This is a genomic window from Bacillus sp. NP247, assembly GCF_018966865.1.
Lineage (GTDB): Bacteria > Bacillota > Bacilli > Bacillales > Bacillaceae_G > Bacillus_A.
In genome coordinates this window covers 3,140,514-3,198,184 of sequence record NZ_CP076653.1, presented here as the reverse complement: position 1 = coordinate 3,198,184, position 57,671 = coordinate 3,140,514, and the positions used below count along the sequence as shown (strand labels likewise).

The 57,671-nt window shown below is 36.6% G+C and carries 52 protein-coding genes, 2 rRNA genes and 2 pseudogenes (2 of these 56 cut by a window edge); 18 read left to right on the top strand and 38 right to left on the bottom strand.

The features are described 5' to 3' along the window. Positions 1-1,618 (bottom strand): 23S ribosomal RNA (locus KPL75_RS16740) (it extends 1,304 nt beyond the left edge of the window). Between the two features lie 146 nt (positions 1,619-1,764). Next, positions 1,765-3,316: ribosomal RNA gene (locus KPL75_RS16735) — 16S ribosomal RNA — on the bottom strand. The 16S and 23S rRNA genes sit together here, the layout of an rRNA operon. Positions 3,317-3,763: 447 nt before the next feature. On the opposite strand from KPL75_RS16735, the gene KPL75_RS16730 reads away from it, so the two are divergent. Further along, positions 3,764-4,120 (top strand): YgzB family protein, encoded by a 357-nt coding sequence (locus KPL75_RS16730; protein WP_219917048.1) that lies wholly within the window; start codon positions 3,764-3,766, stop codon positions 4,118-4,120. A 63-nt stretch (positions 4,121-4,183) separates the two neighbouring features. Here the strand turns inward: KPL75_RS16730 and perR are convergent, their stop codons facing one another. From perR to KPL75_RS16700, 6 genes are all read right to left on the bottom strand, one after another. After that, the gene (gene perR / locus KPL75_RS16725; protein ID WP_000237831.1) at positions 4,184-4,612 is read right to left on the bottom strand and encodes a peroxide-responsive transcriptional repressor PerR; all 429 of its coding nucleotides are present in this window, start codon (positions 4,610-4,612) and stop codon (positions 4,184-4,186) included. 298 nt (positions 4,613-4,910) lie between these two features. After that, the gene (gene bcp / locus KPL75_RS16720; RefSeq protein ID WP_098778070.1) at positions 4,911-5,366 is read right to left on the bottom strand and encodes a thioredoxin-dependent thiol peroxidase; all 456 of its coding nucleotides are present in this window, start codon (positions 5,364-5,366) and stop codon (positions 4,911-4,913) included. Between the two features lie 56 nt (positions 5,367-5,422). After that, entirely contained in the window at positions 5,423-5,827 is a 405-nt protein-coding gene (locus tag KPL75_RS16715; protein ID WP_219917046.1) for a potassium channel family protein, read from the bottom strand. Between the two features lie 72 nt (positions 5,828-5,899). Next, positions 5,900-6,685 (bottom strand): ABC transporter permease, encoded by a 786-nt coding sequence (locus tag KPL75_RS16710; protein WP_002115968.1) that lies wholly within the window; start codon positions 6,683-6,685, stop codon positions 5,900-5,902. A 4-nt stretch (positions 6,686-6,689) separates the two neighbouring features. Continuing rightward, positions 6,690-7,481: an ABC transporter permease gene (locus tag KPL75_RS16705; RefSeq protein WP_000521522.1), complete on the bottom strand. Its 792-nt coding sequence runs from the start codon at positions 7,479-7,481 to the stop codon at positions 6,690-6,692. Then, a complete protein-coding gene (locus tag KPL75_RS16700) occupies positions 7,474-8,487 on the bottom strand; it encodes an ABC transporter ATP-binding protein (RefSeq protein WP_219917045.1) in 1,014 nt (337 codons plus the stop codon). The genes KPL75_RS16705 and KPL75_RS16700 overlap by 8 nt, the downstream gene beginning before the upstream one ends. Before the next feature lie 127 nt (positions 8,488-8,614). Here KPL75_RS16700 and hemL point away from each other — a divergent pair, with 127 nt between their 5' ends. The 3 genes from hemL to KPL75_RS16685 all read left to right on the top strand — a co-directional run bounded on the left by hemL (position 8,615) and on the right by KPL75_RS16685 (position 15,905). Further along, entirely contained in the window at positions 8,615-9,913 is a 1,299-nt protein-coding gene (hemL, locus tag KPL75_RS16695; protein WP_219917044.1) for a glutamate-1-semialdehyde-2,1-aminomutase, read from the top strand. Positions 9,914-10,111: 198 nt separating this feature from the next. After that, entirely contained in the window at positions 10,112-14,548 is a 4,437-nt protein-coding gene (locus tag KPL75_RS16690; RefSeq protein WP_219917043.1) for a glutamate synthase-related protein, read from the top strand. 268 nt (positions 14,549-14,816) lie between these two features. Beyond that, positions 14,817-15,905, top strand: coding sequence for an aromatic acid exporter family protein (locus tag KPL75_RS16685; protein ID WP_219917042.1), 1,089 nt, complete (start codon positions 14,817-14,819; stop codon positions 15,903-15,905). 13 nt (positions 15,906-15,918) lie between these two features. Here the strand turns inward: KPL75_RS16685 and KPL75_RS16680 are convergent, their stop codons facing one another. From KPL75_RS16680 to KPL75_RS16665, 4 genes are all read right to left on the bottom strand, one after another. Further along, complete coding sequence (locus KPL75_RS16680) at positions 15,919-17,679, bottom strand: ABC transporter ATP-binding protein (protein ID WP_219917041.1); 1,761 nt, start codon at positions 17,677-17,679, stop codon at positions 15,919-15,921. A gap of 54 nt (positions 17,680-17,733) precedes the next feature. Beyond that, positions 17,734-18,264 carry a nucleoside tri-diphosphate phosphatase gene (locus KPL75_RS16675; RefSeq protein WP_000506627.1) on the bottom strand — a complete coding sequence of 177 codons (531 nt, stop codon included), beginning with the start codon at positions 18,262-18,264 and terminating at the stop codon, positions 17,734-17,736. 317 nt (positions 18,265-18,581) lie between these two features. Next, positions 18,582-18,836: a YgaB family protein gene (locus tag KPL75_RS16670; protein WP_002010338.1), complete on the bottom strand. Its 255-nt coding sequence runs from the start codon at positions 18,834-18,836 to the stop codon at positions 18,582-18,584. 186 nt (positions 18,837-19,022) lie between these two features. Beyond that, positions 19,023-19,304, bottom strand: coding sequence for a gamma-type small acid-soluble spore protein (locus KPL75_RS16665; protein WP_000039043.1), 282 nt, complete (start codon positions 19,302-19,304; stop codon positions 19,023-19,025). Between the two features lie 125 nt (positions 19,305-19,429). On the opposite strand from KPL75_RS16665, the gene KPL75_RS16660 reads away from it, so the two are divergent. After that, positions 19,430-19,606: a hypothetical protein gene (locus tag KPL75_RS16660; RefSeq protein ID WP_002094743.1), complete on the top strand. Its 177-nt coding sequence runs from the start codon at positions 19,430-19,432 to the stop codon at positions 19,604-19,606. A gap of 237 nt (positions 19,607-19,843) precedes the next feature. Here KPL75_RS16660 and mutY read toward each other — a convergent pair whose 3' ends face one another. Further along, the gene (mutY, locus tag KPL75_RS16655) at positions 19,844-20,941 is read right to left on the bottom strand and encodes an A/G-specific adenine glycosylase (protein ID WP_219917040.1); all 1,098 of its coding nucleotides are present in this window, start codon (positions 20,939-20,941) and stop codon (positions 19,844-19,846) included. Positions 20,942-21,090: 149 nt separating this feature from the next. Here mutY and KPL75_RS16650 point away from each other — a divergent pair, with 149 nt between their 5' ends. Beyond that, positions 21,091-22,071: a metal-dependent hydrolase gene (locus KPL75_RS16650; protein ID WP_002125060.1), complete on the top strand. Its 981-nt coding sequence runs from the start codon at positions 21,091-21,093 to the stop codon at positions 22,069-22,071. Between the two features lie 24 nt (positions 22,072-22,095). Here the strand turns inward: KPL75_RS16650 and KPL75_RS16645 are convergent, their stop codons facing one another. Then, positions 22,096-22,362 (bottom strand): YfhJ family protein, encoded by a 267-nt coding sequence (locus KPL75_RS16645; RefSeq protein WP_002113846.1) that lies wholly within the window; start codon positions 22,360-22,362, stop codon positions 22,096-22,098. A gap of 122 nt (positions 22,363-22,484) precedes the next feature. Here KPL75_RS16645 and KPL75_RS16640 point away from each other — a divergent pair, with 122 nt between their 5' ends. Both KPL75_RS16640 and KPL75_RS16635 read left to right on the top strand, forming a co-directional pair. After that, a complete protein-coding gene (locus KPL75_RS16640) occupies positions 22,485-22,643 on the top strand; it encodes a small, acid-soluble spore protein K (protein WP_002113845.1) in 159 nt (52 codons plus the stop codon). A 43-nt stretch (positions 22,644-22,686) separates the two neighbouring features. Further along, positions 22,687-22,839, top strand: coding sequence for a YpzG family protein (locus tag KPL75_RS16635; RefSeq protein ID WP_002010325.1), 153 nt, complete (start codon positions 22,687-22,689; stop codon positions 22,837-22,839). 64 nt (positions 22,840-22,903) lie between these two features. On the opposite strand, the gene KPL75_RS16630 is transcribed toward KPL75_RS16635, so the two are convergent. Both KPL75_RS16630 and recX read right to left on the bottom strand, forming a co-directional pair. Then, positions 22,904-23,221, bottom strand: a complete 318-nt coding sequence (locus KPL75_RS16630; protein ID WP_002113842.1) for a YfhH family protein — start codon at positions 23,219-23,221, stop codon at positions 22,904-22,906. Positions 23,222-23,230: 9 nt separating this feature from the next. Beyond that, positions 23,231-24,043 (bottom strand): recombination regulator RecX, encoded by an 813-nt coding sequence (gene recX, locus KPL75_RS16625; protein WP_219917039.1) that lies wholly within the window; start codon positions 24,041-24,043, stop codon positions 23,231-23,233. 81 nt (positions 24,044-24,124) lie between these two features. Here recX and KPL75_RS16620 point away from each other — a divergent pair, with 81 nt between their 5' ends. The 4 genes from KPL75_RS16620 to KPL75_RS16605 all read left to right on the top strand — a co-directional run bounded on the left by KPL75_RS16620 (position 24,125) and on the right by KPL75_RS16605 (position 27,337). Next, the gene (locus KPL75_RS16620) at positions 24,125-25,030 is read left to right on the top strand and encodes a TIGR01777 family oxidoreductase (RefSeq protein WP_219917038.1); all 906 of its coding nucleotides are present in this window, start codon (positions 24,125-24,127) and stop codon (positions 25,028-25,030) included. Between the two features lie 147 nt (positions 25,031-25,177). Continuing rightward, the gene (locus tag KPL75_RS16615; protein ID WP_219917037.1) at positions 25,178-26,308 is read left to right on the top strand and encodes an amidohydrolase; all 1,131 of its coding nucleotides are present in this window, start codon (positions 25,178-25,180) and stop codon (positions 26,306-26,308) included. A gap of 241 nt (positions 26,309-26,549) precedes the next feature. Beyond that, positions 26,550-27,107: a GNAT family N-acetyltransferase gene (locus KPL75_RS16610; RefSeq protein ID WP_002091129.1), complete on the top strand. Its 558-nt coding sequence runs from the start codon at positions 26,550-26,552 to the stop codon at positions 27,105-27,107. A 110-nt stretch (positions 27,108-27,217) separates the two neighbouring features. Next, a complete protein-coding gene (locus KPL75_RS16605; protein ID WP_000358484.1) occupies positions 27,218-27,337 on the top strand; it encodes a YfhE family protein in 120 nt (39 codons plus the stop codon). Between the two features lie 368 nt (positions 27,338-27,705). Here KPL75_RS16605 and KPL75_RS16600 read toward each other — a convergent pair whose 3' ends face one another. From KPL75_RS16600 to nagE, 12 genes and pseudogenes are all read right to left on the bottom strand, one after another. Beyond that, positions 27,706-28,872 (bottom strand): diglucosyl diacylglycerol synthase, encoded by a 1,167-nt coding sequence (locus KPL75_RS16600; RefSeq protein WP_219917036.1) that lies wholly within the window; start codon positions 28,870-28,872, stop codon positions 27,706-27,708. Between the two features lie 411 nt (positions 28,873-29,283). Continuing rightward, positions 29,284-30,015: a pyruvate formate-lyase-activating protein gene (gene pflA / locus KPL75_RS16595; RefSeq protein ID WP_219917035.1), complete on the bottom strand. Its 732-nt coding sequence runs from the start codon at positions 30,013-30,015 to the stop codon at positions 29,284-29,286. Between the two features lie 69 nt (positions 30,016-30,084). Beyond that, on the bottom strand, positions 30,085-32,334 hold the full coding sequence (gene pflB / locus KPL75_RS16590) for a formate C-acetyltransferase (protein ID WP_219917034.1): 2,250 nt from the start codon (positions 32,332-32,334) through the stop codon (positions 30,085-30,087). A 146-nt stretch (positions 32,335-32,480) separates the two neighbouring features. Beyond that, positions 32,481-32,673 (bottom strand): annotated as a pseudogene (locus tag KPL75_RS27680) (hypothetical protein). A 15-nt stretch (positions 32,674-32,688) separates the two neighbouring features. Further along, entirely contained in the window at positions 32,689-34,233 is a 1,545-nt protein-coding gene (locus KPL75_RS16580; RefSeq protein WP_219917033.1) for a glycosyltransferase family 2 protein, read from the bottom strand. Continuing rightward, a complete protein-coding gene (locus tag KPL75_RS16575; RefSeq protein WP_219917032.1) occupies positions 34,226-35,191 on the bottom strand; it encodes a UDP-N-acetyl-alpha-D-glucosaminuronate decarboxylase in 966 nt (321 codons plus the stop codon). The genes KPL75_RS16580 and KPL75_RS16575 overlap by 8 nt, the downstream gene beginning before the upstream one ends. Next, positions 35,188-36,432 (bottom strand): nucleotide sugar dehydrogenase, encoded by a 1,245-nt coding sequence (locus KPL75_RS16570; RefSeq protein WP_219917031.1) that lies wholly within the window; start codon positions 36,430-36,432, stop codon positions 35,188-35,190. The genes KPL75_RS16575 and KPL75_RS16570 overlap by 4 nt, the downstream gene beginning before the upstream one ends. After that, positions 36,422-37,969 carry a glycosyltransferase family 2 protein gene (locus tag KPL75_RS16565; RefSeq protein ID WP_219917030.1) on the bottom strand — a complete coding sequence of 516 codons (1,548 nt, stop codon included), beginning with the start codon at positions 37,967-37,969 and terminating at the stop codon, positions 36,422-36,424. The genes KPL75_RS16570 and KPL75_RS16565 overlap by 11 nt, the downstream gene beginning before the upstream one ends. Before the next feature lie 13 nt (positions 37,970-37,982). Then, positions 37,983-38,177 carry an LSm family protein gene (locus tag KPL75_RS16560; RefSeq protein WP_002091140.1) on the bottom strand — a complete coding sequence of 65 codons (195 nt, stop codon included), beginning with the start codon at positions 38,175-38,177 and terminating at the stop codon, positions 37,983-37,985. A 16-nt stretch (positions 38,178-38,193) separates the two neighbouring features. After that, positions 38,194-38,595, bottom strand: a complete 402-nt coding sequence (locus KPL75_RS16555; protein WP_219917029.1) for an LSm family protein — start codon at positions 38,593-38,595, stop codon at positions 38,194-38,196. 335 nt (positions 38,596-38,930) lie between these two features. Beyond that, positions 38,931-40,181: a serine hydrolase domain-containing protein gene (locus tag KPL75_RS16550; RefSeq protein ID WP_219917028.1), complete on the bottom strand. Its 1,251-nt coding sequence runs from the start codon at positions 40,179-40,181 to the stop codon at positions 38,931-38,933. 264 nt (positions 40,182-40,445) lie between these two features. Next, positions 40,446-41,948, bottom strand: coding sequence for an N-acetylglucosamine-specific PTS transporter subunit IIBC (gene nagE / locus KPL75_RS16545; RefSeq protein WP_219917027.1), 1,503 nt, complete (start codon positions 41,946-41,948; stop codon positions 40,446-40,448). Between the two features lie 323 nt (positions 41,949-42,271). Here nagE and glsA point away from each other — a divergent pair, with 323 nt between their 5' ends. Together glsA and KPL75_RS16535 are read left to right on the top strand one after the other, a co-directional pair. Then, entirely contained in the window at positions 42,272-43,201 is a 930-nt protein-coding gene (gene glsA / locus KPL75_RS16540; protein ID WP_078180140.1) for a glutaminase A, read from the top strand. A gap of 174 nt (positions 43,202-43,375) precedes the next feature. Further along, the gene (locus tag KPL75_RS16535) at positions 43,376-43,720 is read left to right on the top strand and encodes a DUF3969 family protein (protein WP_016103267.1); all 345 of its coding nucleotides are present in this window, start codon (positions 43,376-43,378) and stop codon (positions 43,718-43,720) included. Between the two features lie 162 nt (positions 43,721-43,882). On the opposite strand, the gene ytaF is transcribed toward KPL75_RS16535, so the two are convergent. After that, positions 43,883-44,494: a sporulation membrane protein YtaF gene (gene ytaF, locus KPL75_RS16530; protein ID WP_219917026.1), complete on the bottom strand. Its 612-nt coding sequence runs from the start codon at positions 44,492-44,494 to the stop codon at positions 43,883-43,885. A 130-nt stretch (positions 44,495-44,624) separates the two neighbouring features. Here ytaF and KPL75_RS16525 point away from each other — a divergent pair, with 130 nt between their 5' ends. Then, positions 44,625-45,278, top strand: coding sequence for a helix-turn-helix domain-containing protein (locus KPL75_RS16525; protein WP_219917025.1), 654 nt, complete (start codon positions 44,625-44,627; stop codon positions 45,276-45,278). Between the two features lie 198 nt (positions 45,279-45,476). On the opposite strand, the pseudogene KPL75_RS16520 reads toward KPL75_RS16525, so the two are convergent. The 3 genes and pseudogenes from KPL75_RS16520 to KPL75_RS16510 form a co-directional block, all read right to left on the bottom strand. After that, positions 45,477-46,737 (bottom strand): annotated as a pseudogene (locus KPL75_RS16520) (acetylornithine deacetylase). A gap of 108 nt (positions 46,738-46,845) precedes the next feature. Continuing rightward, the gene (locus KPL75_RS16515; protein ID WP_219917024.1) at positions 46,846-48,267 is read right to left on the bottom strand and encodes an amino acid permease; all 1,422 of its coding nucleotides are present in this window, start codon (positions 48,265-48,267) and stop codon (positions 46,846-46,848) included. Positions 48,268-48,373: 106 nt separating this feature from the next. Further along, the gene (locus KPL75_RS16510; RefSeq protein WP_219917023.1) at positions 48,374-48,628 is read right to left on the bottom strand and encodes a biotin/lipoyl attachment domain-containing protein; all 255 of its coding nucleotides are present in this window, start codon (positions 48,626-48,628) and stop codon (positions 48,374-48,376) included. 301 nt (positions 48,629-48,929) lie between these two features. Here KPL75_RS16510 and KPL75_RS16505 point away from each other — a divergent pair, with 301 nt between their 5' ends. Both KPL75_RS16505 and KPL75_RS16500 read left to right on the top strand, forming a co-directional pair. Further along, positions 48,930-50,333, top strand: a complete 1,404-nt coding sequence (locus tag KPL75_RS16505) for a sigma-54 interaction domain-containing protein (RefSeq protein WP_219917022.1) — start codon at positions 48,930-48,932, stop codon at positions 50,331-50,333. A gap of 80 nt (positions 50,334-50,413) precedes the next feature. Next, positions 50,414-50,611: a hypothetical protein gene (locus KPL75_RS16500; RefSeq protein WP_219917021.1), complete on the top strand. Its 198-nt coding sequence runs from the start codon at positions 50,414-50,416 to the stop codon at positions 50,609-50,611. A 146-nt stretch (positions 50,612-50,757) separates the two neighbouring features. Here KPL75_RS16500 and truA read toward each other — a convergent pair whose 3' ends face one another. From truA to KPL75_RS16470, 6 genes are all read right to left on the bottom strand, one after another. Continuing rightward, the gene (truA, locus tag KPL75_RS16495; protein WP_219917020.1) at positions 50,758-51,495 is read right to left on the bottom strand and encodes a tRNA pseudouridine(38-40) synthase TruA; all 738 of its coding nucleotides are present in this window, start codon (positions 51,493-51,495) and stop codon (positions 50,758-50,760) included. A gap of 56 nt (positions 51,496-51,551) precedes the next feature. Continuing rightward, positions 51,552-52,931: a 23S rRNA (uracil(1939)-C(5))-methyltransferase RlmD gene (gene rlmD, locus KPL75_RS16490; RefSeq protein WP_219917019.1), complete on the bottom strand. Its 1,380-nt coding sequence runs from the start codon at positions 52,929-52,931 to the stop codon at positions 51,552-51,554. Between the two features lie 10 nt (positions 52,932-52,941). Beyond that, positions 52,942-53,805 carry a DNA-3-methyladenine glycosylase family protein gene (locus KPL75_RS16485; RefSeq protein WP_219917018.1) on the bottom strand — a complete coding sequence of 288 codons (864 nt, stop codon included), beginning with the start codon at positions 53,803-53,805 and terminating at the stop codon, positions 52,942-52,944. A 59-nt stretch (positions 53,806-53,864) separates the two neighbouring features. Then, on the bottom strand, positions 53,865-54,647 hold the full coding sequence (pdaA, locus tag KPL75_RS16480; protein ID WP_002151671.1) for a delta-lactam-biosynthetic de-N-acetylase: 783 nt from the start codon (positions 54,645-54,647) through the stop codon (positions 53,865-53,867). A gap of 125 nt (positions 54,648-54,772) precedes the next feature. Continuing rightward, the gene (gene fumA / locus KPL75_RS16475; RefSeq protein ID WP_219917017.1) at positions 54,773-56,296 is read right to left on the bottom strand and encodes a class I fumarate hydratase; all 1,524 of its coding nucleotides are present in this window, start codon (positions 56,294-56,296) and stop codon (positions 54,773-54,775) included. Between the two features lie 204 nt (positions 56,297-56,500). Continuing rightward, on the bottom strand, positions 56,501-56,683 hold the full coding sequence (locus tag KPL75_RS16470) for an SE1561 family protein (RefSeq protein ID WP_000513558.1): 183 nt from the start codon (positions 56,681-56,683) through the stop codon (positions 56,501-56,503). A gap of 213 nt (positions 56,684-56,896) precedes the next feature. Here KPL75_RS16470 and yfkAB point away from each other — a divergent pair, with 213 nt between their 5' ends. Beyond that, positions 56,897-57,671, top strand: the 5' portion of a protein-coding gene (gene yfkAB, locus KPL75_RS16465) for a radical SAM/CxCxxxxC motif protein YfkAB (protein WP_219917016.1). The gene runs 353 nt beyond the window's last position; 775 of the gene's 1,128 nt are visible here — the first part of the coding sequence; the start codon lies at positions 56,897-56,899; its stop codon lies beyond the right edge, outside the window.

The window sequence follows — 57,671 nt, the reverse complement described above, 5'->3', positions numbered from 1 at the left end:
GGCAGCGGGGAATCAAAGACTTCGCTCCATAAGGAGCTTCCCCATCACAGCTCAGCCTTCACGATAAGCGGATTTGCCTACTTATCAGCCTAACTGCTTGGACGTGCACAACCAATCGCACGCTTCTTCTATCCTTCTGCGTCCCTCCATTGCTCAAACGATAAAGAGGTGGTACAGGAATATCAACCTGTTGTCCATCGCCTACGCCTGTCGGCCTCGGCTTAGGTCCTGACTAACCCTGAGCGGACGAGCCTTCCTCAGGAAACCTTAGGCATTCGGTGGACGGGATTCTCACCCGTCTTTCGCTACTCATACCGGCATTCTCACTTCTAAGCGCTCCACCAGTCCTTCCGGTCTGACTTCACTGCACTTAGAACGCTCCCCTACCACTGATACCATTGGTATCAATTCGCAGCTTCGGTGGTGTATTTAGCCCCGGTACATTTTCGGCGCAGAGTCACTCGACTAGTGAGCTATTACGCACTCTTTAAATGGTGGCTGCTTCTGAGCCAACATCCTAGTTGTCTAAGCAACTCCACATCCTTTTCCACTTAATACACACTTTGGGACCTTAGCTGGCGATCTGGGCTGTTTCCCTCTTGACTACGGATCTTATCACTCGCAGTCTGACTCCTAAGGATAAGTCATTGGCATTCGGAGTTTGACTGAATTCGGTAATCCGATGAGGACCCCTAGTTCAATCAGTGCTCTACCTCCAAGACTCTTACACTTAAGGCTAGCCCTAAAGCTATTTCGGGGAGAACCAGCTATCTCCAGGTTCGATTGGAATTTCTCCGCTACCCACACCTCATCCCCGCACTTTTCAACGTGCGTGGGTTCGGGCCTCCATTCAGTGTTACCTGAACTTCACCCTGGACATGGGTAGATCACCTGGTTTCGGGTCTACGACCACGTACTAAACGCCCTATTCAGACTCGCTTTCGCTGCGGCTCCGCCTCTTCAGCTTAACCTCGCACGGGATCGTAACTCGCCGGTTCATTCTACAAAAGGCACGCCATCACCCATTAACGGGCTCTGACTATTTGTAGGCACACGGTTTCAGGATCTCTTTCACTCCCCTTCCGGGGTGCTTTTCACCTTTCCCTCACGGTACTGGTTCACTATCGATCACTAGGGAGTATTTAGCCTTGGGAGATGGTCCTCCCAGATTCCGACGGAATTTCACGTGTTCCGCCGTACTCAGGATACATTCAAGAGAGAACGAAGTTTCGACTACGGGGTTGTTACCCTCTGTGACGGACCTTTCCAGGTCGCTTCGTCTACCTCGTTCCTTTGTAACTCCGTATAGAATGTCCTACAACCCCAAGAGGCAAGCCTCTTGGTTTGGGCTAGATTCCGTTTCGCTCGCCGCTACTCAGGAAATCGCATTTGCTTTCTCTTCCTCCAGGTACTTAGATGTTTCAGTTCCCTGGGTCTGTCTTCCATACCCTATGTATTCAGGTAAGGATACCATACCATTACGTATAGTGGGTTTCCCCATTCGGAAATCTTCGGATCAAAGCTTACTTACAGCTCCCCGAAGCATATCGGCGTTAGTCCCGTCCTTCATCGACTCCTAGTGTCAAGGCATCCACCGTGCGCCCTTTCTAACTTAACCAAACTAAAATTAAAAAAATATGAGCTACACTGTTATCTAGTTTTCAAAGAACATACATTTAAACTTGAGAGATAGTTCTCTCAAAACTGAACGAAACGAAACAAGTCAACGTTTATTGATGAACTGCGTTCATCAATTCTCCATAGAAAGGAGGTGATCCAGCCGCACCTTCCGATACGGCTACCTTGTTACGACTTCACCCCAATCATCTGTCCCACCTTAGGCGGCTGGCTCCATAAAGGTTACCCCACCGACTTCGGGTGTTACAAACTCTCGTGGTGTGACGGGCGGTGTGTACAAGGCCCGGGAACGTATTCACCGCGGCATGCTGATCCGCGATTACTAGCGATTCCAGCTTCATGTAGGCGAGTTGCAGCCTACAATCCGAACTGAGAACGGTTTTATGAGATTAGCTCCACCTCGCGGTCTTGCAGCTCTTTGTACCGTCCATTGTAGCACGTGTGTAGCCCAGGTCATAAGGGGCATGATGATTTGACGTCATCCCCACCTTCCTCCGGTTTGTCACCGGCAGTCACCTTAGAGTGCCCAACTTAATGATGGCAACTAAGATCAAGGGTTGCGCTCGTTGCGGGACTTAACCCAACATCTCACGACACGAGCTGACGACAACCATGCACCACCTGTCACTCTGCTCCCGAAGGAGAAGCTCTATCTCTAGAGTTTTCAGAGGATGTCAAGACCTGGTAAGGTTCTTCGCGTTGCTTCGAATTAAACCACATGCTCCACCGCTTGTGCGGGCCCCCGTCAATTCCTTTGAGTTTCAGCCTTGCGGCCGTACTCCCCAGGCGGAGTGCTTAATGCGTTAACTTCAGCACTAAAGGGCGGAAACCCTCTAACACTTAGCACTCATCGTTTACGGCGTGGACTACCAGGGTATCTAATCCTGTTTGCTCCCCACGCTTTCGCGCCTCAGTGTCAGTTACAGACCAGAAAGTCGCCTTCGCCACTGGTGTTCCTCCATATCTCTACGCATTTCACCGCTACACATGGAATTCCACTTTCCTCTTCTGCACTCAAGTCTCCCAGTTTCCAATGACCCTCCACGGTTGAGCCGTGGGCTTTCACATCAGACTTAAGAAACCACCTGCGCGCGCTTTACGCCCAATAATTCCGGATAACGCTTGCCACCTACGTATTACCGCGGCTGCTGGCACGTAGTTAGCCGTGGCTTTCTGGTTAGGTACCGTCAAGGTGCCAGCTTATTCAACTAGCACTTGTTCTTCCCTAACAACAGAGTTTTACGACCCGAAAGCCTTCATCACTCACGCGGCGTTGCTCCGTCAGACTTTCGTCCATTGCGGAAGATTCCCTACTGCTGCCTCCCGTAGGAGTCTGGGCCGTGTCTCAGTCCCAGTGTGGCCGATCACCCTCTCAGGTCGGCTACGCATCGTTGCCTTGGTGAGCCGTTACCTCACCAACTAGCTAATGCGACGCGGGTCCATCCATAAGTGACAGCCGAAGCCGCCTTTCAATTTCGAACCATGCAGTTCAAAATATTATCCGGTATTAGCCCCGGTTTCCCGGAGTTATCCCAGTCTTATGGGCAGGTTACCCACGTGTTACTCACCCGTCCGCCGCTAACTTCATAAGAGCAAGCTCTTAATCCATTCGCTCGACTTGCATGTATTAGGCACGCCGCCAGCGTTCATCCTGAGCCAGGATCAAACTCTCCAATAAAGTTAGTTTGTCTAGCATCTAAAAATAAAAATTGACGTTCACGTTGTTTGTTTCGTTCAGTTTTCAAAGAACTACTTCGCCGCTCAATTGCGACTTCCTTATGTTAACATCTTCGTTTTTCGATGTCAACTAAGTTTTTCAATTTCTTTTTTATCGTTTTCTGCGTTTCCGCATCAGCGACGTTTATTAATATATCACGCAGTATATATAGGGTCAATACTTTTTCTAAAAAAATTTCACATCCCGTTAAAAAGCTAAATTAACTATAGAAAAAAATTTACTACTCCTCTTTTATAGACACGCTTCTTCCACCTAATCTCTTTCTGTATTGCATCTTAAAAGAAAGTACTACTGTTCTTTAATAAGTGATAAATTTAATCATAGCCTTCGTTTTTGTAAAACATTCTAAATTGTGTGTTATATTATCCCTATAGGAGTGTGGTGGGAATGGGTATTAAATATTCGAACAAAATTAATAAAATCCGAACCTTTGCATTGAGTTTAGTATTTATCGGCCTCTTCATTGCATACTTAGGTGTCTTTTTTCGCGAAAACATCATTATTATGACAACCTTTATGATGGTTGGTTTTTTAGCTGTCATCGCTAGCACTGTTGTTTACTTTTGGATTGGTATGTTATCTACAAAAACGATACAAATTATTTGTCCAAGCTGCGATAAACCAACAAAAATGCTCGGTCGTGTCGACGCATGTATGCATTGCAATCAACCTTTAACACTTGATCAAAATCTAGAAGGAAAAGAATTTGATGAGAAATATAATAAGAAGAGCTATAAATCCTAAATAGTTATATATAATAAAGAAAGAGGTCGACGTATAGCCGTCAGCCTCTTTCTTTATTATATATTACGCCTTATGACACTCTGGACAAACGCCATAAATTTCTAAGCGATGACTATTAATAACGAAGCCTGTCGTTTTTGCAGCTTCCTCTTCAAGCTGTTCCAAGCCCCCATAAGGAAAATCAACAATCTTACCACATTTTTCGCAAATCACATGATAATGTTGACTTGTAACATAATCAAATCTACTTGAAGCGTCTCCATAAGTTAATTCCTTTACAAGTCCAACCTCTTTAAACACACGTAAGTTATTATAGACAGTTGCAACACTCATATTTGGAAACTTACCTTCTAATGCTTTATAAATGTCATCCGCTGTTGGGTGCGTCATAGATTCCACAAGGTACTCTAAAATAGCATGACGCTGCGGAGTAATGCGTACACCCGTATTTTTCAGCATTTCTAGCGCTTCTTTTAATTCTTCTTTGACCACCGTCATGCACCCCGATTCTATACGGATTATTATTTTATAATTCTTATAAGGAGTGTACTCCTTTTCTTATAAATCGTCAATATTTCTACTATAAGTATGTGGTTTATTTTTGTATATAGCCTTACTCTTATGTATCTTCCCCCATTACCTATACATTTACATAGAAAAAAGTGCGACATAATCGCACTTGGAATACTATCATCTGAGGAGGTATGCCCTACACTTTCACTTTATGTATCGCAAGAAAATATGTATAGACGCATGCCTTACATATGTATTTTTTCTCCTCATTAATGATTTATTTTATATAAGAAAGAACGTCCTCAATATGTCCTTTCACTTTCACTTTACGCCATTCTTTTACAAGTTCACCATCTTTATTGATAAGGAATGTAGAACGCTCGATTCCCATGTACTCTTTTCCAAAGTTCTTTTTCAACTTCCAAACATCGTACAATTCTGCTACTTTATGATCTTCATCTACTAAAAGTACAAATGGAAGTTCATGCTTCTCGATGAATTTCATATGTCTGTTCACCGAATCAGGGCTTACACCAAGGATGACCGTGTCCTTCTCTTGGAATAATCCATATGCATCACGAAAATCACATGCTTCAGTTGTACACCCTGGAGTCATATCTTTCGGGTAAAAATATAAAACTACATTTTCACCTCGGAAGTCAGCTAAGCGAATTTGTTCTCCGGTACTTCCCTCTAATGTGAATTCCGGTGCTATTTCTCCTACTGTGATCATTGTTATCACTCCTTTTCTTTTCTATTACTATTACTATTACTATAACAAATGCTACCTTATTTTTCATTGTCCATTACAGTCCTTACCACAAAGGCAAACGGTAATGTATATCCAATTAGCGCTTCTCCAATTGCAATCCATCTTCCGATTCCAATCGGAGCTATATCACCATATCCAACGGACAATAAAGTAACCGCGCTAAAATATAAACATATTTCGACGAGTTGAAAGGAGTGAGCACTTAGCTTATCCCCATCTTCTTTCAAAACTGCAAAACCCATTTCCTCTAGCACAACATAACTTAATCCAAACGCAATCAGTACCGTTGTATAAATTAAAAACAACGTAGCTAAATTGTACAGCGAAAAGAAACGATTGGAATTTGAATATGAACTCCATAATAATTGGACACTTCTCAAAATAGCGATTGCTGCAATTAATAGAATAAATCCCCATAACATGTCCTCCACCTCATTTTATATGTATGAGGACTACAGCTGATTTATCCCTTAGAAACGAACAAGCTTCTATAATTAATTCCCTGCACCACGATATCGTTTAACCCCTTGATTCCAGAGGGTAATTGCAATAGTAAAACAGATAACACCAACAATTGGCGTTGCGAAAGCATAGCTATTCCACTCTGTTTTTCTTAAAAAGTATGCTGCTGGATATACACCAACAAATGCAAACGGTAAAACGAACGTTAAAACAAAACGAATAACACGGTTATAAATATCAACAGGGTAGCGTCCATAATTCCCTATGTTATACATAAGCGGCATAATGGAACTTTTCGCATCCGACCAAAAGCCAAGACTTGCAAGCGTAACAAATATCCCGCCGTACACAAGTGCCCCTCCCCCTACCATAAATAGGAATAAGAAGAAATCATACCAGTAAAAAGATAATTGCAGCTCCATTGCTGCATAACCCATCACAATAATCCCCGTAATAGCTCCAATTAAAGATTCAAGTTCCATTCTTTCTAATATAATTTGAAATAAACTATGAATCGGTCTCGTTAATATACGGTCCATTTCTCCTTTAATAATGTAACGATCATTAAAGTCCCATATATTAAAGAAAGCTGAAAAAATGGCAAACGGTACTAAAAAGAAACCATAAATAAAGATTACTTCTTCTCGGCTCCACCCTTTTAGTGCTTGGGTATGCCCAAACACTACGAGAATGAAGATTAAATTAACAGCTTGTAGTGATAAATCTGAAAGTAATCCGACGATAAAATCGCCACGATACTCCAATTTTGTTTTTATATATTGACTTGCATATTGCAAAAATAATTTTATATATATCATCTCGTCATCCCCCTTGTACGATTAGACGTTTTCTCGCCGTTTTCCACATCAGTACAATTGGAATAATAAGTATAATTGCCCAAATTACTTGAAATAATAAAGCTTCATATAACTTACTTCCTTGTATACCTTCAGAGAAAATCATACTCGGAATATAACTAATTGCTTGAAACGGTAAAAACACCATTGCTTTTTGGGCCCATAACGGATAAAAACTAATCGGTAATAATAAACCAGAAAATAAATCGATAACAACACGTTTCGCATACATAATTCCACTATTATTAAATAAGAAGAATGTAAGCATTCCTGTCATTAAATTTATTTGTGTATTAATGATAAAACTAAATATTAAAGATAAGAAGAAATATAGCCATGTTTGAAAATTCGTTGTAATTTGTAATGAAAATAATAACGTAACAATAACCATACCCGGAATTGAAAAGAAAGCAAAACGAAATATCCCTTCTCCAAGCCCTTGCATAACTTTCATACCTAAATAGTTGTACGGACGAATTAACTCTACCGCCACACGTCCTTCTTGAATTTCCATCGCAATTTCTCTATCTATATTATTGAAATAAAAAGCGCGTGCCATCCATGCAATCGCAATATACGTAGTCATTTGTGAAATAGATAAACTTTCAATATTCTCTTTCCCACTATAAATTGCTTGCCATAAAAAATAATACGCACCAATGTTAATCGTATAAATTAAAATCCCGCTGTAATAATTTGTACGATAAGCAAGCATCATTAAAAAGCGAATCCGAATCATTTCAATATACTTACCCATGCATAATACCTTCTTCATAAATGTTACGAATAATTTCCTCTGTAGACACTTCGTTAATTTTCAAATCTTTAATTTGAAAGGCTTGTACTACTTTAGAAATCAACATAGAAATGATAACTTCTTCATTCGGTATTTTTGCAACCCATGCGTTCTCTTCTTTCGCCCTTGACCAAGCAACATGACTATCTGGCATAACCATTGATAACTCCTGGTATGAAACTGGAGCAACAAACTGAAAATGTATTTCCTTTTCTGCTCCCCACTGTGTGCGAAGGTTATTTAAAGATCCGTCATACATAATATTTCCTTCATCAAGCATGATAACGCGCTCACATAAAGCTTCAATATCAGTAATATCATGCGTCGTTAATAAAATTGTTGTTTTATAACGTTCATTCATCTCTTTTAAGAATTCTCGTATTTTCAATTTCACAAGAACATCTAGTCCAATTGTTGGCTCATCTAAAAATAATAACGGCGGATTATGAATTAATGCCGCTGCTAATTCACAACGCATTCTTTGACCAAGAGATAATTTTCGTACCGGTTTATCTAATAAAGGACCGATATCTAACGTTTCAATAACATGTTCCATATGTTCCTTATACTGAGCGTCTGATACACCGTACACTTTCTTCAATAAACGAAATGACTCTTGTACAGCAATATCCCACCAAAGCTGTGAACGCTGCCCAAACACAACACCGATTGTTCTTACAAATTCTTCTCTCTGTTTGTGTGGATTCATTCCGTTCACTGTAATTTGTCCTGATGTCGGAGTCAAAATCCCTGTAAGCATTTTAATCGTCGTTGATTTACCAGCACCATTCTCACCAATATAACCAACCATTTCACCTTGCTTTACAGTAAAAGAAACATCATTTACTGCTGGTACTATTTTATAATTACGATTTAATAAATCGCGAAATGCACCCTTTAAGCCCGGACGACTTGAATAGGCTGTAAACTCTTTACGTAACCCTTGTACCTCAATTACCGATTTCATAATCGGACCCCCTTCCTAAATGTCACAACGAATAGTTTACCCAACTGCTCCTTCTATCACAAACAATACGTCTTTTCAAAAAACATGTTAGAATAATACATAGATTTTTGTAAGGAGATGAATTGTAGTGAATTTCACGAAATCAGAAGCGTTACATAAAGAAGCTTTAGAACATATCGTTGGTGGTGTTAATAGTCCTTCTCGCTCTTTTAAAGCAGTTGGAGGCGGTTCCCCTGTTGCAATGGAACGCGGGAAAGGTGCTTATTTCTGGGATGTAGACGGAAATAAATATATCGACTATTTAGCAGCGTATGGCCCTATTATTACTGGACATGCTCACCCACACGTAACAGAAGCAATTAAAACAGCGGCTGAAAACGGCGTACTATATGGTACTCCAACAGCATTAGAAGTAAAGTTCGCAAAAATGTTAAAAGAAGCAATGCCCGCTTTAGATAAAGTTCGCTTCGTAAACTCTGGTACAGAATCCGTTATGACAACCATTCGTGTCGCTCGTGCTTACACTGGCCGCACAAAAATTATGAAATTCGCTGGTTGTTACCACGGTCATTCCGATTTAGTACTTGTAGCAGCTGGCTCTGGTCCTTCTACTCTTGGAATTCCTGATTCAGCTGGTGTGCCACAAAGTATCGCTCAAGAAGTTATTACTGTTCCATTTAATAATGTAGAAACTTTAAAAGAAGCGTTAGATAAATGGGGACATGAAGTAGCAGCTATCCTTGTAGAGCCAATCGTTGGAAACTTCGGTATCGTTGAGCCAAAACCTGGCTTCCTTGAAAAAGTTAATGAACTTGTTCACGAAGCTGGTGCACTAGTAATTTATGATGAAGTTATTACTGCTTTCCGCTTTATGTACGGTGGTGCTCAAGACTTACTTGGCGTGACACCAGACTTAACAGCACTTGGTAAAGTTATCGGCGGCGGACTTCCAATTGGTGCTTACGGTGGTAAGAAAGAAATTATGGAACAAGTTGCACCGCTCGGCCCTGCATACCAAGCAGGTACAATGGCAGGAAACCCTGCTTCTATGGCATCAGGTATCGCTTGCTTAGAAGTACTTCAACAAAAAGGCGTATACGAGAAATTAGATGAACTTGGCGCAATGCTTGAAAAAGGAATTTTAGAACAAGCTACAAAACATAACATCGATATTACAGTAAACCGCCTAAAGGGTGCATTAACTGTATACTTCACGACAAATACAATTGAAGATTACGATGCAGCCAAAAATACAGATGGTGAAATGTTCGGTAGATTCTTCAAGCTTATGCTTCAAGAAGGTATTAATTTAGCACCATCTAAATATGAAGCATGGTTCTTAACGACAGAACATACAAAAGAAGATATCGAATATACAATTGAAGCTGTTGGAAGAGCATTTGCTGCTTTAGCAGACAATAAATAATACTGTCATTACAAGGAAAAAAGAAAGCTCACCTTTCTTTTTTCCTTTTTTCTATTTCATAAATCTCGTATTAATAGTATAATTATTCATAATTATCTGTTTTATATTCTTTTAGATCGTTATTATCTCTGTGTACAAGGTGATTTACACCTTAAATAGTAAGATTATTCAATCTTTTAAAAGAGGGGGGATTGACGGATGCTCAATAAAAAAAATAAATGGACACCGTCTTTATTTCGGAATTATAAAAATGCAGAACATGATGCGTGTGGAATCGTTTCCGTTATGGAAAAACGAAGAATTCCTACCAAAGAAAACATCGACCTTTGTATACAATCACTAGTCAAAATGAATCATAGAGCTGGTTTTATTAATGGCGAAGGGGATGGTATCGGAATTCATATCGACATGCCAAAAGCACTTTGGAATGAAAAACTGAAAAGTAGCGGATATAATCCAACGATTGTGGATCATCCCCACTTTATCGTTGGACATTTTTTTCTAAACAAAAAAGAAAACATCGCTGAGTTAAAAGATTACATTCGTATGCAACTAAACAATGAAAAATTTACAATTGTTCTCGAAAATGATGATGTAATAAACTCAGATGCACTCGGTCCTCTTGGTAAACAAGAAGAACCTTTATTTTGGCAAATTGCCCTTATCGCCGAAAGTAAAGTTAAAAATATTGAACAAACATTATTTTCTGTAACAATAAAAATCGAAGAAAATGAAGCAATTCATGTTGCCTCATTAAGTCATGAACATGTTGTATATAAAGTTCTCGGTGCTGGCGATACACTCGTTGCTTATTACAATGATTTACAACACCCACTTATCGCTTCAACTATGACACTAGGACATAATCGCTATTCTACTAATACATTATCTAATTTTTTTCGTGTACAACCATTTAGCATTCTCGGACATAATGGCGAAATTAACACGATTGCAAAATTACGCGATCAAGCTGAAATGATTCAAGTACCACTTACTGCCGGGGGGAGTGATTCCCAAGATTTAAATCGCACCTTAGAAACCCTTCTCGTTCAGTATAACTACAGTTTATTTGAAGCAATGGATATATTATTTCCACCAATTATTAATGAAATAAAACTTTACGAAACAAACTTACAAAACTTATACACTTATATACGTGAGGCTTGGGGGCATTTCGCACAAGGTCCAGCTGGTATTATTTCACGTTATAAAGATGAAGCTGTTTTCAGTGTCGATTCTCTTGGATTACGCCCAGTTTGGAAAGTAGAGACAGAGAGCTCCCATATTTTCTCTTCTGAACCTGGAGTTGTATCACCAACTGAATATGTAGCAGAGCCGAAACCACTCGCTCCTGGAGAAAAAGTTGGATTAAAATGGAATGAGCAAGATGAGCTCGTTCTCTATGAATACGACAATTATCAAATTGAAGTATATAACCGGTTTAAGAAACGAATCGATGTTAGCAATTATCATTTAAACTTATCTATCCCTGAAACGAAAGAAACTGAGGGATTATGTGATTCTGTTCAAGTTGAAACAAAGCAATACGTTGCTTTCGGCTGGGATCGAGAACATATTCAGCTCCTTGAACAGATGGCAACAAAAGGCGTCGAACCAATTCGGTCACTTGGGCACGACTCACCACTTGCGGCACTTGATACAGATAGACGAAATATTGCTGATTTCATTAAGGAAAGTGTGGCCGTTGTTACAAATCCAGCAATCGATCGTGATCGAGAAGTTGAACACTTCTCCACACGTACTGTACTCGGAGAGCGTCCAGGTTTATTAGATAACTCTAAACAACCATTTATAATCGAGATGCTTTCACCCATTATTTTAGAAGGAAATTCAGCTCAATCTATCGCGGCAGACTTAAACACGATTACGTACGAACAACTTATACAGCTATTCATTACTCATAGCTCTGGTTCTACAATTTCAGTTACATTTAGTCCATCAGAAACTTTACAAAGCGCATTAAATCGAATTAGTTCCGAAGCGATAGTAGCGGTTAAAAATGGGGCTTCCCTACTATTATTAGATGACGCTAAATCTCATCAAAATGGACTATTATGGATTGATCCACATTTAGTTACTGCTAAAGTACATCAAGCATTAACTGAAAATAAATTACGCCGGAAATGCTCTCTCGTTATACGTTCCGGTGCCCTTCGCTCCTTACATGATATCGTCACGCTATACGGATTAGGGGCAGATGGTATTAATCCATATTTATTGTTCGCAACGGTAAATGATGGAACAAAAGCACCAATTGCTAATTTGTATACTGCACTTAATAAAGGACTAGAGAAAGTAATTTCAACGATTGGAATTCATGAATTACGCGGTTACGGTCGCCTCTTCTCCTCTATCGGATTACATGAGGAAATCGCAAATATATTACAAATTACAAACTTCTGCGGTTCAAATAATTTAGCTTTTTCACTTGAATCACTTGCTGAAGATGCAAAAACCCGAGCTGATGATTATAACAATCCAAAAGTTAGAATGAGAAAATCATTTCATATATTCCCGCGGATTTGGAAAGCAATTGGTGATGTTGCAAAAGGAAACTCTTATGATGATTACCGCGAAAAGTTAAGTGAATTAGAAGAAAACACTCCCATCGCAATTCGGCACCTTGTTCAAACAAAACAAGCACAGCATGTAGTTCCGGCTGAAGAAGTGTCCATCGGCATTCACAATCATGATTTACCATTTATTATTAGTTCTATGTCATTTGGTTCTCAAAATGAAATTGCCTTTCGCGCATATGCAGAAGCTGCCGATCAGCTAAATATGATTAGTTTGAACGGTGAAGGCGGCGAAATTAAAGATATGATTGGTAAGTACCCACATACACGCGGACAACAAGTTGCATCTGGTCGATTTGGAGTAAACGCTGAACTACTAAATTCATCAAATTTAATTGAAATTAAAATCGGTCAAGGAGCAAAGCCTGGTGAAGGTGGACATTTGCCTGGTTCAAAAGTGACTGCCAAAATTGCGGAAGCACGTAATGCTACAATTGGTTCGGATTTAATTTCACCTTCTAACAACCATGATATTTATTCAATTGAAGACTTGGCTCAAATGATTACAGAAATTAAAACGGCTAATCATCTTGCAAAAGTAGCTGTAAAAGTTCCTGTCGTTCCTAATATCGGAACAATTGCTGTCGGTATCGCAAAAGCTGGCGCTGACTTTATTAACATTAGCGGATTTGACGGCGGAACAGGGGCTGCACGTATTCATGCATTACAACATGTAGGTCTTCCAGTAGAAATCGGTGTTAAAGCTGCTCACAACGCTCTACTAGAAGCAGGTATGAGACATAAAGTAGAAATTTGGGCAGATGGCGGTATTCGAAGTGTAAATGACGCCTTAAAAATCATGCTCCTCGGAGCAAACCGAATCGGATTTGGCACATTATCAATGATTGCAATTGGCTGTACAACTTGCCGTGGTTGTCATCTCGATACGTGCCACGTCGGAATTGCAACACAAATTGAATCTGAAGCTCAAGCGAAAGAACATGGATTACGCCGCTTCGTCCCGCGCGAATTAGAAAGCGCAGTTACAGGGCTATTAAGCCTATTCACTACTTTCGGTACAGAATTGAAACGTTTAACAGGGCAGCTCGGTTACACAAACTTACAAGATATTATCGGACGATCGGATTTATTAGAACAAACTCGAGGAAAGGACTTATTAGACTTACGTAATTTACTACAAACGATAGAAGATTCATCTCTGAAAATAACGGCATCTGTACAAGAAAAACTATTTGAAACAACAAATTCTCTCCAATCAAAAGAATTAGTAAGCATCGGCGTAGAGCAACGCGTAATGGGCGGTCTAGAATCCTGTTATCGTATTCGTAGCAAATTATATGAAAACACTCATCTTGAACCACTTACATTAAAGTATACAAACGGATCTGTTCCCGGAAACGGATTAGGCGCGTACAATAGCGAGAACTTATTTATACACGTAAATGGCGGCGCGCAAGACGGAATTGGAAAAACTTCATTTGGCGGTGGCATTTATATAACGAAAGCAAAAGGAAAAGATGGAACATATTATAACGGTTCTGTCGGAAAAGGATTTGGATACGGCGCTCAAAAAGGTGCATTATACGTGCAAGGTAACGCTGATGCTCGTGCTGGCATTCGCCTTTCTGGAGCAGATATGATAATTGGAGGCAGAATTACAAAACCACTCCGCGAAAAAGAACAAGGAAATATCGGAGTATATTCTAATATAAAAGGATTTGCTTTTGAATATATGACAAATGGTCGCGCTCTTGTTTTAGGAGATCCTGGACCATGGATTTGTGCCGGCATGACTGGTGGTGTTGTTTATTTACGTCATGAGCCAAAATTAGGTTTAACAGAACACGCTTTAAAAAGAAGAATTGCTAAAGGTGCAAATGTAACATTGCAGCCAATTAGTAAAAATGGTTTGCAAGATGTGAATGAATTATTATTAGACTACATTCGTGTATTAAATGAGCATGAACAATATGAAGAAGTCGCTCTATTAACACCATTATTAGATGATATTCAGCTCCACTTTTTTGAGGTCATCCCGAAAAAAGAACAGGCGGACCCATCTATTTCAACTGAATGACATACCCCGTATTTATTTTCATAAAAAAATTGACGAAGTGAGCATCGCATAGTAATCTATAATAACAATTTGAAACCTGCTGAAATTCAGCAGGTTTTTTTATTAAGAATAGATGTTTAAAGAGAATTTGGAGAAATTATAAATGGATTGTAATTTATTTATTAAACTTTTTAACGTCACTAAAATATCACTTGCTAACATATTGTAATGAATGTATGGTATCATGTTGTACATTCATTATGACAAGAGAAAGGATATCAATAAGGGTATGAAACTTGGTGCTCGCATTTTAAAAACGGGTATTGCCATTACATTAGCTTTATTTGCTTGTATTTTACTTCAATTACCGAGTCCAGTATTTGCGGGAATCTCAGCTATCTTTGCTGTTCAACCGTCTGTATACCGCTCGTATTTAACTGCTCTTGAGCAAATTCAAGCAAACGTAATTGGTGCGGTATTCGCTATCGTATTTGCTACTGCTTTTGGACATAATCCTTTTATTATTGGATTAACGTGTATATTAGTAATTGCTCTTACTTTACAGTTACGCTTAGAAAAAACAATATCAATCGCTTTAGTAACGGTTATCGCCATTATGGAGTATCAAGGCGAAGATTTCTTTAATTTTGCCTTACTTCGATTCGCGACGATTATGATTGGAATTATTGCGGCTTCACTTGTAAATTTAGTATTTATGCCGCCAAAATATGAAACAAAACTTTACCATCGCATCGTTGATAATACAGAGGAAATTGTTAAATGGATTCGTATGAACAGTAGGCAAGCTTCTGATTTTACAACGCTAAAAACCGATATTGATCGCATGAAAGAAAAAATGATTAAACTAAATCATTACTATTTGCTTTATAAAGAAGAAAGAAGCTATACGAAAAAAATACAATTCGCGAAAATTCGTAAGCTCGTTTTATTCAGACAAATGTTAGCGACAACAAGCCGTGCTTTAAGCACGTTAAAGTCATTACATCGCACTGAAAATGAACTGCGCTATATGCCAGAAGAGTTTCAGGAATCTATTCAAAACGAACTTGATTCATTAACGCATTATCACGAACAAGTGTTATTAAAATTTATTGGTAAAGCAAAGAAACAACAATCCGTTGAGATGCTTGATGAAGTTGAAACAGGTAAACAAGAATTGATTGATATCTTTATGGATTATCAAAATAAGGACGATGAGGAAGCATATAAAATATGGTTACACCTCTTCCCTCTTATTTCTTCAATTATTAACTACAGTGAGGAAGTAGAGCATTTAGATTTACTTGTGGATAGCTTCTACACATACCATAAACCAGAGAGTGAACTCAAAATCGAAGATAAAAAAGAAGACGAATAAAAAACAGCTCCTTTTACGCTAAAGGAGCTGTTTCTGTTATATGCTGAAGTTGATATAGATTGTAATAAAATCCCCTCTTTTTCATTAACTCTTCATGAGAACCCTTTTCTTTTATTTCACCATCTTCAACATAAATAATTGTATCGACATGCGTAATCGTCGCTAATCGATGTGCAATAATAATTGTTGTCCGATCTGCAGCTAACGTTTGCAGTGCCTCTTGAATATATCGTTCATTCTCTAAATCTAGAGCTGAAGTTGCTTCATCTAATATAAGTAAGGATGGATTCTTTAGAAAAACTCGTGCGATTGCTACACGCTGTCTTTGTCCACCAGATAATTTCACACCACGTTCCCCAACGATAGTATCATAGCCGTCTGGCAACTCTGTAATAAAATCATGAATTTGTGCAGCTTTGGCAGCTGAAATAACTTCCGCCTCTGTAGCTTTCGGATTGCCATATAAAATATTAGCCCCGATTGTATCGCTAAATAATAAATTATCTTGTAGCACAATTCCAATATTACTACGCAAATTTCTCATATCATACTTTCTTACATCTATCCCGTCTATATAAACTGCGCCTTCAGAAACATCATAGAAGCGCGGAATTAAACTAGCAAGAGATGACTTTCCTCCTCCACTTGCCCCTACAAGCGCAACCTTCTCTCCCGGGTGCATAGTTAATGACAGATTATGCAATATTTCTTTTTCATCCGCATTATAGCGAAAAGAAACATTATCAAATATAACTTCCCCATCTAACCTTTTCGTTTGCACCGCATTTGGCACATTAACAATATCGTATTTTTCATCCAACAATTCAAACACTCGATCCATCGAGGCGAAAGACTGTGTTAATGTTGTAGATGAATTAACAAGGCGACGAAGCGGACTATATAAACTATCCATATATCCAACAAAAGCAACCATAGTACCCAGTGTTAACGACCCTTGAATTACCTCATACGCCGCAAAACCAATAACAAGTAATGGCCCTAAATCCGTTAACGTATTCACTGCCGAAAACGTTCTCGCCGTCCAATTCGTATGAGTTAGTGCTTTCGTTAAAAATTCATTATTTCTCTTTTCAAACTGTCCTCTTTCATACTCTTCTAATGCAAAACTACGTGTCACTTGCATTCCTTGAATACGTTCATGTAAATACCCTTGCATAGTTGCTAACGCTTGTGAGCGCTCTTTCGTCAATTTTCGAAGGCGCCCGAAAAAATATTTCACTGCAACTACATAAATAGGTAAGATTAATAAAGCAACAAAGGTTAATTTTATATTCATAGAAAACATAACGATAATAGCAATAACAATTGTTGCAGTATCTAACCAGACATTCATAAGACCAGTAATTACAAAGTCCTTCGTTTGTTCTACATCATGGATTACACGTGAAATAAGCTCCCCTGTTTTTGTGTTCGAATAATAACGTAAGCTCAATTTTTGCAAGTGCCCAAAAATGTATTTTCGTAAATCGTATAGTATTGTATTGGCAATGCGCTGCGCGAAATATTGACGATAATATTCTATCGGCGGTCTTACTACTGCAAAAATAAAAAAAGCAATCCCAATTGCAGTTATTAATTGAGACGTTTTTTCTTGAAGCGATCCCGTGCCTTGAATAACATCATCAATAATATACTTTAATAACCATGGCATAATAAGCGGGATACCAAACTTCACAAGACCAATAATAATTGTAATAGCAATAAGCCATCGATATGGTTTAACAAATTGTAAATATCTTTTTATACCTTGCACATAATCCCCCCTCTAATAGGACAAACCTGCCGGGAAATCCCCTGCAGGTTTGTTTTAATTTCTGTACATTAAATATCTTTCGTACCACATATCTACGAAATCCGGTGCGAATGGACCTTTTCTTTGATGAATCCACTGTGTTAGATGTGCTACATTTCGTTTTAAAATTGTATCAATAACAGGTGGATACTGCATGATTTGGCTATGCTTCTCATACTCATCTTCATCTAAAAGTGTATATGTCATATCCGGATACACTTTAATATCTAAATCGTAATCGATATACTTTAATGCCTCAGAGTCATATGCAAAAGGAGAACTTAAATTACAATAATAATATACTCCTTCTTCCCTTAGCATTCCAATCACATTAAACCAATAGTTGGCATGAAAGTAACAAATCGCAGGTTCGCGAGTAATCCATGTTCGGCCATCTGATTCCGTAACTACTGTACGATCATTCGCTCCGATCACAAGGCTCTGCGTCCCTTTTAAAATCGTTGTCTCTTCCCACATTCTATGAATGGAGCCATTATGTTTATAACTATGTATTTGTACCTTTTCTCCTTCTTTGGGAAATCCCATATATGCTCCCTTCTTTCAACTGCAAATGCCATTCTTAAGTTGTCTTAACTACCCCTTGAATTGCATTCACTTTTTTTCTATTATAACTTTTTTGTCAAAATTTTAAAACTAAAGCGATAGGACACTTGTTTTCATGAGGAATATAATGAAGTTTGTATTATTGAATACCACATCACCAACCCTTTAATAAAGGAAAATCCTCTATGAATTAGCAATACGTATTTTAGAAGATTAAACGAAGATATAACAAAAAGAAAAGTCCCCCTCATCTCTGTTTAAGAAAGGACTTTCCCCTAAAATCAACAACATATCTCACCTTAATTTGAAATTATTTTTTCGGTTTCAAAAGATTGAATCACATTATTCGTTTGCTGTTCAAATTTTTCATGCAAAAGTTTTAATGCTATTTCTGTTCTGTATATTTCTTGACGGATAAAATGCAATTCTTTTTTATCGCACGTATCCCTTCCACTCATTTCAATTTGCTGATACTTCTCTAAATGTGATTGTAACTTTAAAAGCTCATCCATCGTTTCCAACTGCTCTCCTACCAACTTATCAAAATCGTTCATCACTTACCCCCTTTTTGATTCATTCGCCAGTTATAATTCCTATTACATATTTCTAATCGTGAACTTCTTTCTCCTTTGACTACATTTGTTGACTTATTAGAAGTTATGTCGTTCCCTTTATTTTCATTACAGTGACACGCACACAAAGAAAACACTTCTCTCGAACGGAGAAGTGTTTTTCCTTCATTACTGATTTGAGCTAGAAGATTGTGATTGTTTTGCAGCTGATTGTGCATTTTGTTTTTTCACTGCATGCACATCTGTTTCAGTTGCAAACTCTGTACCATAACTAGCATTTGCACTTTGAGCAGCAGAAGCTTGTGCTTTCTGTGCCTCTGATTGTGCGTTCGCTTGTTTTACTGCTTGTACATTCGTTTCAGTTGCAAACTCTGTACCATAGCTAGCATTTGTACTTTGAATGCTAGCACCAGAAGTTGCCTTATTATAACCTTGTTGTTTTTTACTCATCTTTCTCACCTCCACAACCAATAATGTAACCAATTTCCTTAGAAGTTATCCTTAATTTTCTTTTAAAAAATTCACGCATATATCTCTTATCACTCATTCAAACTACATATGATGGAGGTGGGAATATGTATACTGGACGTGATATGACTGAGCTGACTATGATTTCCAAAAATGAATGGAACAAGGATGAATTAGCTCATTTTCATCATTCATTTCAGCAAATTATGCCTTATCTAAATGTAGAGGGACAAACGATTTATAAAGAAATTGTGAAAGAAATCGAGTCACGTGGCGGATTATAAACGCGTGGATTTTCAACTTTAAAATACAAATTTATTTTCAATATAAAAAACGTGTTCCAAGGTTCTGGAACACGTTTTTTCATTTATCCCGCTATTCGCCAGGCAGTAAGACCCCCACCTCAAAATGCAGCGAAAGCAAAGAAGTTAGGTGGGGGACGTGCTGCCCGTAAAAGCCCGATTGGTGAAGGCTAATAATCAGTGGGGGATGAAGAAAACCCCACTGATTAAAGTTTCACTTTATTGCATTGTAATTTTCTCAACACACTTTTCATAAATTGTACGATGTGATTTCGAGAAAGGTAACTGTTCAAACGCTTCTTTCGACACAAACTTTAGTGTATCCGTTTCGACAATATTACCTGTTACTTTTCCGTAAAATATAAATATATCCCAAGTACGATGTGTAAAAGTATGTTGTACATTCATCGCGTATTCATCAATTGAAACAGAGAGATCAAAGCTCTCCTTCATATAATCCGTAAGCTGTTGTTTCTGATTACGAATACCTTCACCTAGTTCAATATTCGGGAACTCCCACATATTAGCCAGTAATCCCGTACTTGGGCGTTTATTAATTACGTAACGGCCATCTTCAGTTTGAAGTACTCCTGCAACGAGTGGTACCATTGTAGGTGCTTTCGCTTTACTCTTCACTGGCAGTTCTTTTTGAACACCTTCAGCATACGCTCTGCAATGTTCACGTACAGGACAAAGTAAACAAGATGGATTTTTCGGTATACAAATTAATGCCCCTAATTCCATCAAACCTTGGTTAAAATAAGATGGATTTTCTATCGAAATAATTTCACGCACAATCTCTTCAAAAACTTTTCTCGTCTTCGGTTTTGCAATATCATCCCACACTGATAAAATACGAGATAATACGCGCATAACATTTCCATCTACCGCTGGCTCTGGTATGCCATATGCAATGCTTAAAATGGCACCTTTTGTATATGGTCCCACTCCTTTTAATTTTTCAATTTCCTTTATATCGCTCGGCACTGTCCCGCCGTATACTTCTTTTACCTCTTTTACTGCAGCATGTAAATTTCGTGCTCTAGAATAATAACCTAAGCCTTCCCATGCTTTTAATACTTCTTCATCATCGGCAGTTGCTAGCGCTTCAAGCGTAGGAAACTTCCCCATAAAATTTGCGTAATATGGTTTTACAGCCTCTACCCTTGTTTGCTGTAACATAATTTCTGAAACCCAAACACGGTATGGATCTTTATTTTTTCGCCACGGTAAATCACGTTGTTCTTTTTCAAACCAACCAATTAAATCATTTTGAAACTGTTCTATGTTAAACTCATTTAATATTTCAAGTGTCAAACTTGATCCCCCTCATTTTTTTGCATATACGTACTATTATAAAGATTTTAGGAAAAAATTTAAGTAAGATGACATAGGAAATAGAAGGCAAAGGACTTGAGGTATCGAATAAAAAGAGTTACATTAATAAAAAACGGAGGTGGATTTCTATGGACACAGCCACTCACCTTGTTATGGGCGTTACTCTAGGCAGTTTGGCAACTTTAGATCCAGCTATAGCACAAAGTGATATTGGGCCACAAGCGGTGATGCTTGCAACAATTGCCGGTTCCAATATTCCTGACATCGATACAGTTTTAAAATTGCGTAATAACGCTAAATATATAAGAAATCATCGCGGGATTACTCATTCCATTCCTGCAGTAATTCTTTGGTCACTCCTTATAAGTGGCATCTCTTTCGCCTTCTTTTCAGACGCTCCCTATCTGCATCTACTACTTTGGTCATTTATTGCCGTCTTTCTTCATGTCTTTGTGGATATTTTCAATGCCTATGGTACACAGGCATTAAGGCCCTTCACAAAAAAATGGGTAGCGCTCGGCATAATTAATACGTTTGATACTGTCATTTTCTTTATCCATATACTCGCTATCGCCTGTATGCTTGTCGGAGCACATAAAGGCTATACTGCTTTAGCAGCGTATATATTAATGTTTGTTTACTACATCGGTCGCATTATGATGCATCGAAATATCAAAAGTGTAGTATACAAACGTTTCAAAAATGTAGAGAAAGTAATTATTTCTCCTTCTTACAAATTTTACCATTATCATTTAGCCGTCGTTACAACTGAACATTACTACGTCGCAAGATGGCACCGCGGTAACATCCTTGTATACGATAAATTTAATCGCGTACCGTTCCCGAATACTGCCATTATGCAAGCTGCTGTGCGAGATGAAAATATATCTGCTTTCTTATCTTTCTCACCTGTATATCGCTGGGATATTTTCGATTATGATAACTATTATGAAGTTCGATTTATTGATTTGCGGTATCGAAGTAAAGATTATTATCCATTCGTCGCAATCGTTCAGCTCGATCAAAATTTAAATATTATTAGCTCCTATACAGGATGGATTTTCAGCGAAGAAAAACTTCGAAAGAAACTGGAATTGCTTCCACATTAAAAAAAGCGACCTAAGTCGCTTTTTTTAATGTTTCAAATGATCTTCTTGATTGATTAAATGGCTATACTTCGGATTATTTGTACGCATTTCATGAAGGCGACTTCCATGATTATTAATCCATGTTCGTACCACTTGTTCAGTCATTTCCTCACCTTGGTAACGACCTGATTTAGCATAAGTTGTTCGGAAGTCTTCCCACAGTAATTCAACCCATGCACGAGCTTGTGCGTAAGAAAGGTTGTCATTCTTATCTAATAATTCTTTCGTTAATGTTTCATAAATATCATTCATGTTCTATTCTCCTTTTACCTATTTATTCCCTTAATTTCTAAAGGATAGTTTCTTCTATTTTGCACATTCTATAAGTGATACTTCTTAAAGAGGTATCGACTGATAATGAGGGGGCGTTCTTAATGGGTAGACAAGCCGAATTTTGGTCTGAGTCAAAAAACAACAGCAAAATCGAAGGTCAACCGAAAGCGAAATCACGCTTCGCTTCGAAAAGACCTAACGGCACAATTAACACGCACCCACAAGAACGTATGCGTGCTGCAAATCAGCAGGAAGAGTAGTACAGTAACAAACTAAATTAACTTCCTACACGAGGTGATAAAGATGAGCTACCGTGACCATTTAGATCGTCGTTCTGAATTATTTAACCATACGTGGACTCGTCCAAAACATGCGAAAGCGCAAGTTAATGGACAGACGCAACAAACCCAGTCTCTCATTATACTGGCAAACGAATGTAAAAAACGCCAATTTTAGAATCTCCTATCTCCTTTAACGCCTACCAAAGATGAAAACCAGAGAGATATTCACTCTCTGGTTTTCATTTTTCCTGCAACAAGGAAATTGGTATTCCAATCTCTTCATTATCATTTTGCTTATATCCCCAAGCAAATACCCCATTGAAATACGTAATTTTAAATACCACACCAGGTTCTTCTACTAATTCATATGTCTCACCAATATGGAATTTATTTATATCTATCATATAAGCACGAGCCATAGCCATTTTTCTCATTAATACATCGAATTCATTTACAATTCCAAGTTGCTCAGCCTTTACTGCTTGCTCCTTCAAAACCCCAATTTCTTCCCTTAGCTCATGTGGCGTCATTTCACTGTAGCGTTTTGGCATACCCATCTTATTTCCTCATCCCTCTTCACGTTTCATTTGTAAAAATATATCTATCTCATCAATAGAGAATCCTTTTCGATATAACGCTTGCTTCACCTTATTTTCGAATGTCCAACCATCATACTTCTTATATTTTTCATAATATTTATTCCCATGATAGTGTAACGCTTCTTGTTGCTGTTCGTCATCTTTTTCGTCTTTCAATTCTTCCAAACAAATTTGAATCACATCTCTAGAATATCCTTTACGAACAAGCATTTCATCTAACTTTAGCTTCATTTGTAAAAATGAATGCTTTTGATAAGATTTTTTCTTCTTTTCTATAAGAACCAAAGCATTTTCAATTTGCTTCTCCTTTGGATACTCTTGTAAACTATGTGTAATGATTAGATCCTGAACACCTTTACTTAATAGCCCTCTCCTAATAACAGTTGGACCTTTTTGATTCACATTACTTTGCGTTCGCACGTATGAAATAGCGTACTCTTTATCATTAATATATCGATCATGTAATAATTTCGAAACGACTTCAGAGATGATGGCCTGTCCCACTTCTTTTTTTCGTAAGAAATCTTCTATTTCTTGTTTTGTTCTCATTTGATAGGATAAATAGGAAATCGCTTGTAAATATGCTTTTTGTACCTCTTCATTGTACAAAATATTCCCTAACGCTACTTCATCAATTTCTAAGCCTTTTTGTAACCCATGTTTCATTAAGATTGATTGATTCACACTAAACCCGTACTCTTCACCTTGACCTTTATCAATATAAATATTAAATCGTTCTTTCGATCGTTTTTGCACTTCTATTTTTGTAATGACAGTCATACTCTCACCTCTCTATTATTTTAACATAGTCAAGGAACGTTTTTTCTTTTCAAGAATATATATAATGAGGAGGAAATGATTGTGAAAATTGCAATTTCTGGTGGCTCTGGCTTTATAGGCAAATACCTTTCTAGTTTTTTTATTCAAAAGGGATATACTGTTTACATTCTTACTCGAAAAAAAACTGCTGAAACTTCACACACTAATCTTCAATACGTTCAATGGGCACCCGATTTACAGACCTTCCCTCTCTCCTCTATCGATGTAGTTATTAATCTAGCTGGAGAATCTATTAATAGTAGATGGACAAAAAAACAAAAAGAATCAATTTTAAGCAGTAGAATTCAAACAACAAAAGGACTCATTAAACAATTACAAACCCTTGAAACAAAGCCACACACATTTATTAATGCAAGTGCCATTGGATACTATGGCACATCTGAAACCGAATCTTTTACAGAACAGCAAGAGACTCCAGGAGATGACTTTTTAGCAAACACAGTATATTTGTGGGAACAAGAAGCATCTAAAGCCCGCTCCATTGGAATAAGAACCGTCTACACAAGATTTGGAGTCGTATTGGGCGCAGATGGAGGTGCATTTCCCAAAATGTTACTTCCCTATCAATTATATATCGGCGGTACACTTGGATCTGGAAACCAATGGTTATCATGGATTCATTTAGACGATGTCGTTCGCATGATTGATTTCATCATACAAAAAAAAGAAATTGACGGACCTATTAATATTACAGCGCCAACACCGATAAGGATGAAAGAATTCGGTAAAACCATTGCCACTATAACCGAACGACCTCATTGGCTACCTGTTCCTTCATTTGTACTTCGCGCTTTACTCGGTGAGATGAGTATACTTGTATTAGAAGGACAACATGTATTATCCAATAAAGCTATTAAACATGGATATCAATACACATTTCCAACAGTTAACCATGCATTACAAAATATCCTCTTGCATACAATGTAGTACTTTTAAAATACAGTTTTACGGGTAGTCTATCTCCTCCAAGACTTCTTACTTTTTAAACACCGGAGCATTACTACACGAAAAACCTTTCAGTTACTTTGTCTAAACCTATTCTACACATTACAAGGTGACGGAAATGAGGTATCTATGAAAATATTGCTCAAACAAGCCATTGTATATCCTATTACATCCCAAAAGTTTCAAGGAGATGTACTCGTTATAGGAGAACGCATTGCCGCGGTCAAACCTCATATTGATACTACTCAGGATATGACCGTTATAGATGCACGAGCTCTTCATCTCTTGCCTGGATTTATTGATGTTCATACTCACCTTGGCCTCTACGATGAAGGTACTGGTTGGGCTGGTAATGATGCAAATGAAACATCCGAAGTTTCAACACCACATATCCGTTCTTTAGACGGGATCCATCCTTTTGATATTGCATTTCAAGACGCTGTACAAAATGGTGTTACGACTGTTCACGTGATGCCGGGAAGCCAAAATATTATCGGCGGTACTACTTGTGTAATAAAAACTGCTGGAACTTGTATTGATCATATGATTATTCAGGAACCTGCTGGTTTAAAAATTGCCTTTGGAGAAAATCCTAAAAAGGTCCATAGTAATGGCACAAAGGAATCAATAACACGTATGGGAATTATGGGCTTACTTCGTGAATCATTCTATGACGCTCAACACTACGGACATGAAGCTGATTTTCGAATGCTTCCTATTTTAAAAGCGCTCCGCCGAGAAATACCGGTACGTATCCACGCTCACCGTGCAGATGATATTAATTCAGCTTTACGCTTGGCGAAAGAATTCAATCTTGATTTACGCATTGAACATTGTACAGAAGGACACTTTATTGTTGAGGAGCTTTCGAAACACAATTTAAAAGTTTCAGTTGGACCTACTCTTACGCGACGTTCGAAAATTGAATTAAAAAACAAAACGTGGGATACTTATCATATTTTATCGAAAAATGGAGTAGAAGTTTCTATTACAACCGACCACCCTTATACACCAATTCAATATTTAAATGTTTGCGCTGCCATTGCAGTAAGAGAAGGATTAGATGAGAAAACAGCGTTGGAAGGAATCACTATTTTCCCAGCTCGAAATTTACGTTTGGAGGATAGAATTGGAAGCATTGAAGTTGGAAAAGATGCTGACCTCGTGTTATGGACACATCATCCTTTCCATTATTTAGCCAAGCCTGTACTCACTATGATTGACGGAAAAATAATTTACAAAAAAAATAAAAAAAACTAGTTTATTTTTTTGACTAGATAAAGTATTATACGATTATAAACTGAATGAAACCATAATCAATTTGTGTCGTGATTATCATTTTCAAATTGATGAATGGGGAAGGCAAATGGTGCGCCACCAGCGTTAGAAACTGGTTCTAGTGGGTTCGATTCCCACCCCGAAATTTTTTAAAGATTGATATAAAAATTTCGAGGGTGGGGTGCTTTTTCGTCATGCTACCCTCGTGTGAGGAGGAGTTAGTGTGTTGAAAAAACGCGACTTACACGACAGCCACGTTCTATACGAATTAATGGTGGATCCTGCTGTCTTCCCTTTTGTGCGTCAAAAGGCCTATTCTTATGAAGAATATTTATTTTTAACGAAACAAACAATCGAAGCCGAAGAGCGTGGAGAATTAATCTCACGCACAATTTTAGATGAATGGGGTAACCCCATCGGCACAATTACTTTATTTGATGTGCAAGAAAAAGCTGGATTCCTCGGAACTTGGCTTGGCAAACCATATCATGGTAAAGGATATAACAAATTGGCGAAAGATTCATTTTTCAGCGAACTTTTCTACGAATTAGATATTGAAACGATTTTTATGCGTATTCGTAAAATAAATATTCGGTCTATTAAAGCTGCCGAAAAACTACAATATGTAAATCTAGCAAACGAAACAAGAAAAGCCGTTTATGATGAAATTAATGCGCATGAAGAAGTATATAATTTATATGAAATTCCAAAAGATCAGTATACACTTGCAACAATGCGAGATACAACATTCCAAGAAGCACACCAATTAAAAGAAGCATAATCTAAAATTTCAGAAATGATAATTAATCAATGCTAGTTTGACATATATGTATATCACCCCATGTCTTTGGAAACGATAGATAGTGACTTTAGGACACGAGGTGATTTGTAATGGATAAAAAGAAACGTGATAAAGCAAAAAACACATTATCTAGTACACAAGAAGTTCTCTATCAACGAGAATTCCGAAAAGCAGATCGTGCAGCGGGTTATCGCTCAAAAAGTATTTAAAGTGAAAATGAATAATTAGAAGGTTTCCCCCCTAATTATTCATTTTCATTACATAAGTTTTTCCAATGGATTAGCAAAAAAGGTTCCTTATAAATAAGGAACCTTTTTTGTGGACAACTTTATCCACAAAATCCGTATAATTGTGCATAAATTCCAAAAGTATTTTACGAATTCATTTATTTAAATGAATTCTAAACGTGAGAATTGTGGATAATTTTCTAAAATTTGTGGACTATGTGGATATAGTTGTTAATATTCCGACTTTACTGTCTAATAGAAGCGCAATCCTTTGTGGATAAGTTAATAATTCACGTTTTTTTTATAACAATAAAAAACCCTCTTTAAATGCTTAAAAGAGGGGTTTCATATTAAGTAAAAGATTCGGCAAGAGCTGGTGATTTAATAGGTATATGATTCGGCTCTGCATGATTTTCTGCCAAAATTGTATCCACAATATGACCAGCTGGCTCAGGACGATAAATACTTTTCATTGCTTCTTTCATCTGAAGAAGCTTCATATCATCTTGTAATAACGCCTCTGTTTTTGCAAAAACTTCACTATCATCACGAATTACAACTGCAGCCCCTTTTTTTTCAAAATACAACGCATTTTCATTTTCTTGTCCTGGGACAGGTTTATATAAAATGACAGGTACTTGTAATGCTGCTGCTTCGCTTAATGTAATACCACCTGGCTTCGTAATCATACAAGAAGTAACACGGAACAACTCATCAATGTTTTCAACATAACCAAATACTTTTAAAGCATCAGAACTTTGTTCCTGTAGTTCCATTAAATCCTGCTTTAAAGCTTCATTTTTCCCACAAACGACAACTACTTGTAAGTTTGGTACTGACATAAATGACTGGCATAGCTCTTTTACACTCCCTAGCACACCATGAGCACCTGCTACAATTAGTAACATCTTTTTATCCTTACATAACTGATATTTATTATATATAATTGCTGGATTTATCTTTAGCTCAAAGCTGCTACGAATTGGAATCCCTGTTTCAACAATTTGCTCTGCAGGTACACCGATATCAACCATCACTTTTTTCACATGATCGGTTGCTACAAAATAACGATCTACTTCTCGATGGATCCATATTTTATGCACGCAAAAATCCGTTAATACGTTATAAACAGGAATAGAAATACCTATTTGCTTTTTCAATTCTGGTACAGCGATGATTGGAAAGGTATTAATAACAATATCCGGTTTCTCCACCTGTAATAGCGTCTTCAAACGCTTTCTCCCAAAATTCGCATACCAAGATGCTATTTTTTTATCATATATTTTCTCTACACCATAATAAAACAAGCGATATAACTCTTTTCCTACCGTATAGCTTTTTAAATATAAATATTTTGTAATATCGGTTATAACTGGATGTGATTCTCCAAACAAGTCGCATACAATTACATCTTCGATTCCTTTTTGGCGAAATGTTTGTTCTAATGTTTTTGCCACTTGCACATGACCGTTACCGTAATGTGCAGTTAATATTAAAACCTTGGGGTTTTTTATCAAACAAATCCACTCCTAGCTTTTTGTTTCTCCATATTGCATATACGACAATAGGAAAAACATTTTCCTTAAACATTACATACTCGGATTCCAATATTCCCCTGTTAGCTATGTACCTGTCGTGGATATGCAAAGCATATAAGATTGACCCCTTAATCCTATCTGTGCTCATATCTTTACATTATACTTTCCTATAAGAGCTTTCGCAATAACTTACAAATGTTCTATATTTCATGATACTCACTCTTTTACTTCTTAATTCTTTTTACTATTTTGATTTCCCTTTACAATTATGTAAATTTCTCCGCCTATCCTTTACAAAAATATGGATATTCTCTCTTCAGTATACTCTTTTCTAAATATATACTCTAGATTTTATTATAAAGAAACAAAAAGTCTAATCCAATATTTGGATTAGACTGCTTTTAAAATATGTTTCGCATGCTCAACATTTTCTTCTGTCGGTGGATTCACATCTGCAAGTGGATACTTATGTCCAAGTGCCTCCCATTTATAAACACCGAGTTTATGATATGGCAACACTTCCACTTTCTTAACATTAGATAGACTTTGAATAAAGTTTGATAATTTTTGCAGATCCTCTTCACCATCGGTAACACCGGGAACCAATACATGTCTTACCCAAATTGGTTTCTTTCTATCCGATAAATAACGAGCAAATTGTAAAATGTGTTCATTTGGTTTCCCAGTTAATTTACGATGTTTCTTTGAATCAATATGCTTCAAATCCAATAAAACTAAATCTGTATACTCCATTAAAATATCTAGCTTATTTTGGAATTCTGGTTCCTCAGAATAACAACCGCCAGAAGAATCGATTGTTGTATGGATACCATATTCTTTACACTTTTTAAACAACTCAATTAAGAAGTCTAGCTGTAATAGTGGCTCTCCACCACTAACTGTTATACCGCCTCCAGAAGCTTCAATAAATGGAAGGTAACATGTCACATCCTGCATCACTTCTTCAACTGTTATTTCTTTACCTTTACCGATTTCCCATGTATCAGCATTATGACAATATTGACAACGTAATAAACACCCTTGTGTAAATATGACATAACGAATCCCTGGGCCATCAACAGTACCACAAGACTCTACAGAATGTATTCTTCCTTTTACCATGTTACTTCCTCCTTTATTGAAACAGCCTCCCTCCGCTACATATTAAAAGCGGAGGAACACTTTTTTCACTTACATGCTTTCATGCATTGTACGGTTAATTACATCAATTTGTTGTTCACGAGTTAATTTAATAAAGTTAACAGCGTAACCAGATACACGAATTGTTAATTGTGGATATTTTTCAGGGTGCTCCATTGCATCCATTAATGTTTCACGGTTAAATACGTTAATATTTAAGTGGTGTCCTTCTTTTATTGCATATCCATCAAGCATAGATACTAAGTTGCGTACTTGTACATCATCTTCTTTACCAAGTGCTTTGGGAATAATAGAGAATGTATTTGAAATACCATCTTGTGCATCTTCATATGGTAATTTAGCTACAGATAATAATGACGCTAATGCACCTTTTGTATCACGGCCATGCATTGGGTTTGCGCCCGGTGCAAATGGTTCTCCAGTACGACGTCCATCTGGAGTGTTACCAGTTTTCTTACCGTATACAACGTTAGATGTGATTGTTAAGATTGACATTGTATGAACAGAATTACGGTATGTTTTATGTTTGCGAAGCTTGTTCATAAATGTTTTCACAAGATTTACTGCGATTTCATCTACACGATCATCATTGTTACCGTATTTAGGGAAATCTCCCTCAATTTCGAAATCAACTGCAATACCATTTTCATCACGAATTGGTTTTACTTGTGCATATTTAATTGCACTTAAAGAATCTGCTACTACAGATAATCCAGCGATACCTGTTGCCATTGTACGTAGAACATTTGTATCATGAAGTGCCATTTCAATACGTTCATAGCTATATTTATCGTGCATATAGTGAATTACATTTAATGTATTTAAGTATAGACCAGCTAACCATTCCATTGTCATATCGAATTTACGCATAACTTCTTCATAATCTAATACTTCAGAAGTAATTGGTGCGTATTCAGGACCAACTTGTGCTTTTGACTTTTCATCTTTACCACCGTTAACCGCATATAGTAATGCTTTCGCTAAGTTTGCACGTGCTCCGAAGAATTGCATTTGTTTACCGATTCTCATTGCTGATACACAACAAGCAATACCGTAGTCATCACCGTAGTCAGGACGCATAATATCATCATTTTCATATTGAATTGCTGATGTTTTAATAGACATTTTCGCACAGTAGTTTTTAAAGTTCTCTGGTAATTGTTTAGACCAAAGAACTGTTAAGTTTGGTTCTGGTGCTGGTCCTAAATTATCTAATGTATGCAAGAAACGGAATGAGTTTTTTGTTACTAACGGACGACCGTCTAACGCCATACCACCGATAGATTCAGTTACCCAAGTTGGATCTCCAGAGAATAGTTCATTGTAGTCAGGTGTTCTTGCGAATTTCACAAGACGTAATTTCATAATGAAGTGATCCACAATTTCTTGTGCTGCTTCTTCTGTTAAAGTACCATTTGCTAAATCTCTTTCAATGTAAACATCTAGGAATGTAGATGTACGTCCAAGACTCATTGCTGCCCCGTTTTGCTCTTTAATTGCTGCAAGATAAGCAAAGTATAACCATTGGAAGGCCTCTTGTGCATTTGTGGCTGGCTTAGAAATATCGAATCCATGAGAAGCAGCCATCTGTTTTAACTCTTGAAGTGCACGCATTTGCTCAGATAATTCTTCGCGTAAACGCATTGTATCTTCGCTCATTACACCGCCAGTTAAATTATAATCCGCTTTTTTCGCTTCAATTAAATGATCTATACCATATAGCGCTACGCGGCGATAGTCACCGATAATACGTCCACGTCCATACGCATCTGGAAGACCAGTAATAACACCTGATTTACGAGCCGCTTTCATTTCTGGTGTGTATGCATCAAATACACCTTGATTATGAGTTTTACGCCAGTCTCTGAAAATCTTGCTAAGTTCTTTATCCATTTCATATCCATACGCTTCACAAGCTTGCTCCGCCATACGAATACCACCATATGGTTGTAAAGAACGTTTAAATGGTTTATCCGTTTGGAAACCGACCACTTTTTCAATATCTTTATTTAAATATCCTGGTTCATGTGATGTAATAGAAGAAACAATTTTTGTATCCATATCAAGAACGCCACCGTTTTCACGTTCCTTTGTTGTTAAATCCATTACTTGATCCCAAAGTTTTTTCGTTTCTTCAGTTGCTTCCGCTAAGAAAGAGTCTTCTCCCTCGTAAACGTTTACATTATTTAAAATGAAATCGCGAACATCAATCTCTGCTTTCCATTTTTCACCTTTAAAGTTTTCCCACGCGTTTTTTACATTTTCTAATACTTGAGTCATCCTAATCTCCTCCATTTTTGATTAGTACAGGACTACGTTTTTTTATATAACAGCTTACACACTTAGAATACTACTTTTTTTCGGAAGTGAACGAAATAGTTGTGACATGTTTGTGAAATGTTGAGCAAACTACTATATTCGTAGTGTTAACCTCGTTTAAAAGTCTTTATAATTAACCCTTTCTTTAATTGTATTTTTTTGGTATTCTTATATACGAGTCCTATTTTGTAATATAAGAACGATACCCATTGTAGAGCTGTAATACTCTTATCTCCTAATCTGTTATAGTCTTATGACAGATTGAAAAGAAGTGTACCGATTAGGTACACTTCTTTTCATAATAAGATAGAAGCTCTATATAGCTCCTCTATTTCTATTTCCATCGTAAAATCCACCACGACTGTTTGTTAATGCAATTAATTGCTCTAATCCTTCTATATGATCACCAATAATTCGAAGGACAGCTGGAGGATGACCTATTTTTGCGAAATGTTCACTAAGGCGAATACGGTTCACCCTATCAACATCAATACGACTTACACAAGCGATTTCAAAACCTGAAAGTACAGCTTTAACTTGTGCTACACAAGGTGACAATAATGATCTATACCCTATTTCCTTCAAACAAGTACGACTAAACGCATTAGGTACAGCAATAAGAGAGCCTACGCCTAAATCTTTTCTATCACAAGCTAAATTTAATGCATATTTAAATGCTGTTACAAGATGAAGTGGTACTCTCAAATCTAAATAATGATTTAAATCATTTAATGCGACATCCGTTCCATCTGCAATAGCTTTTGCAAAGGGATATAGCTCACTAGCTGGAATAACAAAATCACCGTCTATAAATAAAACAATTTCTCCTTTTGCAAAATAAGTTCCAAGCGAACGCCCTACATCGTTTCCAAGTGCTTCTTTATACACAATTGTTGTTGCTCCCTTGTCTTTTGCAATTGTTGCCGTTTTATCGGACGAGCCATTTACAACAACGATGATTTCAAAAGGTTCAATTTTGCGAAGCTCTTCTATAACGTTTCCAATTGTTTTCTCTTCATCTTGTACAGGAATAATTACCGATAATTGCTCTCCTTTATACAAATTAGATGTAATGCCCCATCCTTGATAAAAATCTTCAAAATTTAAAGTATGGTAGACACTCTCTCTTTTCCTATTTCCATCATAATATCCTCCGCGCCCATCGCTGTCTACTATCCGCTCTGCTACAGCTTCTATATGATCGCCTATCATTCGTTTTTCGGAATGAGAAAGATTCGTGCCGTATGCAGCATGCTCGAGTGGACGAAATTTATTCGGCGTAATAACATCAATCGCACAATGACGACTAATTCTCCATTTACTTTGTGCTAGGCGTAGCTGAGCCACAATAGGATTAACAAAACATTCGTATCCAATACTTTGTACGACTTCCTTCGTCAGCGCATGAGGTACAGATAATAAAGAGTCAATTTTTAATTCTTCTTTCTCTAACATTGCATTTAATATTTGGCGCCATACTGTAATAGAATGTGGTTTTTGTTTCTTTAAAAATAATGCGTCCAAATTATTTAAAGCGATGTCCGCCTGATCATGCAAAATCGGATTAAGGAATAATTGTAATTTTGAAGTTTGAATAGCAAAATCACCATCTACAAACAGTAATACATCACCTATCGCATATTTTGCACCAACTGCGCGTCCAACGTCGTTACCAAGTGACTCTTTATGCTCAATTACTGTACATCCTAAGCCCTCAGCAATTGCTTCTGTACCATCATTACAACCATTTGCTACTACAATAATCTCTACTGGATTTAATGGTTTTACCGATTGAACCACGTCTGAAATCGTATCCACTTCATTACATACAGGAATAATAACTGATAACGACTTAGCCATTGTTTTCTTCACGAAACCATTTAATAGTTTCTTTCAATCCTTGTTCCCACGTTACTTTCGCTTGAAATTGAACAAGTTCTCTTAATTTCGTTACGTCTGGTCTTCTATTTGGAATCTCTTCAAATCCATGTGGATATACTTCCTCAAATGGAACGTGCACAATTTTGGAAATAGACTTCGTTAATTTTTTTATATCTTCCGCTACTACCTTTATATTTTTTTCATTCTCAGAACCTATATTAATAATTTCACCATTTAACTTCTCATCCATTGCACGAATTGTTGCCTCGACCGCATCACTTACATACGTAAAGCAACGTGTCTGCTTTCCATCTCCATACACGAGAATATCGTCACCTTGCAAAGCCGCACGAATAAATCGTGGAATTACTCCTGCGTACGGACCACCTTTCGCTCTTGGACCATAAATATTAAAATAACGAACAATCGTTACAGGTAAACCTTCTAATGCGTACCCTAAACATAATGTTTCCTCTAACGTTTTACAAATTGCATAACTCCAACGTATTTTGGAAGTTGCACCGTATAAACGATCTCCTTCTTCAGAGAATGGCGGCTCTCCCTTTCCATATACTTCCGAAGTAGATGCGAAAACTACTTTCTTTTTTCCGTTTAATGCTGCTTGTAAAATGTTTCTCGTTCCATCAAAATTTGTTTCAATGAGCTCTACACTCTTTTCCATTGTCGTTTTAACACCTAATATTGCCGCTAAATGGAATACTACATCATGTTGATTTACTAATTCACCGATTGCCTTTTTATCTAAAACACTGATTGGACTAACTGGAATCTCTTTCATTAACTTATTATGATATTTATTTTTCCCTTTATAGAAGTTATCCACAATCGTGACCTCATAACCTCTTTTTACCAATTCTTCAGCTAGATGTGATCCAATAAATCCTGCTCCACCTGTAATTAAACATTTCTTACTCATACACCCACCTTCTTTATAATTCCACGTGTATCTATTAATCGCCCAATTCCTTTAAAGAGCTTCCAATCGATACTAGAGTGATCCGTTACAATTAAAATACAATCTGCTTGTTTAATTCTTTGTTCATCTAATGGAACGGATTGATATAGTGTATCTCCAATTTTCGCTGTAGAAATATACGGATCATGATATTCTATCTTGTATCCTTCTTTTATTAATAATTGAATAATTGGCAACGCCGGTGATTCTCTCAAATCATTTACATCTTTCTTATATGCAATCCCTACAATTAAAACCGTTGCGGGTGATTGCACCACACCTTTTACTTTACCGATTATTTTCGCTGGCATTTCTTCATTAATTACATGTGCTGCCTCAATTAATTGACTAATTGCTCCAGCCTTTCTTATTCTCCATTGAAAATATAAAGGATCTACCGGAATACAGTGTCCTCCTATTCCTGGTCCTGGCCAATACGGAGTAAATCCAAACGGTTTTGTAGATGCAGCTTCAATTGCCTCATAAAAATCAATATTCAAACTTTCACAAAGCATATTCAACTCATTTACTAATGAAATATTAACTAAGCGCTGAATATTTTCAAATAGCTTACACATCTCGGCCACTTTCGGAGAGCTAACTGGAACGACTACATCAAATATAGTGCTATACAACTCCTGTACTTTTTGTTTACACTGCTCTGTTTGTCCACTAATAACTTTTGGAATTGTTTCAACTGAATACTGGCTATTCGCTGGATCAATTCGCTCTGGAGAATAGCCAATATAATAATCTTCTCCTACCTTTTTACCTGTTTGAGAAATAATAGGAATGATAACTTCCTCCAGTGTACCTGGATATGTGGAGCTTTCAAAAATGAAGGTTTGTCCTTTTTGAAGGTGTTGTTGTATATAATGGGAGGCTGAAATGAGGGCACCTAAATCTGGTTCTTTATTCTCATTAATTGGCGTTGGCACAGTCACAATAACATACTCACTATTTTGGAACTCCGCAACACCTTTATCTGGTGTATTTACTATTAATTTTCTCTCGTTCAATAAATTTTGTAATACGTTAGAAGAAACATCAGGAATATAACTTTCTCCTTTAATTATTAATTCTATCTTCCTAGTATCTTTATCTAATCCAAGTACAGCATGTCCTCTTTCTGCAAAAAGGACCGCTAAAGGAAGGCCAACATATCCTAATCCAATAATGGTTACTTTACTACTAGCATTCATCTATATTCTCTTCTTCCCTTCTCAATTGTAGTATTATATCTCTATCCCTTTCTCCGTCTGTAAAACTCCCGCGCCCATTCGTATGTTGTAATAAATAAGCAATAGCCTCAAGCTGATCTCCGAAAATACGATCGAATGCAGGAATTCGTCCATTTACAAATCCATGTTGCTCTGGGCGTACTCGATTTGTTTTTATAACATCTACAAATTCTACTGCTGTAATAGAGAATCCCTCCAAAATAGCTTTCATTTGAGCTAGTGGCGGAATAACAAGAGAATCATACCCTATTTTCTCTATTACCTTTTTATGCATAGCATGTGGTACAGCAGTTAAAGAGTTATTCCATAAATCTGGTCGTTTCGCTACCAAATTCACGAAATATTTCCCCATACTAATTGGATCTGCCGGGTGAAACATATCTAACAAACATTGCAAATCATTTAACGCCACATCATTTCCGTCTTCAATAGCATGCAAAAATGGAATTAACTTTTTTGCCGGAATAGCAAAATCACCATCAACAAATAAACAAATATCTGCCGTAGCATGCATGGCCCCTATCGCTCGCGCTACATTATGTCCAAGCGCCTTCCCAAATTCAACAACAATTACATTCTCTAGTTTTGCTTGTTTAATAGTCTCGATATCCGCTCCATTCGCAACAACAATAATTTCATCTACTCCTGCTTTTTTCACTTCTTGTATAACAGATCTTATAGTCATTTTTTCTTCTGACACTGGTATAATCGCACTGTATTTCGCTTTTTTCCGTTGTAATAAAACTGGTTTATACTTCCCTATAAACTCTCTATCCCTGTTTCCTTCCGAAAAACCGCCGCGTTTACCATATGTTTCAATTACGTATTGCAAAGCACGTAATTGATCACCTATAATACGACTAGTCGCTTTCGGATAAGGAGAACCAGGTGATGTACCAGTATGCACAGGACGAACCTTATTCGTGTGAATTACATCGACCGAAGCCATATCAACAATATCTACTCCCCTAGACATCGCCATCGCTTGAAATAATGCGGGATCTGCTAAATCCCACCATCCAAGTCTCTCGATAACTTCCCGGCTCATCGCATGTGGAATTGCGATTAAAGAACCAACAGCAAGCTCTTTTTTATTCAAATAACGATTCAACATGAATTTTCCAACTGTCGTATAATGTGGTCTCACCTTTAAATAAACAGACCATGTTAAATTATTCACAACAATTTGATGCCCCAGCTGAATTCCTTTCACGAAACATTGTAGCTCTTTACTCTCAATAACAATGTCACCATCTAAAAACAATATAATTTCACCTTTTGCTTCTCTAGCTCCAATTGCCCTTCCTACATCATTGCCAAGAGAATGTTTATAATAAATTACATGGCAACTATGCTGTAATGCGACTTCCTTCGTTCCATCTGTCGATCCATTATCTACTACAATAATTTCATACGGCTCGAGCTTCTCCACTTCTACTAAAACTTGTGATAAAGTACTTGCTTCATTATGCACTGGAATAACAACTGATACTCTCATACTTGTATCACTCTTACCCTTCCAAGCGAACATAAGAAATAATAGGAATACGCACAAGTACATCTTCCGGTGGTCCATAAGAAGGAGCTGTACGAACACTTACTGCCCCATCCGTCACAGATAAAAGAATACCTGCAACAATTTCTACAGCTGTCACAACTTGCACTAATTCACCAACATGGTTACGCAATTCATCAGTAAATAACATATATAAGTCTCCTTTCTTACGCTTCTTTCATTGATATAATACTTGTAAATGGTAATAAAACTTCTGTTCCTATTCCTTCTTGCAGTGTTAAGAAATCGTCACCAACTGCTACAATAACACCTGTTAACTGTCCGACTGTCACAGTAATTTCTACGTTTTCACCTAAATATTGCTTTGCAATTTCTTTAAAAGGTGATGTATTGCATTCTTTTAAAATACTACAAATAATAGATTGAAATTGACTTGATTCTATAAATTTTTCCGTAGCTTGCTTAGAATTTCTTTGAATAAATTTTGCAAAGTTTTGTGAAAATAAAAGTCGCTCCACAGCAGGCAGTAACTTGTCATCTAAAAAATAACCTAATTGTCTATTAAACAGTCGAGATAATTTATCCCAATATTTTCTGAACAAACACATACACTTCTCCTCCTATTATTTTTAAAGTATAAAATTTTACATCCATACATCTTAATTTATACAAAGCAGGCTTTTTTTGTGATAGGTAAGGCATACATTTTTCAAAGAAACACTCTTTTTTAATCACATAAAAAAGATAGATGGTGTCCCATCTATCTTTATATATATTTTAATTTTTAATTGTAATAATGGCAGCTGCACTGTAAAAAAATAGTTCGTTTCGCATTACGTGCATGATGCCTATGTATACTTGCCCTTCTTTTTCCATTTATTTAATTATCACATTATATATACTTCCTCAATACAAAAAAAGACTACCCAAAAGGGATAGTCTCTTACACTTCAATACTTCGTAACATCGTATAAATGTCGTTATTCACTTTACCAAATGATTTAATGTTGTTTTGAATGTTAGATAATAAAACAACATATACACTACCATTTTTACTAAATCCATTTAAGCAATTCCAACCTGGCATTACGCCGTGATTTGAATAACTGCCCGGATCTACATACCAGCCGAATCCGTAATCCTTTTTCACAGCTGTAAACATTTGATCATAACTCTCTTTTGAAATTAATTTTCCAGAGAATAGCGCTTCATTAAATAAATATAGATCATGCGCACTTGTATATATATCACCGCAACCATATAGTTGTGACATGCTCGGAATGTTAGGTGTTGTCATGTTGTTATTCACTATTTTATAACCCGTTGATGGGAACCTTGTTTGCTCTAACGCTTTACCAAAACCAGAATGCTTCATACCAGCAGTAGCAAAAATATGTTGTTTAATATATTCTTCGAGCGACTGTCCACTTACCTTCTCAGCAATGTAAGCAAGTATAGAGTAGTTCGAATCGGAATACTTCCATTTCTCTCCTGGACCGCCAATACGCTTTTGATTTCCTATCCGCTTTATCAGTTCTTCATGAGAAATATCTTCTGTTCCCTGCCCATATTCAGGAATCCCTGATGTATGTGTTAACAAATGTTTTAGCTGAATGCCATTACCTTGAGGGAAATCTGGAATATACTTTGCAACCGTATCCTCTACTTGCAACTTATTTTGATCTTTCAATTGCATAATAGCAGTCGCTACAAATGCCTTTGAAATAGAGCCAATATAAAAGGTCGTTTCTGAATTATTCGGTACTTGCTTCTCTTTGTTCGCCATACCGTATCCTTTATTCAAAAGAACTTTTCCGTTCTTCACAATAACAGCTGTCCCACTAAATCCTGCGTTTTGTAAATATTGATCTAATTGAGCGTTTTCATTAATTTCTTGAGGCGGTCCTTCAGCAGGTTTCTCTATAACTTGCGCCTGCTTTACCTGTTCTTCCTGCTCTTTTTGTTTTCTTTGTTTTTCAGCTTCTTGCCTTTTCATTTCTTCTTTCTTTTTTATCTCTTCTTGCTTCTTCATTTCTGCTGTCGCTTTTAAAGTTTCTTCTTTCTTATTATGCGCAACAATTTTTGTATACATGAAATATACAAGTGACAGTAGTAGGGCTAGAATGATTGTTCTTTTTATGTATACAATCGACCGATTTGCTTTCCCATTAACAGTATTTTTTTCCTGATCCATGATTACCTTTTTCCCCTTATTTACCGATAATTTAATTCATCTACACAAGACTTATTTCAAATCATTTCCGCAGATTATGGACACTCCATTTTATGTCATCACTACTGTATCACGCACCGAACATATTACCAACCTATATGTATAAAAAAGAAAAAGAAAATTTACAAAAGTAAGATTCCCGTTAAATTTTCAACAAAAAAAAGAGGATATCCTCTAAAAAAACTGATGTTATCAATCTTTTTGGATATCCTCTTATTTAATTATTTATACGTGTTTTTTCATATCATCGGCAACAGATTCAACATTTGTGCCTACGATAACTTGTACACTTGTGTTACTTAATTTCATAACACCTTTTGCACCTGCGCGTTTTAATGCAGGCTCATTTACTAAACCTGCATCTTTCACTTGTAGACGTAGACGTGTTGCACAGTTATCAATAACAGTTAAGTTCTCTTTTCCACCTAAAGCTGCTACGTAAGTTTCACCAATTGAACCTGCAACTGGTGCATCACCATCTTCAGCTAACTCATCTTCGTCTTCACGACCAGGAGTTTTTAAATCAAACTTCTTAATTAAGAAGTAGAATACTACGAAGTAAATTGCTGCGTAAATTAAACCGATCCCAGCTAGTAACACTGGCTTTGTTGCAATACCAAAGTTTAAGAAGTAATCAATTGCACCGGCACTAAATGTGAAGCCATCGTGAATGCCAAGTGATGTTGTTACAAATAAAGAAATACCTGTTAACACGGCATGAATACCATATAATACTGGTGATAAGAACATGAATGAGAATTCAATCGGTTCTGTAATACCAGTTAAGAATGAAGTTAATGCTAGACCACCTAACATACCTGTAACCATTTTACGGTTTTCTGGTTTAGCAGCTGCAATCATTGCGAAACATGCTGCTGGTAAACCGAACATCATAACTGGGAAGAAACCAGTCATAAACATACCTGCTGTTTTATCCCCTGCAAGGAAGCGAGCGATATCACCATTTACAACATTACCTGCTGCATTTGTAAAGTCACCAAATACGAACCAGAAGTATGTGTTCATTACATGGTGTAAACCAATTGGGATTAATAAACGGTTTAATAAACCAAATAGACCTGAACCAACTGCACCTAAATTAACAATTCCATGAGCCAGTGCATCAATACCATTTTGAATTGCTGGCCAAATTTGTGCGAATAGAATTCCTAATATTAGCATCACAACCGATGTAACAATCGGAACGAAACGTTTTCCAGCAAAGAAACCTAACCATTCTGGAAGTTTAATTTTATGGAATTTATTATAAAGGAGCCCTGCTATAACACCGACAATAATACCACCTAAAACTTTCATATCCACTTTAGTCGATAATTCGGCTGCCTTAGATACTTGTGTCATTGTATCTGCAAGCTTAGAAGGATCTACATTCGCGCTATTGCCTATTAAATCTTGGACTTTACCTAATTTATCTTGTAATTCTGCAGTAGAATATCCCTTACTAAGTGCATCAATACTGTTTTTCATAACCAGATAACCAATTGCACCTGCAAGACCTGCTGCACCACTACCATCAACTGAAAGACCTATTGCAATACCTATTGCAAAAATAAGTGCTAAATTATCAAAAACTGCTGCGCCGGCCTGTGCCATAACAGGAATATCAAATACATCTGGTTGCCCTAAACGAAGCAATAATCCTGCTGCTGGTAGTACGGCGATTGGAAGCATTAACGCTTTACCAATACGTTGTAAAAACTGCAACATTTTAATTCCCCCTATCAAATTTATGAAATCGTTATCATTATAAGTACGCTTTAGAAAACGCTTTCTATTACATAACCATAATAACATATAGTTGTATAGATGTGTAGTTTTTATTTTCGAACTTTTAATGGATAAGTTTTCTATTTCCAAACTGTTATATAAAAGGAAAATTCTCCTTATTGAATACAAAATATGCAGGCAAAAAAACTAATTATAGCACACATAACTTTCGTTTTATCATTCCACTTTTTCATGTTATTATTTATTTCCGAGCATATCGGGAAAAGTAAACTTAGTTAATTCAAAATAGGAGCGTTGGTACTATGCAGTGCATTGAAACAAACAACTTACAGCAGTTGTTAGAACAAGTAAAACCATATACGAAAAAAGGAAAACTTGCTACTTATATCCCCGAACTAGGAAATGCAGATCCAGCTGATTTAGGGATTGCCATTTTCCATAAAGAAACAGAATATATCCATGCTGGCAACTCACAAACACTATTTACTCTTCAAAGTATTTCCAAAGTAATTACACTTGCACTTGCCCTTTTAGATCGTGGTGAAGAATATGTATTTTCTAAAGTTGGAATGGAGCCAACCGGTGACCCTTTCAATTCTATTATTAAGTTAGAAACGACAAGTCCTTCCAAACCTCTTAATCCAATGATTAATGCAGGAGCACTAGCTATTACAAGCATGTTAGCAGGAAAAGATAACGAAGAGAAAATGGAGCATATTCTTCATTTTGTACGTGAAATAACAGATAATCCTACTATTAATTATTCTTCTACAGTTGCTAATTCAGAATTAGAGACTGCTTACTTAAACCGTTCACTTTGTTATTATATGAAACAAAATGGAATTATCGATTGTGATATTGAAGAACTTATGGATTTATACACTCGTCAATGTGCAGTTGAAGTAAACTGTATCGATTTAGCACGTATTGGCTTAATTTTTGCAATGGATGGATATGATCCATATAAAAAGAAACAGATCATCCCTAAACATATTACGAAAATTTGTAAAACATTTATGGTTACTTGCGGGATGTATAATGAATCTGGTGAATTTGCAATTCGTGTTGGAATCCCTGCAAAAAGTGGTGTCGCGGGCGGCATTTTCGGCTGCGTAAAAGGCGAAATGGGAATCGGTATTTTCGGACCGGCTTTAGATGCAAACGGAAATAGTATCGCTGGTTTTAAAATTCTTGAATTACTTTCTGCCCAAGAAGGTTGGAGTATGTTTTAATTTAGAAGTTATCCTGCTATATTGGCAGGATTTTTTATTTCACAAAAAAATCGTTCTACTAGGCTTCAACACAATTCAAAAAAACAGTAATAAAAGTTCTCTTTATTATGCATATTTGCTCCCCCCTCCTGAATAATATAGTACAACCTAGCGCTGTATGTGGAGGTGTAAAAGATGAAACTCATATTTCAAATGGAGAAACAACCTGTTCTCGAAAAAACAATTCTTCTTTTCATATTGAGTATTGTAGAAAGTTTGAAACTAAAAGTTGTTTCACTCGATGAAGCTCACCGATACATATTCAATTTAGAAGTGCTTGAACTATTAATGGATCGGAACATCGATGATCAAGTACTAGAACTTATTCATTTCGGAATGGGACTTGAAGACATTTACCATGTACTTCCCGAAGAACTTGAGCATAGTATTGAAGAACTGAAATGGCTTTGTATTCAAGTTTTAAGTGAGTACAGTATGCATGATGAAGAATGTGCACAACTAATTGAAGATATACGCTAAAAAGCACCTATACAGGTGCTTTTACTTTTTCAAACCTTTTTACACACGAAATTTGGATAATACTCACAATTTTTCATTACCTTAAAATGATTTCACGTCGATATATGCAATTTCTTAGTGTATTTCCAAGGAAATACTCGAATACTGTTTTCTTTATCCTTCTTACAACAATTGATCAATTCCAATTAGAATTAATAACACACCTGCAATTATAGTTGCCCATTTCCCTAAGTATTCAGCTAAAAATCTTTTTCCTACATACGCAAAACCACTAATACAAATAAAACTAAACACCCCAGAAATGCATGCCGTAAGCCAAAGATTTAAATTTGTTACTCCAGCATCAAACCCACCCGCAATATTATTAATAGACAATGCAACCCCTAAAACAATTGCTTCAGAAAAACCAATTGTTTTAGAGCCATCAAAATCTGCTTTTTCTGGATCACGTAAAATTCCCATAAGTACATTACCATCTTCAGTGCCTGCAGTATCTCTTTGACTCAAGAAAGGCTGACATAAAATAAACACCCCGATTATTCCTAAAACGATTGCTCCGATCAGGTTTGCTGTAAACTCTGAAATAAATACCGCAATCCAGTTCCCAAAAAAACCAGCTAGTAAAGTAAATAAAAACCCAAAAAATGCGATGATAAAATTGTTAAACCACGAAATCCGAATTTTACGAATGCCATATGCAATCCCAACACCTGCATTATCTAAATTAGAAGCAATTCCGATTAAAAAAATTGAAAATAGACCTGCCGTACTCATCAACATTCACCCCTTTTTCTCACTTTTCCATGCATATTATGAAAATGTTGAGCAACTGTGCCTGTCTATTTCATATACTTGTAATAAATGCTCAACATTTTTTCAACAATAAAAAAGGAGTGCCTTCATTATGCCTAAAGAAAATTCAAATGAGCGGCTTAGTACATTAATAAAAAAACTTTTAAAAGAACGTGCTTTATCCATGCGCCAATTAGGAATGCTTACAAATATTGATCCCGCAACGATCTCAAGAATTATGAATGGCAAACAACCGCCAAAACAAAAACATCTACAAAAATTTGCAGAATGTCTACAAGTTCCACCACAATTGTTATTTGATGCGATGTATCCTGATTCTCCTCACACCAATAAAGAAAAGACGGATATGTACACATCTCTTGATACAATTCAGCAAACTCTGCAATCCTCTAACTTATTTGATTTCGACTACACAACAACGCGCGTAAAACAAGAACTTGAAAACTATGAACGCTATGCTCAAACAACAGAAGGTGAAAAACGTATTCACGAAAGTTTCGCAAGTAAATTAGAACAAATTGATAGCGCTGGTCCTTTTATTGAACAATTAACAGATATGTATCAACAATTTTGTACAGAAACCATTTCAAACGAAGAACGTGCAGTTATTGGGGGGGCCTTACTATATTTCATTTTATCAACAGACATTATCCCCGATTATCTTTTTCCAATTGGCTATTTAGATGATGCAATTGCTGTTGAATTAGCGAAAGAGAAATTAATTGAAATAAAACGAAAAACATAGAAAAATAAAGTGAAGGCTTTTATGGGCAGCACGACTCCCACCTAACTTCTTTGCTTTCCCTGAATTTTGAGGTGGGGGGCTTACTGCCCGGCGAATAGCGGAATAAAGAACTATTTCAGTTGTTGTTTATGTTCAACTCTGAAATAGTTCACTAAAAAATCGTACAAGTACATACCTGCATGATTTCGACATAATAATCTATTTTTTTGTATGACACCATTCATATATAAATGCTGTTATTACTTTTGTAAATTCAATTAACTGTTCTACTTCAACTTTCTCATTTATTGAATGAGCTTCTTCTAATGTACCTGGTCCGTAAATAACAGCCGGAATATGAAATTCACTAAACCAACCACCATCTGTTACCGTTGCAGACATATCTAAAATTGCATTTTTAGATATAATTGATTCGTGTACGGAGCTAAGAGTTTTTACAGCTGCATGTTCACTATCTATTTCTAAAGAAGGGAAAATTTCGCCACGATCCACAATCATTGATTCTCCGCCCCACTTAAATTGTGGTGGGTTTTCACTTAACCATGGATCGGCAGCCGCTACTTTCCCAATATACTCTTCAATTTCTTTTATTATTTGTTCATGTGTTTCATTCGGATAAAAGTGTACCGTTATCCATAGCAATAAATGCTGCATGACGCCCTCCTTCAATGACAGCAGGATTAATTGTTGTTGTTCCAGATGGATAGCCTTCATATGTTTTCATGACTGCCCAATGACGCTCTAATTCTTGTAAACTTTGCACGATTTTCATCATTTTTTCAATCGCACTCGCTCCAAACAGACGTCCTCCAGCATGGATCATTTGTCTACGTGTTGCATCATGAAACGTTTGCGGGCTTTTCACAGTAATCCATCCAGTAATTACACCGCCCTGTCCTTGCATATGTAAATTGCTTGTATCCACTACGACTGCAAAATCAGCATCATATCCACGCTTACAACATTGAAGTGTTCCGGCTTCTCCCACTTCTTCTCCAATTACCGATTGAAACATTAAGTCACCTGGCAATTCAATTCCCGCTTCTTCTAAAAGCTGAATTGCAAATAAGGCTCCAGCTAGTCCACCTTTCATATCTGCCGCGCCTCTCCCAACTAACCAACCATCTTTTATAAACGGCTCAAACGGATTTGTTTCCCACGCCTCATCTACCGATACTTCAGCTACATCCATATGGCCATTAATAATAAGACTTTTATATAACTCACTTTCCGTCCCTTTTTTTACCCCGACAACGTTCGGGTCATTAGGATACACATCCCATTTATCAATACTAAAATTTCGTTTTCTTAAAAATTCTGCAACAAATTCTTGCGCCTCATTTGTATTTCTCGCCGGTGGTGCAGGTGTTTCAAAACGAATTAATGTTTTTGTAAGTTCTAGTAATTCTTCTCTCCTTGAATCTATTTGTTTTAACAACTGCGAAACTTCTGGATTCATCACTAATTCCCCTTTGCATACGTAGTATGTTTCCGGCTTTATTTTCACAAAAAAAGAGACTGTTTACAATTATACAGTCTCTAAATTCAGCATAAGTTTCGAATATAGTTATAAGCTTTCTGCTTCTGTTGTATTTACCTTTTCAACATATTCTATTTTGCTTCTCTTATTTTTTGTAGCGCGATAAAACAGTAAACAAATAATCATAAATGGAATACCACAATACAATGCCATTCTTTGCTCTGGAATAAAAGCCATAGCTACAATTACTGTTAAATTTAATACTAAAGCAAGCAGTGGTACGAATGGATACAATGGCGTTTTAAATTTCAAGTCTTTAATATCCCCACCTTGCTTCACGTATGTCCTTCTAGCTAATAGATTAGATAGAGCGATCGATGCCCAAACTAATATCGCTCCAAACCCTGCAATTGAAAGAAGCCATAAATAAACTGTATCTTCCGCATAAATACCTGATAGTAATGAGAGACAACCTACAATTGTACTTACAATCAATGCGTAAATAGGAACACCGTTTTTAGATAACTTACTAAAAATCGGGCTAATCATTCCTTGATTAGACATCGACCATAGCATACGGGAAGTTGCATATAATCCTGAATTCGCAACTGATAGTACCGCTGTAATAATAACGAAATTTATAATATCAGCCGCATAAGGAATACCAATTTTATCAAATACAACTACGAATGGACTTTCTATCACGCCTGCTTGCTGCCAAGGAAATAGTCCCGCAAGAATAAAAATAGATAGTACAAAGAAAACAAGTATGCGCCAAACTGTATTATTAATTGCCTTCGGGATCGTTTTCTCTGGATTTTCACTCTCACCAGCTGCAATACCAACTAGTTCTGTTCCTTGGAAGGAAAAATTAACTGCAATCATCGTAATTAAAATTGCTGATAATCCATTTGGAAACAATCCACCATAATCAGTAAAGCTAGAAAACATCGGTGCTGGTTCATTTCCTTTCATATCTAGAAAACCAAACATTGCTGCCCCACCTAAAATGATAAATGCAATAATTGTAATTACTTTAATACTTGCAAACCAGAATTCAACCTCCGCAAAACTTCTTGAAGATAACGCATTAATAACAAAGAGCAATACGGCAAACACTACACACCAAATCCATGATGATACATCTGGAAACCAACGTTTCATTAATATACTAACTGCAATTAATTCAATTCCTATCGTAGCCGTCCAGTTTAGCCACGACATCCATCCCACTACATAACCCGCTGCAGGTGAAATATGTTTTGTAGCATATGTTTGATACGATCCTGCATCAGGCATCGCAACCGCTAACTCTCCAAGACAGAGCATCGTTAAATACATAACAAATCCACCGACAAGATACGCTGCAATCGCTCCTCCAGGTCCAGCTTCATGAATTGTATAACTGGATCCTAAAAAAAGCCCAGTACCAATAACCCCTCCGAGTGCAATCATAAATATGTGCCGACTTTTCAATTCTCTTTTTAATCCTTGGTTTTGATCCATCATATAACTCCCCCCTTTTCACTTTGCAAACCCATTCGATGTAAGCGTTTTAAAGATTATTCATAGTAAAAATAATTATTTAAAAGAGCAAAAATATATATTACTTATATTAATCACTACCTGTTATTAAAAGGTCATCCCTCACTGTTATTAATAGTTTTTGATCAGCGATAGCTTGTCCTTCTACCACTTCTAATGATTCGATATAACCACTGATTCCCACTTTAATTTCCACTTGCTTCTTATCTATTGTTTCAATTAACGCTAATTTTTCCCACTCATATACGTAAGAACTTTCAGTAACAAATAATTTCTCTACTTTCCCGTAACAAGGACTATACACACCTTCTATAACCATCTTCACTTTATAAATTCCTCCCTCTTATTAATTGACACTGAAGCGTTGCATAACCTATAAAGATTCATAATCCCCCTACTCTTTAAATTTAGAGTTCTCAACTACTATTCATGCAAAATACGTACCAACCTCAACACCTATGTAAAATTGGGCTTTTTCACGAAAAAAATCTACATAATCGCAAAATTTTTCTATCATTTGAAAAGTTTTAAGAGAAAATAGCAAAAAAATTTTGCGATTTTATGAGAATTTTAATAAAATTATAAAAAGTCAGTCTTCATAGGGTATAACGAGGAGAAGATAATACATGCATACAAAAGAAATCAATTTTAAAAAGATTATTGAAATGAATATGCTATATGAAACTTTACTCAATGAACTAGATATTGGGATTCATATTATTAATGAGGAAAGTAAAACGATTATCTATAACCGCAAAATGATGGACATTGAATCAATGGATCGCTTAGATGTGCTAGATAAAAATCCTTTAGAAGTATTTGCATTTGAAGAAAATAAAAATAGTACTCTTATAGAGGCATTAAAACTTGGAAAAACAAACAGAAATATAAAACAAACGTATTTTAACAATAAAGGACAAGAGATTACGACGATTAACGATACTTTTCCTATAATAGAAAATGGAAAAATTAAAGGCGCTATTGAAATTTCAAAAGAGATTAGTCATTTAAAACAAACAATGAAAACGAACCTTTCTCGAAAACAAAACACTAAGTTTACCTTTGATCACATAATCGGTGATTCTAGAGCTATTCAATCGGTCATTGCAGAAGCAAAGAGAGTAATACGTACATCCTCCTCCATACTTATCATCGGAGAAACAGGGACTGGTAAAGAACTATTTGCACAAAGCATCCATAATGAAAGCCAACGTTCAACAAAACCATTTATTTCGCAAAACTGTGCCGCTATACCAGAAACCTTAATGGAAAGTCTACTATTTGGTACGAATCGAGGTGCTTTTACAGGAGCAATAGATAAACCTGGTTTATTTGAAGAAGCAAACGGCGGGACTTTGTTATTAGATGAGATCAACTCATTAAGTCCAACACTTCAAGCTAAATTGCTGCGGGCTATACAAGAAAAAACAATACGAAGAATCGGAGGCACACAAGAAAAAGAAATTGATGTTCGTATTATAGCAACTATTAATGAAGATCCTCTTGAAGCCATAGCACACAATCGATTAAGACAAGACTTATATTACAGATTAAGCGTTGTTACTTTATGTCTTCCACCTTTACGGGAACGAAAAGAAGATATTGCATATCTTGTTCAACACTTTATTGAAAAATACAATATCCAATTTGACCTTAGCGTAAAAGATGTAGATTTAAACGTAAATAACTTCTTCTATAAATACGATTGGCCGGGTAATGTGAGAGAATTAGAACATATAATTGAAGGTTCCATGAACTTAATAGAAGATGAAGATATCATTACAGCGTTCCATATGCCAACGCACTTTCGCGAACTAGCAAAAAAGGAACTCAATATGCGGACTCCGCTAACTAGTCACAATACTGATACACCACAGACTTTAAAACATATAATCGAAGAAATGGAAAAGAAATATATCCATCAAATTCTTAAAGAGAATAAAGGTAATATCTCACAAGCCGCAAAATTTTTAGGATTGAGCAGACAAAACTTACAATATCGAATTAAAAAATTGCATTTACACATATGAAATGAATCTTTCTCCAAGTGTAAAAAAATGGTAAAATATGTTATAATAAACGTATAACATGCTAGAAAGGTGCAATGTATATGAGTAATGATAAGAAGTTGAAGTTATTACACTACTTAGGTCTTTTCCCTACCATTCTATGTATAATGCTATTCATTGATATGAGTAGCTTTCCTCATGCAAAGCTCTTAGGCACAATTAGTGGCTCCTTTGCAGCTATTATGCTTGCTGCTTTTTGGAATTTGAAGCTACGTATGAAGAAAGAACGCTCTTCTTGAACTAACAAATTCTATTGTTTACTTATTACCAGGTGTTTTATTATTAATCGGAGGATTAATGGGGATTTTCCGAAAAGATAAGACTACTGCATCAGCATAAAAGAAAAAGCACTCAAATGAGTGCTTTTTTCTTATCCATATCTTTTCTAAAACTCAATCTTCTCCAAGTACAATCCACTCGCCTCAGCAAGGCAATTAATTTGATTTCTCTGCTTATCCTCTAAAATTTGCGGCATTGCTTCTGCATCTAATTGCCCTAATCCAACTTCAATTAATGCTCCAACAATTTTTCGCACCATGTTATGAAGGAATCCGTTACCACTTATTCTAATTTGTACAAATCCTGCCTCTTCGGACACCTCAAGTGTATATACTTCTCGAACCATAGACTTTTTCTTAGACTTCGCATTCGAAAAAGCAGTAAAGTCATGTGAACCAACTAAATATTGAGCAGCTTTCTTCATGCTTTTCACATTTAATTTTTTATTCACGTGCATGCTGTATTTACGCATAAATGGGTTCGTATGCTCTTCATTCCAAATCTTATAAAGATATGTTTTTGCTTTAGAATTGTAACGAGCATGGAAACGATCTGGTACTTCTTCTACACTCGTAATACTAATATCATTTGGTAAATATTGATTTAAATACTTTTTCACTTTATGTTCTACTAACTTCTCATCACTCTTAAAGTTAGCTACTTGATTCAAAGCATGTACACCAGCATCCGTTCTACTACAGCCGATAATTTCAATTTCTTTTCCGACCATTTCAGATATTATACTTTCGATTTTCCCTTGAATCGTATTATCGTTATTGCCGAGACGCTGCCATCCTTTATAACGAGCACCGTCGTACTGAATCGTTAATTGATAATTGTACATAGTATTCTCCTTCACAGAAAATATTCCCTCATATCGTGAGGGAATATTAATAAACTTTACTTTCTAACAAGCTTCACTACATTTTCTACATGAGCTGTATGTGGGAACATATCAACTGGTTGCACATACTCCACTTCATAACTCTTCATTAATGCTTGTACATCACGTGCTAATGAGGAAGGATTACAAGACACGTAAACAACTTGTTTCGGTTTCACCTTTAAAATTGTTTCCAATAATTTATCATCGCAACCTGTACGCGGTGGGTCAACAACAATGACATCTGGACTCCAGCCTTCTTTCACCCATTTCGGTAACCATTGTTCCGCTTTACCAGCTTCATACTTTGCATTTGTGAATCCGTGGCGTTTTGCATTTTTCTTTGCATCTTCAATCGCTTCTGGAATTACATCCATACCACGTACTTCCGCTGCATCATTCGCAAGCCAAAGTCCAATCGTACCGACACCACAATACGCATCCACAATCTTCTCGTTTCCTGTTAAAGCAGCTGCTTTTTTCGCTTCATCGTATAAAACAACCGTTTGCTCTGGATTTAATTGGAAGAATGCGCGTGCTGATAATTCAAATGATAAATCACCTAGTGTTTCTTGAATTACTTCTTTACCAGCTAATTTAAATGTTTTATCACCGAAAATAACAGATGTTTTACGCCAGTTTACGTTTTGCATAATTGATTTAACACTTGGCATTTGTTTTTGTACTTCTGCGATAAATTGATCTTTATTTGGTAATTCTTCTTTTGTTGTAATAAGTGTGACTTGCACTTCCCCTGTTTGAACTGCAGTACGTGTCACAATTGTGCGTACTAAACCTTTTTGTTTTTTCTCATTGTAAATAGAAACATTTAATTTTTCTAATATACGTCTTACAACTTTTGTTGCTTCATTCGTTGCTTTATGTTGAATCATGCAATGAGAAATATCAATTAATTGATGTGAGTTTTGCTTATATAACCCTGTAATAACCTTTTCGTCTTTACGCCCCACTTGCAATTGACTTTTATTACGATAATGCCATGGATCTTCCATACCAATCGTCGGGCGAATTTTCTCTTCCAGACTGTTATTCATGTACTTTTCGAATGCTTGTACAACGATATCACGCTTTTGATTTAATTGTTCTTTATAATCTAAATGCTGCAATTGACAGCCACCACACTCCTCATATACTGAACATGGTGCTTTCACGCGATGTGGCGATGATTTACGAACTTTCTTCACTTTCGCTTCAGCGAAGCCACGCTGAATTTTCGTTGCTTCAGCAACAACTTCTTCTCCTGGTAATGCCCCTGGAATGAAAACAACTTGTCTCTTAAAATAACCAACGCCTTCTCCGTTAATCCCAAGACGTTTAATTGTCACAGGAAACGTTTGACCAACTTCCAACTTACTCTCTTGTTGCTTTTGTATCATTATTACACCTCTACTCTATACTTTTCCATAAATATAACGCTGCATAACTGCAATATGGTTCACACTCTTGTTTCACTTTTTCTAAAAATGCATCATCAGGCTTATTATCTAATTGAAATATACCTTGAAGTGCACGCCTAATCCCGATATCTGCTTCCGGAAACATGTTTTTCCGGCCAAGCCCAAACATTAAAAAGTTTTGCACTGTCCATGCTCCAATACCCCTTATTGGTAACAATTGTGCCGATACTTCTTCTTCTGTTTCGTTTTCTATCCTTGCTAAATCTAATTTACCGCCCACAATATGTTTTGCTAATCCTACTATATATTCAGCTTTTCGCTGACTAAATTTCTGCTCTCTCAATTCCTCTATTGAAATATTCGCTACTCTTTCTGGTGTTGGGAAAAAGAAAACGCCGTTCTTCTCTGTCCCATATCGTTTTACAAATTGATCTGTTAGCACCGTAGCAAATTTTAAATTTATTTGTTGATGAATAATACAACGAAGAAGACAAGCAAAATAATCAAATTCTAATATAATTGGAGTATAAGCATATGTTTCAAACAGTGGACGTAATGATGTGTTTAAAAAATGATCTTGTATATTTTGAAACGGCTCATTCCAGTGGAAAATGGACCTCATTCGTTTCATTACTTTCTCTTGATCTCCTGCCTGACTAGAAATCCAAAACTGTGGATTTTGAACAGTACCAATCCCTTGCAAACGAACAACAATTTGTTCTTCGTTTATAAGAAGCGGGACATAGATTATTTTCTCGTCTAATTGAATGACGTTTAACGGGTCAAAAGATAAACGCTTTAGCACTTCTTCAAAATGGTACGGATATTCTAACGTAACATGTTCGCTCCACATACGTTTCCCCATCCTTTTTACACATCATTATAGCATGAGAAAACCGCAAGCATACATGCTTACGGTTGATTGCTTTTTACTAAATCATCTAGGCTTTTAAAATGATACCCTTTCTCGCGCAAATCATCAATGATTTTCGCAAGTGCTTCTGCATTATCTTTTGATATTGCATGAAGTAACAAAACAGATCCTGGATGAATCATAGTCATTACATTATTATGAGCGTATTGCCATCCTCTTTGCTGATCTACTTTCCAATCAAGAAATGCAAGCGACCAAAACACATTATAATATCCCATTTCTTTCGTAACAGCTAACGTTCTTTCGCTAAATACACCTCGCGGAGGGCGTACATATTTCACTTCTTTTTGCCCTGTTACCTTTTTAATCTCTTCCGTTACGCTCGTTAATTCTTCACGAAGTTTTGCATCATTTACTGCTGTAAAATCTGGATGACTCCAAGAATGATTACCAATAATATGTCCTTCATTTTTCATTCTTAATAATAAATCTTTTTGTGTTTTTATATAATGTCCCGTCACAAAGAAAGTTGCTGGTACTTTTTTCTCCTTTAATACATCTAAAATCTTTCCTGTATATCCATTTTCGTATCCATTATCAAATGTTAAATAAATATCTTTTTTCTTCGTATCTCCTAAATAAAACCCACCATTTTTTTGTAGTAATTCTGTATATAGTTTCCCTGCATCTGGCACCGTTTCATTTTTAGGACGTGGGATCCCCCAGTTATGTGGTGTATTCGTATAAGCAAATGTTGAAACTGGAACAAGTGCCATCATAATTGAAAAAATGAGACCTATATATAACCATTTATATTTCATAAATAGTCTCCTTTCCATATATAATCGTACCTGTAGTTTCTGTTTTCCTGCTTTCTTTCATGCTGAACATGTTTTTCTATATATACCAAAAAATGCACCTCGAATAATTCGAGATGCACTTCTCTTTACTTAAATACAGCTTCTTTAAAGCTCGCCAATTTTTCAAGTGATGTTTTATCAACATCAGCATGTAGGCTTTTACCATGAGAATCCATCGTTACAACTGCTTTAAAACCATCTATACGTAAATGCCACATTGCCTCTGGGATACCGAATTGTAAGAAATCAACATCTTTCACTTCTTTAATACATTCAGCATAATATTGTGCTGCACCACCAATTGCATTTAAGTACACACCACCGTGTTCTTCTAAAGCTGCTAATGTTTTAGCACCCATCCCGCCTTTACCAATTACAGCACGAATACCGAACTTTTTCATAATATCGCCTTGATATGGCTCTTCACGAATGCTTGTCGTTGGACCTGCCGCTTTAATTTGCCAATTGTCATTCTCATCTTTCACTACAACTGGACCACAGTGATAAATAATTTGTCCCTTTAAATCTACTGGACAGTCGTTATCCATTAAATGTTTATGGATTGCGTCACGACCTGTATACATCATGCCGTTAATTGTAACAACATCCCCGACACGAAGTTCACGAATTTGCTCTTCTGTAATTGGAGCTTGTAATACGATTTCACGCTGCTCTGTTTGTTCTTGCGCAGCGTCTTGTTGAAGTGTATCTTCACCTTCTTGGTATAACCAATCCATAATTTCACCTGTTTCAGGATGAATTGTTACGCCAAGACGACGATATGCCCAACAATTATACGCAACAGATACGTAGAAGCTCGCTGGCAAACGATTATATACTCCAATTTTGCAACCTAATAAAGTTGTTTCTCCGCCAAATCCCATCGTACCAATGCCTAGCTTATTTGCATTCTCTAATACATACTCTTCAAGCTTTTGTAATTCTGGAACTGAATTTACATCATCTAATGTACGGAATAATTGATTTTTTGCTAATTCGTAACCTGATGTGCGGTCTCCCCCGATACCGACGCCGATTACCCCTGCGCTACACCCTTGCCCTTGCGCTTGATATACTGCATGAAGAAGGCATTTACGAATTCCTTCTAAATCACGCCCAGCTCGTCCAAGTCCTTCTATTTCACAAGGTAAGCTATATTGAATATTTTTGTTCTCACAGCCCCCGCCCTTTAAAATTAAACGCGCATCAATGTAATCTTTTTCCCATTGTTCAAACTTAATAACAGGTGTACCTGGTCCTAAATTGTTTCCGCTATTGTCTCCAAAAAGAGAATCAACAGAGTTCGGGCGAAGTTTACCATCTTTCGTTGCCCGCTCAAGAGCACTATAGATAGCTTCCTTCAGTTTTAATTGATTCACACCAACCGGTGTATAAATTTTAAACGTTGGCATCCCTGTATCTTGGCAAATTGGCGAGATATTATCATCTGCCATTTTAATGTTATTCGTAATTGTGCCAAGTGCCATCGCAGAGCGAGTTCCTGCACTTTCTCGTTCTTTTGCTTGTTGAATTGTACGACGAACATCTTTCGGTAAGTTCGTTGACGTTTCAACAATTAGTTGATACATGCTTTCTTGAAGCTTTTCCATTGTTACTTCCCCCTCAATTGTGAACGCTACCAAAACGTTATGAAATGAAAATTCCATCGTTATGCTCTTCAGCTTTTTATTTATCCCGCTATTTGCGGTTTAATGAAATTTTTCACAACTTGATTATACCTTTTTTTCTATATTCCTTCTATTATCCGTACAGAAAAAGGCTACCAATTTTGTATTGGCAGCCTTTTTAATATATTATTCGTCTTTTTTAAATTGCTCACATTTTAATTCTAATTCATCTAACATCGCAAGAAGACGATCTACATCTTCTAACTCTACTTCTTCAGGTTCAATCGTATCAATTACTTCAATGAACATATTTAAACGCTCTTTTAAATATACTAATTGTGTATCTTTATCTTGAATTGCTTTTCCCATGAAGGCACTCTCCTTTTAATTCGAGTTGCTTTTATTATACCGCAAAAATGATTGCTATGGGCATGAAATTTCATCAATTTTGTCAAGATCATCCGCTATAATGTAAGCCCTCTCTCTTTTTCCGCTAAAAAGTTTCACTTTATAAAAAGTACATATTCTTCTATTATAGAGAATGGACAAATTGTTATTTCAATAGTCAAAGGAGTATTTCATATGACGATATCACAAAAAATGAAGCCGATTACTCCTTCTTACGATCCATGGGAAGCGTATATGGACCTTGAAGAGTACGGCAAACTACTATTAACAAACGTTGAGTTTACAACGACAACGTTATGCAATATGCGTTGCGAGCATTGTGCTGTTGGTTACACATTACAGCCGAAAGATCCAAATCCGCTTCCGATGGAGCTTTTATTAAAACGATTAGATGAGATTCCTTATTTACGTTCTTTAAGTATTACTGGCGGAGAACCTATGCTTTCAAAGAAATCCGTCGACAACTATGTAACACCACTCTTAAAATATGCCCATGAACGAGGCGTTCGCACTCAAATCAACTCAAACTTAACTATAGATTTAGCACGTTACGAACAAATTATTCCCTACTTAGATGTATTGCATATTTCACATAACTGGGGAACAATTGATGACTTCGTTGAAGGCGGGTTTGCAATGATGGAGCGTAAACCTACTTATGAACAACGCGCAAAATTATTTGAACGAATGATTACAAATAGTAAAGCTCTATCAGATGCAGGTGTACTCGTATCAGCCGAAACGATGTTAAACAAAAGAACTCTACCACACATCGAACATATCCATCGTCAAATTGTTGAAGAAATGGGTTGTAAACGTCATGAAGTGCATCCGATGTATCCAAGTGACTTTGCTAGCACACTTGAAATTTTAACAAAAGACGAAATTCGAAAAGCAATTGAACATTTATTAGAAATTCGTGATGAAAATGTATGGATGTTATTTGGAA

Excerpts from the sequence above, each read along its gene's own strand:
- KPL75_RS16670 (WP_002010338.1), bottom strand. The coding sequence starts at position 18,836 with ATGAACGATTTTGATAAGTTGGTAGGAGAGCAGTTGGAAACGATGGAT.
- ytaF (WP_219917026.1), bottom strand. The coding sequence starts at position 44,494 with ATGAGTACGGCAGGTCTATTTTCAATTTTTTTAATCGGAATTGCTTCT.
- KPL75_RS16535 (WP_016103267.1), top strand. The coding sequence starts at position 43,376 with ATGAAACTCATATTTCAAATGGAGAAACAACCTGTTCTCGAAAAAACA.
- recX (WP_219917039.1), bottom strand. The coding sequence starts at position 24,043 with ATGACTGTCATTACAAAAATAGAAGTGCAAAAACGATCGAAAGAACGA.
- KPL75_RS16650 (WP_002125060.1), top strand. The coding sequence starts at position 21,091 with ATGGACACAGCCACTCACCTTGTTATGGGCGTTACTCTAGGCAGTTTG.
- KPL75_RS16605 (WP_000358484.1), top strand. The coding sequence starts at position 27,218 with ATGGATAAAAAGAAACGTGATAAAGCAAAAAACACATTATCTAGTACA.
- pflB (WP_219917034.1), bottom strand. The coding sequence starts at position 32,334 with ATGACTCAAGTATTAGAAAATGTAAAAAACGCGTGGGAAAACTTTAAA.
- bcp (WP_098778070.1), bottom strand. The coding sequence starts at position 5,366 with ATGATCACAGTAGGAGAAATAGCACCGGAATTCACATTAGAGGGAAGT.
- KPL75_RS16570 (WP_219917031.1), bottom strand. The coding sequence starts at position 36,432 with ATGAATGCTAGTAGTAAAGTAACCATTATTGGATTAGGATATGTTGGC.
- KPL75_RS16505 (WP_219917022.1), top strand. The coding sequence starts at position 48,930 with ATGCATACAAAAGAAATCAATTTTAAAAAGATTATTGAAATGAATATG.
- KPL75_RS16635 (WP_002010325.1), top strand. The coding sequence starts at position 22,687 with ATGAGCTACCGTGACCATTTAGATCGTCGTTCTGAATTATTTAACCAT.
- KPL75_RS16645 (WP_002113846.1), bottom strand. The coding sequence starts at position 22,362 with ATGAATGATATTTATGAAACATTAACGAAAGAATTATTAGATAAGAAT.
- KPL75_RS16675 (WP_000506627.1), bottom strand. The coding sequence starts at position 18,264 with ATGGGATTTCCCAAAGAAGGAGAAAAGGTACAAATACATAGTTATAAA.
- KPL75_RS16615 (WP_219917037.1), top strand. The coding sequence starts at position 25,178 with ATGAAAATATTGCTCAAACAAGCCATTGTATATCCTATTACATCCCAA.
- KPL75_RS16690 (WP_219917043.1), top strand. The coding sequence starts at position 10,112 with ATGCTCAATAAAAAAAATAAATGGACACCGTCTTTATTTCGGAATTAT.
- KPL75_RS16575 (WP_219917032.1), bottom strand. The coding sequence starts at position 35,191 with ATGAGTAAGAAATGTTTAATTACAGGTGGAGCAGGATTTATTGGATCA.
- KPL75_RS16700 (WP_219917045.1), bottom strand. The coding sequence starts at position 8,487 with ATGAAATCGGTAATTGAGGTACAAGGGTTACGTAAAGAGTTTACAGCC.
- truA (WP_219917020.1), bottom strand. The coding sequence starts at position 51,495 with ATGTACAATTATCAATTAACGATTCAGTACGACGGTGCTCGTTATAAA.
- KPL75_RS16685 (WP_219917042.1), top strand. The coding sequence starts at position 14,817 with ATGAAACTTGGTGCTCGCATTTTAAAAACGGGTATTGCCATTACATTA.
- KPL75_RS16710 (WP_002115968.1), bottom strand. The coding sequence starts at position 6,685 with ATGATATATATAAAATTATTTTTGCAATATGCAAGTCAATATATAAAA.
- KPL75_RS16515 (WP_219917024.1), bottom strand. The coding sequence starts at position 48,267 with ATGATGGATCAAAACCAAGGATTAAAAAGAGAATTGAAAAGTCGGCAC.
- KPL75_RS16665 (WP_000039043.1), bottom strand. The coding sequence starts at position 19,304 with ATGAGTAAAAAACAACAAGGTTATAATAAGGCAACTTCTGGTGCTAGC.
- pflA (WP_219917035.1), bottom strand. The coding sequence starts at position 30,015 with ATGGTAAAAGGAAGAATACATTCTGTAGAGTCTTGTGGTACTGTTGAT.
- KPL75_RS16500 (WP_219917021.1), top strand. The coding sequence starts at position 50,414 with ATGAGTAATGATAAGAAGTTGAAGTTATTACACTACTTAGGTCTTTTC.
- nagE (WP_219917027.1), bottom strand. The coding sequence starts at position 41,948 with ATGTTGCAGTTTTTACAACGTATTGGTAAAGCGTTAATGCTTCCAATC.
- KPL75_RS16730 (WP_219917048.1), top strand. The coding sequence starts at position 3,764 with ATGGGTATTAAATATTCGAACAAAATTAATAAAATCCGAACCTTTGCA.
- KPL75_RS16470 (WP_000513558.1), bottom strand. The coding sequence starts at position 56,683 with ATGGGAAAAGCAATTCAAGATAAAGATACACAATTAGTATATTTAAAA.
- KPL75_RS16525 (WP_219917025.1), top strand. The coding sequence starts at position 44,625 with ATGCCTAAAGAAAATTCAAATGAGCGGCTTAGTACATTAATAAAAAAA.
- KPL75_RS16485 (WP_219917018.1), bottom strand. The coding sequence starts at position 53,805 with ATGTGGAGCGAACATGTTACGTTAGAATATCCGTACCATTTTGAAGAA.
- glsA (WP_078180140.1), top strand. The coding sequence starts at position 42,272 with ATGCAGTGCATTGAAACAAACAACTTACAGCAGTTGTTAGAACAAGTA.
- KPL75_RS16555 (WP_219917029.1), bottom strand. The coding sequence starts at position 38,595 with ATGTGTTTGTTCAGAAAATATTGGGATAAATTATCTCGACTGTTTAAT.
- KPL75_RS16660 (WP_002094743.1), top strand. The coding sequence starts at position 19,430 with ATGTATACTGGACGTGATATGACTGAGCTGACTATGATTTCCAAAAAT.
- fumA (WP_219917017.1), bottom strand. The coding sequence starts at position 56,296 with ATGGAAAAGCTTCAAGAAAGCATGTATCAACTAATTGTTGAAACGTCA.
- pdaA (WP_002151671.1), bottom strand. The coding sequence starts at position 54,647 with ATGAAATATAAATGGTTATATATAGGTCTCATTTTTTCAATTATGATG.
- rlmD (WP_219917019.1), bottom strand. The coding sequence starts at position 52,931 with ATGATACAAAAGCAACAAGAGAGTAAGTTGGAAGTTGGTCAAACGTTT.
- KPL75_RS16640 (WP_002113845.1), top strand. The coding sequence starts at position 22,485 with ATGGGTAGACAAGCCGAATTTTGGTCTGAGTCAAAAAACAACAGCAAA.
- KPL75_RS16560 (WP_002091140.1), bottom strand. The coding sequence starts at position 38,177 with ATGTTATTTACTGATGAATTGCGTAACCATGTTGGTGAATTAGTGCAA.
- KPL75_RS16630 (WP_002113842.1), bottom strand. The coding sequence starts at position 23,221 with ATGGGTATGCCAAAACGCTACAGTGAAATGACGCCACATGAGCTAAGG.
- KPL75_RS16550 (WP_219917028.1), bottom strand. The coding sequence starts at position 40,181 with ATGGATCAGGAAAAAAATACTGTTAATGGGAAAGCAAATCGGTCGATT.
- KPL75_RS16705 (WP_000521522.1), bottom strand. The coding sequence starts at position 7,481 with ATGGGTAAGTATATTGAAATGATTCGGATTCGCTTTTTAATGATGCTT.
- KPL75_RS16715 (WP_219917046.1), bottom strand. The coding sequence starts at position 5,827 with ATGTTATGGGGATTTATTCTATTAATTGCAGCAATCGCTATTTTGAGA.
- KPL75_RS16565 (WP_219917030.1), bottom strand. The coding sequence starts at position 37,969 with ATGAGAGTATCAGTTGTTATTCCAGTGCATAATGAAGCAAGTACTTTA.
- KPL75_RS16580 (WP_219917033.1), bottom strand. The coding sequence starts at position 34,233 with ATGGCTAAGTCGTTATCAGTTATTATTCCTGTATGTAATGAAGTGGAT.